We start from the raw sequence: 57,024 nt of genomic DNA, 5'->3' as shown, positions 1-57,024 counted from the left end.
GCCCGGAGTAGCGTCCCACTCCTGCACCCACTGGATCCAGGTGTCGGCCGTGACCGCCTCGGCGAGTCGCGCCTCCTGCCAGACCCCGTCGTCGATCTGCACCTCGACCTTGGCGATGCCCGTGTGCGGCGCCCATGCGACTCCGGCGATCGCGATCGTGCCGGCCTCGATCGGCTGGCCCTGCCGGGGCACGTCGATTCGGGACTCGATCTTGATGGGACCGCGCTCGGTCCAACCCCGGGTCGACCAGTAGGCGAGATCCGCTGCGAACGTGGTGACCTTCAACTCGACGACCCACTTCGTCGCCGACACGTAGCCGTAGAGGCCCGGGACGACCATCCGCACGGGGAAACCGTGCTCGACGGGGAGCGGCTCGCCGTTCATCCCGACGGCCAGGAGACTGGCGCGGTTCGTGTCTTGCAGCACATCGAGAGGAGTGGAGGCCGTGAAGCCATCGACGCTGCGGGACAGAACCATGTCGGCTCCAGCCGTCGGCCGCGCCCGCGCCAGTAGCTCGCGGAGGGGGTAGCCGAGCCATAGCGCGGTGCCGATCAGGTCGCCACCGACCTCGTTCGACACGCAGGAGAGGGTAACGAGGTGCTCCTCCAGCGGAAGGGCCAGTAGCTCGTTCCAGGTGATCTCGATCTCCTCCTCGACCATGCCGGTGATACGCAGCGACCAGTCGGCCGGCTCCACGGAGGGCACGGAGAGCGCGGTGTCGATCCGATAAAACCGCGCATTGGGGGTGACGAAGGAGCTGATGCCCTCGATGTGATCGAGCACGGCGCCGGCCGGAAGGGCGGACGCACTGCTTGCGGGCACCGGAAGTGCCACGGCCTGGCGCACGGCGGTCACTGCGGCGGAGGCAGAGGTGAGAATGCGTGCGCCGGTCCCGATGACAACGGCGGCGACTCCGGCGACACCGACAAAGCGCAGGAACGAGCGGCGACCAGTGGCGGCAACCTCGTCGTCCTGCTGCCAACCGCGGAGGCGGACGGAGGCGGAGCGCAGCACACCGGCCCCGGCGACCATGCCGACGACGCTGGGCGCTGCGTCGACCCAGGAAGCGCCCTCGCGGCTGACCGAGGCAAGCGCGCCGAGACCGGCGACGACGGCGAGCAGCACGACTCCGAAGGGCGGCCGGCGGTACTCAAGCAGCCCCGCGCCGACTGCGAGGACGGCGATCGCGACGGCGATCGAGAGGAGGAGCACGACCTTGTCGCCGGTGCCGAACAGAGCGATGACCGCATCCTTCACCCCCGGTGGCGCGATGTCGATCACGAAGCTGCCGACGGCGATCAACGGACTGCCGGCGGCGCCGGTGAAGACCGCAACGACCTCGGCGAAGGCCAGGGCGACGGCGGCGGCCACGATTCCCGACAGGATCGCGAGGAGGACGTCTCTTCTCGGGGGCATGAGCGGAACTCTAAGCCACGAGGTCGAGTCTTCCTACGGAGTGGCGCTCGCCCCCCCATGAACGCAGGTGCACGTCGCACAGGAGCGAGCCGTTCGACAACGACGCGAGCCGCTATGTCGAGAGCAGCCGGGCGCCGTGCACCGGGCCAGACACCCGGATCGCGCGGAGCCGTGCCGCACTCAGCTCGAGCTGCAGGTCGAGCGCGGCATCGGCATCCGGAGCGAGAAACGCCACGGTCGGGCCGGAGCCGGAAACGAGGCCACCCAGGGCTCCCCGCCCCTCGCCGACCTCGAGGATCCGCGCGAGCCCGGGCTGCAGGTGCAGAGCCGGCGCCTGCAGATCGTTGTACATTGCGTCGGCGAGCATCGCCGGATCGCCCGCGCGCAGTGCCTGGAGCACGTTCGGGTCAATCGTCGGCGTCGCCGCGATGGGGCGGAAGTCGTGCAGGTGCCGCTCGCGGTGCCGGTCGAGTTCGCTGTACACCTCGGGCGTCGAGAGACCCTGGTCCGAGAACACGAGGACCCACTCGAACCGACCCTTCGCCAGCGCCGGGCTCAGCTCATCGCCCCGGCCGACTCCGATCGCAGTGCCTCCGGTGAACGAAAAGGGCACGTCGGCACCGAGGCTCGCGGCGATACTGAGCAGCTGCTCCCGAGTGCAGGCCGTGCCCCAGAGGGCGTCGCACGCGAGGAGCGTCGCCGCGGCATCGGCCGATCCGCCGCCCATGCCGCCCGCAATCGGGACATTCTTCTCAATCTGGAGATGCACCCCGCCGCGGTAGCCGGTCGCTCGGGCCAGCGCGCGGGCCGCCTTGATCGCGAGGTTCGAGCCGTCCAGAGCGAGGCCGCTCGTGTCGATCGTGCCCGAGAAGGTGACGGAGAAATCGGACGCCTCGGTGGCGAAAACGTCCTCGTAGAGCGAGAGGGACTGGAAGGCCGTGGCGAGTTCGTGGTAGCCATCCTCGCGGACTGCGCCGACTTTGAGGAACACGTTGATCTTGCCGGGCGCTCGCGCGTGGACCCGAGTCGACGTCTCGGGAGGGGCCATGCATCCACGCTACAGGGTGGCGGAGGCGCCCTCGTCCGCGTCCGAGAAGGCCTCTGGGTCGCGTTCCGCACCGTCTTGGTCGGTGCCCGAGGAAGGCCCATCGGTTTCCGCCCGAGGCCCGCCGGGCCCTGCCGCAGAGTCACCAGTGTCCGACATGAACTCCTCAGACACCGTCCCAGCTCGGCCAGGTACCGCCCCGCCCCGTACGGGAACGCGCGCAGGATCGAGCGCGCGTCCGAGGCGCACAAAAGCGGCGACATCGAGTTCCTCGCCGCGGGCGGTCTGCGGGACGCCAGCCGACTCGAGCGCCGCGATTGCGGCGGCGCTATCGCCGAAGAGCGCGGCGAGAGACTGGCGGAGCATCTTCCTCCGCTGGGCGAACGCGGCGTCGACCACCGCGAAGACCGCGCGGCGCAGCGATTCATCGCCCGGCTCCTCCCCCCGCTCGAACCCGACCAGCACACTCTCGACGTTCGGAACCGGCCAAAAGATCTGCCGCGAGACCGTCCCGCCGGTGGACCAGGAGCCGAACCACGCGGCCTTTACGCTCGGCCCGCCGTAGACCTTCGAGCCCGGAGTCGCCGCGAGCCGGAGTCCCACCTCGGACTGCACCATCACCACTCCGGAGCGGATGCTCGCGAAGTGCTCGAGGAAGTGCAGCAGCACCGGCACTGAGATGTTGTACGGGAGGTTGGCGACGAGCCGCACGGGCTCGCCCGGCACCTCGAGGACCTTCATCGCGTCGGCGTGGATGACGGCGAGGTCAGAGCCGGGCGCCATCAGCTCGACAGTGCGTGGCAGCTGCTCGGCCAGGCGCCGGTCGATCTCGACGGCCACGATCTGCGCACCCGCCTCGAGCAGCCCCAGCGTGAGCGAGCCAAGCCCGGGACCGATCTCCACGACGGTCTCACCCGGCTGCACCCGCGCGAGCTTGACGATGCGACGGACGGTGTTGGCGTCGTGGACGAAGTTCTGACCAAGCTTCTTGGTCGGAGTGATGTCGAGGAGCGCGGCGAGGTCGCGAAGCTCGGCGGGGCCGAGTAAACGCGGAAGGCTTCCGACGCGAGGCTCGGCGGCGTGACGGCCGGTCATGCCAGAGGCCCGACCGGCTCCGTCAGCTCGGAGCCGACCTCGCCGCCCCACTCGCCGTAAACGGCCTCGGTGTTGGAGGCAATCGTGGCCGCGAGGTGCCCGACGTCGGTCTCCAGGGTGGCCGCCATCGACCGGAGGGTGTGCGGGATGAGATATGGCGCGTTCGGCCGGCCACGGAACGGCGTCGGTGTGAGGTAGGGCGCGTCGGTCTCGACCAGAATGAGGTGGCGCGGAGTGGCGATCAGCGCCTCTCGCAGCGGCTGCGCGTTCGTGAAGGTGACGGTTCCGGCGAAGGAGAGGTACCAGCCCTCGTCGGTACACATTCGCGCGATTTCCGCGTCGCCGGAGAAGCAGTGGAAGACGGTGCGCTCGGGGGCGCCGACGCGGCGAAGCGTATCGATGACCTCGCGGTGCGCGTCGCGGTCGTGGATCTGCAGGGCGAGGTCGTGCTCCTTGGCAATGCGGATGTGCTCTTCGAACGAGCGGAACTGGGCGGCGCGCCCGCTCTCGCCCGTGCGGAAGAAATCGAGGCCGGTCTCGCCGATCGCGCGCACGCGGGGCTGCTCGGCGAGTTCCGCAATGACCGCGAGCGCGGCGTCGAGCTCGCCGCGCTGGTCCAGCTCGGGGGCCTCGTTCGGGTGAATGGCGACGGCGGCGAGCATCCGCGGCTCGGACGCGGCCATCTCGGCCGACCAGCGGCTGGTCTCGACGTCGGTGCCGACCTGGACGACACCGCGGACGCCGACGGTGGAGGCCCGGTCGAGCTGCTCACGGTAGTCGAGGACGTCTGGGGCGCCGCCAGCCGGTTCCTCGGAGCCGCGGTGCGGATTCGGAGCAGTGCGGGCGGGGACCATCTCGAGGTGCGTGTGGTTGTCGTAGACCGGCACGACGAGCGCCTCGGGCAGCGGTGGATACGTCAGATCGCGGCCAGAGGAGGCCTCGCGGGCGCGGACGTGCTTGCTGTCAGTCATGCGCTCCAGGGTACCGGGAGGGGTGGGAGCGGGAGCGGACATCCCCCGGAGTCCGCACGCCCCGAGCGGACGTTACGACTGATGCTAAGAGCCTGCGCAGGCGCAAAGCATAGGCTCTTGAGCAATCGAACGCGGATCAATCATCCGGCCTCACATCAATTGAACCGAGTGCATTTTCGAGATGAATACCCGTATTTGTCTTCTCTATTGACGACGTACTGGTGAAGAATCGCACGAGCCAGTCCTCCTGCGCGCTCCGCTCATCCAGACACCCCATCGCTCCGGTCACCATCGTCGTAGCGTCTCCCCTCAGCGTTCCATCCGTGAATGTCACGGCCAGGTTGATCGGGTTGCACGGACTCTGAATGACGACGATGGTTCCTGAGGCGGATGTGGCGAAGGAAAGCCTGATAGGCGTAGCACTTAACCACGCCGCGTCACCCTCCGCATTCTCACCACCACTCGAAACGTAGTCGCCACACATGAACGGAAGGATCATCCCGGATTTGCATGCATTCATCGACGACGAACCCTGGGCTGCGCTCGGCGACGACGAGGCACAACTCGCAAGAAAAAACGCACCTCCCACCAGGAGTGCGATCTGGGCAGACCGGACTCTGCGACGTGCTCGACCGAACATGCGCGCCTCCCTATTCTCCAGAAAAAACACGGGAGACTATGGCAGATCAGCACCATCGCCGCCGTCAGGAGGCGGGCGCCTCGATGCGCGGGAAAAGAGGTGCGAGGGTGCCGACGGTAGTACCGACCGGGAGGACCCCCCACCGGCCCGCCTCGCGTAGCGGCTGCGCGGTGAGCGTACCCAGCGCCTCCGTGACCCCCAGCGCCTCCCAGAGTGTGGTCGTGGCCCGTGGGACGACCGGCGAGAGCAGCACAGCCAGGGCTCGCAGCCCCTCCGCCGCCGTGTACAGGACGGTACCCAGCCGCTCGCGGTCGTCGCTCTTAGCGAGAGCCCAGGGTTCCTGCTCGGTGATGTAGCCGTTCAGGTCCTCGACGATGCTCCACACGGCGGTGATCGCGTCGTGGATCGCGAGCGCCTCGATCGAGCGGTCGGCAGCGGCGGCGGCCTCGGCGACGGTGCGCTGCACCCGCTCCTCCGCCTCGGTGAGCACGCCCGGTTTGGGGACGACCCCCTCGTAGTAGCGGTGCAGCATCGCGATCACGCGGGAGGCAAGGTTGCCAAAGCCATTCGCGAGTTCGGCCTGGTAGCGGGCCGACAGGTCCTCCCACGAGAACGAGCCGTCCTGGCCGAAAGTGATCGCGCGGAGAAAGTAGTAGCGGAACGCGTCGGAACCGAATGTGTCGGTGATCTGCTCGGGCGCGATGCCGGTGAGCTTGGACTTCGACATCTTCTCGCCGCCGACGAGGAGCCAGCCGTGACCGAAGACCTGCTTGGGCACCTCGAGTCCGGCGGCCATCAGCATCGCGGGCCAGATCACCGCGTGGAAACGGAGGATGTCCTTGCCGACGATATGTGTCGCGGGCCAGCGGCGCTCGAACTCGGCCTCGTCCTGCCCGTAGCCGACGGCGGTGATGTAGTTGAGCAACGCGTCGAACCAGACATAGACGACATGGGAGTCGTCCCACGGCACCTTCACTCCCCAGTCGAAGCTGGATCGCGAGATCGAAAGGTCAGCGAGCCCCTGGCGCACGAAGCTGATGACCTCGTTACGGGCCGACTCTGGCTGGATGAAGTCGGGGCGTTCCTCGTAGAGGGCGAGTAAGCGCTCGGTGTACTCGCTCATCGAAAAGAAGTAGTTCTTCTCTTTGAGCAACTCGACCGGCTTCGAGTGGATCCGACAGACGTACTGCCCGGCGTCGTCGCCGGTGCCCTCCTCGAGGTCTGAGAGCTGCTTGTACTCCTCGCAACCCACGCAGTAATAGCCCTCGTACTCGCCGGTGTAGATCGCGCCCGCGTCGTACAGCTTCTGCAAAAACTTTTGGACGTTGACCTCGTGCCGTGCATCGGTCGTACGGATGAAGTCGTCGTTAGCGATGTCGATGGTCTCGAGCAACGGCTGCCAGGCGGTCGCGACGAGACGGTCGGCCCACTCCTTGGGCGTCGTGCCGTTGGCCGTGGCGGTGCGGAGGATCTTCTGCCCGTGCTCGTCGGTACCGGTCAGAAGCCAGGTGTCGTCGCCGGCCTGCCGGTGCCAGCGGGTGAGCACGTCGGCGGCGACCTCGGTGTAGGCGTGCCCGATATGCGGGACGTCGTTGACATAGAAGATCGGTGTCGTGAGATAGAAGGAGGCGCCGTCGGACATGGCGACCATCCTATTCATCGCGCAGGTCGTCTCCTCCCGTGTGACGACGCCTGGGGACAACGCGCACGGATCGCATCTGGGGAGGGACGGGCCTTAGCGACGCGAGGCGAGTGCGGCCTCGTAGAGCACGCGACGCGAGAGCCCGGTCACCTCAGCGACCTCGGCCGACGCCTCCTTCAGCCGCGAGCCCGCGGCGACCCGCGCGAGGACGTCCGAGAGTGCGTCTTCTATCGAGGCCTGGCGGACCGGCGCTCCCTCCACGACGAGGCATATCTCGCCGCGGAGCCCGCCGACCGCCCACTTGGCCAGCTCTGCTGCCGTGCCCCGGCGCACCTCTTCGAACATCTTGGTGAGCTCGCGGCAGACAACGACACGCCGCTCTGGCCCCATCACCTCGACCAGGTCGGCGAGTGCGTCGCCGATCCGGTGCGGCGACTCGAAGAAGACCATCGTGCGGCGCTCGTCGACGAGGGCGCGGAACGTCGAGATCCGCTCGCCGTGCTTGCGCGGCAGGAACCCCTCGAAGGTAAACCGGTCGGTCGGCAGACCTGACACGGCGAGCGCCATCAGGACCGCGGACGGCCCGGGAAGCGCGGTCACCGCCACTCCCGCTGTCACCGCCACCTCGACCAGGTGGTACCCCGGATCGGACACCGTCGGCATGCCCGCGTCGCTCAGCACGAGGAGGTCCTCGTCGCGGGCTAGCGCGACGAGCTCGGCCGCGCGCTCGCGCTCGTTGTGGTCGTGCAGGGCGTAGAGCATCGGACGGTTTTCGATGCCGAGCGCGCGCAGGAGCTGGATTGTCACGCGGGTGTCCTCGGCGGCAATGTGCCGGGCGGAAGACAGCGCCTCCACGAGCCTGCGGGAGGCGTCGCCGAGGTTTCCGATGGGCGTGCCCGCGAGGATGATCATGCAGCCAGTCTCCCAGCCGCTTTCCCGGCGATCCTGTCCGCTCTGTAGGCCTTGGCGTTCGTAACCGAGGTTGAAAGCGCACAAATGCGGCCGGGGAGGGCCCGTCGGGAGTCTCAACCTCGGTTGCGAACGTGCGGTCTCCGGCGCAGTGATGACACAAGGCGGCAGCCCGAGCGCGTGCGACCGCACGATTAGCATGGCCAGGTGACGGACCGATCGCAGCGCGACTTCGACGACCTGCTCCTCGATGCGACGGCGTCCACGAGTTCGGTCCCGGTCGAGTCGGCGGAAGCGGTGCAGCGCCGTGAGCGGACGCCCGCTCCGGACATCCCCCGCGGCTCCTGGTTCGACGATCTACATGCGCGCCTCGTCGCCTCGCCCGCCCGTCGCCGGCTGTACGAGTGGGGGTTGCCACTGCTCGTGATCGCCCTGGCCGCCGTGCTGCGGCTCTGGAACCTCGGCTCTCCGCGCTCGCTCGTGTTCGACGAAACCTTCTACGTCAAGGACGCCTGGACACTGTGGAACCTCGGCTTCGAGGGCGGCTGGCCGGAGAAGTCAGACTCGGGCTTCGCGGCGGGCGACGTGGACACCTTCACGGGGGCACCCTCGTTCGTCGTGCATCCGCCGCTTGGCAAGTGGATCATTGGGCTGGGCATGGGCGCGTTCGGCGCCGACGACAGCGTGGGCTGGCGCATCTCCACCGCACTCGTCGGGATTCTGGCGGTGGCGCTCGTGATCGTGGTCGGCAGGCTCCTCTTCCACTCGACGGCCCTCTCCTCCTTGGCGGGGCTCCTGCTCGCCCTCGACGGGCACGCGATCGTAATGTCACGGGTCTCGCTCCTCGACGGCATCCTGATGTTCGTGGCCCTCTGCGGAGTCGCGGCGATCCTCCTGGACCGGCGGTGGACCGAGCTGCGGCTTGCGCAGAAGGTCGCGGCGGGGGCACTGCCGAGCTGGGGTCCGGTGCTCTGGTGGCGGCCGTGGTTGCTGGTCGCGGGTCTGCTCTTCGGGCTGGCCGCGGGGGTGAAGTGGACCGGGATCTACTTTCTTGCCGCGTACGGCGTGTACGTGGTCGTGGTGGATGCGCTGCAACGGCGTCGAGCGGGAGTGGCGTTCTGGGCGAGCGGCGCGATCCTCAAGCAGGGTCCGGTGACGTTCCTCCTGGTCGTGCCGATCGCGCTCGCCGCCTACCTCGCGACTTGGACGGGCTGGCTCCGCACCTCCGGCGGCTGGTCGAGACAGTGGGCAACTGAGGCGCCGGGCAATGCGTGGACCGGTGCGCTTGCCTGGGTCCCCGACTGGGCACAAAGTCTCTGGCACTACCACGTGCAGATGTACGACTATTCGATCAACCTGCGCGCCTCGCACCCCTACGAGGCGAACCCGCTGACCTGGCTGCTGATGCTGCGGCCGACCAGCATGTACTTCGTCGACCGGGCCACGGGGGTCGACGGATGCACTGCGGTGCGGTGCGATGAGGCGATCACCTCGGTCGCCAATCCGCTGATCTGGTATGCCGGCGTGCTCGCGCTGGCATACCTCCTCTATCGGCTCGCCCGCTACCGGGAGTGGCGAGCGGGATTCGTGCTCATGGGGATCGTCGCGGGATACCTGCCGTGGTTGCTCTATCTCGACCGCACCGTCTTTCAGTTCTACTGCGTCGTCTTCGAGCCCTACATGATGCTGGCGCTCGCGCTGAGCGCCGGGATCGTGATCGGGCGACCGGGCGAGGAGCGGAGACGGCGCACGCGTGGGATCCTCCTCGTGCTCGTATTCACGGTGACGGCAGCGGCCCTCACCGCGTACTTCCTGCCGCTGTGGATCGGCCAGCAGACATCGTTTGCCTTCTGGCAGGCCCATATGTGGCTGCCGTCGTGGGTCTGATCCGTCAGCTGAGTCCGGGAGTCGCGGCGTGCACGCTCGCGGCGGTCGTCGCTGCGGTGGTGCACGCGGTCGTCCCCGCGGTGCCGATGCTGACGGCGGCCGTGGCGCTCGGGATTCTGGTCGCGCAGGTTCCCTCGGCCCGGCCGCTCCTCGGCGGCGAGCTGGCTCCGGGGCTCAGGTTCTCGTCGCGATCGCTGATGCGCGCGGGGATCGTGCTGCTCGGGCTCAAGCTCTCGCTGGTCGACAGTGCGGCGCTCGGCTGGGGCGCCATTCTCGTGGTGGTGGGGATTGTGCTGGCAACCTTCGCACTCACGTGGGCCCTCGGTCAGGCGCTCCGGCTGCCCGGGCGAGAACCGTTGCTGCTGGCGGCCGGGTTCGCAATCTGCGGAGCGTCCGCGATCGGCGCGATGGCTGGGGCGACACGAACGAGGGAGCAGGAGCAGGCGACGCCGGTCGCGCTGGTGACGCTCTGCGGCACGCTGGCGATCGCGGTGCTCCCGGCGCTGCAAGGACCGTTTGGACTCTCGGATGTGCAGTTCGGGCACTGGGTGGGCGCCTCGGTACACGACGTGGGCCAGGTCGTCGCTACCGCCCAGGTGGCCGGGGGCTCGGCGCTGGCTGTGGCGGTCCTGGTGAAGCTGACGCGGGTGGTGATGCTCGCGCCGATGGTCGCGGTCGCGGCGGCCGTGACACGGCGTCGCGGGGAGTCGGGCGGGTCGCGACCGGCGATCGTCCCGCTATTCGTGGTCGGGTTCCTCTCGGCGGTACTGCTGCGCACCCTCCTGCCGCTGCCCGCTGAACTGATCGCCGTCGCGGACACCGCGCAGACCTGGCTGCTCGCCGCGGCGCTCGTCGCGCTCGGCAGTGCGGTGCGGGTGCGGGCGCTGCTGACGACCGGTTGGCGGGCGCTGGTGGTCGCGCTCGTGTCGTGGGCGTCGATCGCCGCGATGGGGCTGGCGGCGGTGCAGCTTGCGCTGTGAGGGTGGCTCCTGCGGCGAGGGTCGTCTGTGACGGGATGCGTCACTCCAGCTCGGCGATGTCGGCGGTGCCCACTAGCGTCGACCACATGGCAGATCGCGAGTACGGCTTCAAGACGCGGGCAATCCACGCGGGCAACATCCCCGATGCGGTCACGGGCGCGCGGGCGCTGCCGATCTACCAGACGAGCGCGTTCGTCTTCGACGACACCTCCGATGCGGCTGCGCGGTTCTCGCTACAGAAGTACGGCAACATCTACTCGCGGCTCTCCAACCCCACCGTGGCCTCGTTCGAGGAGCGGGTGGCGAGTCTCGAGGGCGGTCTCGGCGCCGTTGCCACCGCCTCCGGTCTCTCGGCGCAGTTCATCACCTTTGCGGCCCTCGTGGGAGCGGGCGATCACGTCGTCTCCTCAGCCAACCTCTACGGCGGCTCGATCACCCAGCTCGACGTCACGCTGCGGCGGTTCGGCGTCGAGACCACGTTCGTGCGTTCCAGCGATCCCGCCGACTACGCCGCAGCGATCACCTCGGCGACCAAGGTCCTGTACGCCGAGACGATCGCGAACCCCTCCGGCGAGATCGCCGACATCGAGGGGCTTGCCGCCGTCGCTCACGCCGCCGGCATCCCGCTAATCATCGACTCGACGGTCGCCACGCCCTACCTTGTCCGCCCCATCGAGTGGGGAGCCGACATCGTCATCCATTCGGCTACCAAGTTTCTGGGCGGGCACGGGACGACCCTCGGCGGCATCGTGGTCGAGTCGGGCCGGTTCCACTACTCGCGTGAGAAGTTCCCGCTGCTACACGACCCGGTCGCCTCCTACGGCAACCTCTCGTGGGACGGCAACTTCGGCGAGTACGGCTTCCTCACCCGGCTTCGCGCCGAGCAGCTGCGCGACATCGGCCCCGTCCTGGCGCCGCACTCCGCCTTCCTGCTCGCGCAGGGCGTCGAGACACTGCCGTACCGGATCCAGGCACACGTCGACAACGCTCGCCGCGTCGCCGAATGGCTCGACGCCGACCCGCGCATCGAGGCGGTCTACTGGGCCGGGCTGCCGGCGCATCCGCACCATGCCCGCGCACGCAAGTACCTGCCCCTCGGGCCGGGGTCGGTCTTCAGCTTCGTGGTGAAGGGCGGCCGCGCGGTCGGCCAGACCTTCATCGAATCCGTCGACCTCGCTAGCCACCTCGCCAACATCGGTGACGCAAAGACGCTGGTCATCCATCCCGCCTCGACAACCCACGCACAGCTTACCGAGCAGCAATTGCTGCACGCCGGGGTCCTGCCCGGCCTCGTCCGGCTCTCCGTTGGCATCGAGGATGCGGAGGACATCATCTACGACCTCGACCAAGCACTCTCCCGTGCCGTCGAGCAGCACGGCACTCCGGATGCTCCGACCGAACTTGCGGAGGAGACGACGACAACCCTGCACACCCCGGCCGTGGAGGTCTGAGTATGAGCACGACCGGTATGAGCACGACCGACACGAGCACGACCGACACGAGCGGAGCCGAGCCGAGCGGGGGCGAAGCCGTTGTGCAGCTGTCCAACGGGCTCAGCTGCTCCGTTCCTGCACACTCTCCGCTGGCAAAGATGCTGCACTCCCAGCGCACCTGGGTCGGACCGGACGCTCGCACACGCCTCGACATCCTCCGCCGTGCGAAGACGGTTGCGATCGTCGGCGCCTCGCCGAACCCGGCTCGCTCCTCGTACTTCGTCGCGACCTACCTCCAGCAGTCGAGCGACTATGAGCTGTATTTCGTCAACCCGAACGCCACCGAGATCCTGGGGCAGCCGGTCTACCGCAGCCTCGCCGATCTGCCGGTCGTCCCCGACATTGTCGACGTGTTCCGCAGGGCGAGCGACATCCCCGCCGTGATTGATGACGTGCTCGCGATCGGCGCCCCCACGGTGTGGGTGCAGCTCGGCATCTGGAATCAGGAGGCTGCCGAGTACGGCGAGTCGAAGGGCCTCACGGTGGTGATGGACCGCTGCCTCAAGGTGGAGCACGCGCGATTCCATGGCGGACTGCACCTACTGGGCTTCGACACCGGCCAGATTTCGGCGCGCAAGACGCTGCGCTGAGGCGCGGCCCGAGTCCCGACCGCGCCTGCACCCACCGTTCGGCTTGCAGGAGCTTTCTCGGCTCGGGGGAACGAGCGGATCCCGCGAGCCGACCACGAGTGCGGGAGGAGTCGGGTCAGTCGCCCTTCACATTCACCAGCTGGCGGAGTGTGTGGCGTACCTCCACGAGATCGGCCGCGTCGGCCATCACCCGGTCGATCGGCTTGTAGGCCGCGGGAATCTCGTCGATAAAAGCGTCGGTGTCGCGATACTCGATCCCGGCCATTGCCTCCCGCAGCTGGTCACGCGTGAAGGTGCGCCGTGCAGCCGACCGAGAGTACTCGCGTCCTGCCCCGTGCGGCGAGGAATTCAGAGACAGGGCGTTCCCGCGCCCCACCACCACGTACGAAGCGGTCCCCATCGACCCGGGGATGAGTCCGGGGCGCCCAGCGTCCGCCTGGATCGCGCCCTTGCGACTGACCCAGACGTCCCGGCCCCAGTGTCGCTCCTTTTCGGTGAAGTTGTGGTGGCAGTTGATCCGCTCCGCCTCCTCGACCTCGCGGCCAAGCCACTCGGAGAGCTGCCGGACAACGCGGTCCATCATGTCCTCGCGGTTGAGCAGGGCGAAGTGCTGGGCCCAGCGCAATTCAGCGATGTAGCGGTCGAACTCGGCGGTCCCCTCGACCAGGTAGGCGAGATCAGGGTCCGGCAGGCTGATCCAGTGGCGCGCGCAGTACTCGCGGGCGACACGGATGTGCGCGCTCGCGATCTGGTTGCCGACGCCGCGTGATCCCGAGTGCAGGAACAGCCAGACTGTGCCGGTCTCGTCGACGCTCACCTCGATGAAGTGGTTGCCGCTGCCGAGAGTGCCCACCTGGAGGCGCCAGCGCCGGGCGTAGCTGTCCGGGTCGAAGCCGGCCTCGACGGCAAGAGCCTCCAGATCGGCGATGCGCGGCGCCGCGGTGGCGACGATTCTCCCGTTGGCCGCTCCCGCCGACAGCGGGACCGCCCTCTCGATCTGCTGTCGCAGCTCAGACAGGTCGTGCCCAGCGAGATCGTCGCGTGTGAAGGCGGTGCGCACGGCGATCATGCCGCAGCCGATGTCAACACCGACCGCCGCGGGGATGATGGCGCCGTCGGTCGGGATGACGGAGCCGACGGTCGCGCCGAGACCCAGATGCGCATCGGGCATCAGCGCTAGGTGGGGGAAGACGAACGGCATGCGGGAGGCGGTAAGGGCCTGCTCGCGCGCGTTGTCGTCCAGAATGCTCGCCCAGGAAACGAGACGATCGGTGATCCTCTGCATAGTTCCTCCTCTCAGGTGGTTTCGGCGGTCGCCGCGGAGGTTTCGGCGCTCGCTGTGGTGAAGGGAGACGTGTCCGCTGCGGCGCGCTGCCGCAGGTCGGGCACGCGTCACTGCCCTTTTGGACGAGTACGGGCGGGAATAGGCGGTGTCCTCCGGGAGCCCTCGGCGCAGGTCCACGGCTGCCGGACACGCGGCTGAAGCGCTGCCAGCGGACGTGTCGAGCGCTCGGGTCTTGTCAGAAGCCAGTGTGCGGAAAGGAGGATCGTCGGCAAAGCGGCGTTCACGGTCTGCTCCCTCCCGGCACCTGAGGCCCACTCCGGCGGTGCGTCCCGGCGAAAATAGCAGCCCGCGCGCGTCATGAGTGACCCGGGCGCGTCTCGACGCCGCCGAGTGTCCTCCTGCCGGTCGGCGCCAGCCTCTCTTGCGGGACCGAGACGCTTCCACATCTCGTAACCGCCATGTGGACACGACGTTGGCTCCGGCCACTATTCCGGCGCGGTCATGCGGAGCGCGTGCGATGCGCTGGGCACGATGCTCGCGCTCGGCCCCGGCGACGCGGGACACTCCGACCACGCGCACGACGAGTGGTGAGCCTCGGGGAAACGTCCTGACCACCGCCCCGGGGTGGGTGCCCGACTGGGTACCCACCGCGATATCGCTCCAACCGTCCCGTGTAGCCCGGCGTAGTCTCAGTGGATGAGCGCCTACGTCTCCGTCTTCGACCTGTTCAGCGTCGGGATTGGGCCGTCCAGTTCGCACACCGTCGGCCCGATGCGCGCCGCCCTCGCGCTCGCGGAGCGGATCCGAGACGCGGGGATCCTGCACCAGGTCAGCCGGGTGGGCTGCACTCTCTACGGCTCGCTTGGGTCGACCGGGATCGGCCACGGTACTCCCGACGCCGTCGTCGCCGGGCTCTCGGGCCTCGATCCCGAGACGTGCGATCCAGAAGAGGTTCGCGGAGCATGGCATCGTCTCGAGGATGCGGGCTCGATCATGCTGGCCGGCGAGAAGCGCCTCCCGATGACGCGCGACGATATCGCCTTCGAGCCGCGGACCCGGCTGCCCGAGCATCCGAACGCCCTGACCTTCAGCGTGTGGCTTGGCGACGCACCGCTGCCCGTGTGGGAGGAGACCTACTACTCGATCGGCGGCGGGTTCATCCGCCGGGCGGGAGAGCGCGCCGAGCTGGCGGCTCTCGCCGCGCACCCCTTCCCGTTCGACTCGGGCCTCGACCTGCTCGCGATCTGCGACCGGACGGGCACGGGAATCTCCGAGATCGCCCTCGCGAACGAGTGGGCCCTGCACCCCGGAGTCAACGTCATCGAGCGCCTGGACGCAGTCTGGGACGCGATGGCAACCTGCGTCGAGCACGGGCTGGCGACCGAAGGCATACTTCCCGGCGGGCTCGGCGTCCGCCGCCGCGCCTCCGTGCTGCGGAAGCGGCTCGAAGCCTTCGAGGAGGACCCACTTGACCGTGCCCGGGCGACCTCGGTGGAGTGGCTGCACGCGTTCGCCCTCGCGGTCAACGAGGAGAACGCCGCAGGTGGGCGCGTCGTCACCGCGCCGACGAACGGGGCGGCGGGCATCATTCCGGCGGTGGCGCACTACTACCTCCGCTTCGTCCCGGGGGCCGACCGGGCGGGCGTGAGGCGGTTCCTCCTGACAGCGGCGGCGATCGGCTCGCTCTGCAAGACGAACGCCTCGATCTCGGGAGCGGAGGCGGGATGCCAAGGCGAGGTCGGCTCTGCCTGCGCGATGGCCGCCGGGGCTCTGTGCGCAGTGCTCGGCGGAACTCCGCAGCAGGTCGAAAATGCGGCCGAGATCGCGATGGAACACCACCTTGGCCTGACCTGCGACCCGGTGGGCGGGCTCGTGCAGATCCCGTGTATCGAACGCAACGCCATCGCATCGTCGACTGCGGTGAGTGCAGCACGGCTGGCGCTGCACGGCGACGGTACCCACCGCGTCTCGCTCGACGCAGTGATCGAGACGATGCGCCAGACCGGAATCGATATGTCCTCGAAGTACAAGGAGACGAGCGAGGGCGGGCTGGCGGTCAACGTCATCGAGTGCTGAAGCCGCTCCGTACACCGAGGTGCCGACTCCGGGTAGGCCGATGACAACCTGGGGTCTCGCAGCTGCCGACACGGCAGAAACCGGCGGGGCTCGGCCCGGGACTGCTTCATTTTGAGTGCCGTGTAGCGCGAACCACGTGACGCGTCCGCTGGCGCTGCAGAAGGCCGGCCGTTCGGAGCAGGGCGATCAACGGATCGGCCGCGATCGCCTCTCGCCACTCCCAGCGGATCACACGGAGACCGAGGAGCCGCAGCGCGTTCTCGCGCCGCTTCTCGCGGAATGCGGCGCCGACGAAGCCGTCGGCCTGCTCGGCCGCTAAGACCCCGTACATCTCGCGCCCGTCGATGTCACCGACGAGGCCACACGCCGGCCAGTCGAAAACGGTCACCACTGTGGCGCCATCGGGCAGGTGCCAGACGTGCCGGAGGCGCGGCGCGGGGAAGCCCGCGACGGCGATCTCGACTCTGCTGACCGACTCAAGCGGCGAGCCCGCACGCGCATCCGCGAACGAGACGGCCTCGGCGGCCATCCGCACCCCGCGTCCGCTGCCTAATCGATCCACACGCACGCGCAGGGTTTCGCGCAGCCGCTCCGGATCGCGACCGGCGACCGCCTCGGCGTGCAGAACGTGATCGACGGCGACGACGGCTCGGCGCAGCGTCGAGTGACGGGCGAGGTCGACGACCGTATCGGCGATGGACGAGACGGGGATCCCTCCGATCTCCACCACGTCTGGCGGCACCGCGAAGCTCCGCTCCCGTATCGAGCCGCGCGTCCGGCTCCCGACACCGGCCCTCGCCAGAACGTGAACGCGAGGATCGAGCCCATCAATCAGAGGAATACCGTGCAGGAGAGCGGCGGACTCCCCGACAAGGACGCCCTCGCGGCGCAGTCCGACCGCCGCACGGACGCGGGCGTGCTGACGTGTCGCCTCATCCGCCGCCCGCCACGCAGCCGCCGGCGTGCGCACCCCGCGCCACAGCGTTTCGAGATCGCGTGCGAGAGCGGAGGGGGTGCCGCGTCGGCGCAAGTCGCGGACGAAGAAGAGGGGGAGTTGCGTCATGCGTCGATCCTGGGTGATCGGCTCGTCCTCCGGACGGGCCCGGACGGATCTGGGGAAAACCGGTCCCTGTGGAGGAGCCTCTGCTCGCGGCAAGTCGCCCGGCCCACGGCATCCGCTCGCAGACACTCCACCGTGTCCCCTTCGACGCCACGGTGAGAGCGGAACGCGCACGTCGCGGCATACGGCCGCGCAGCCGACCGCGGGCGGCCCGCATGAAGCCCCGTGACGGGTATGCGGGCGGATGTCGGCGGTGGCGCCTAGCGTGGAGCAGGTGAGCAACACTTCGACCCCTTACCTCGCCCGGCCGATCGTCTCGACGCAGTGGCTAGCCGATCACCTCGGCCGCGACAACCTCGTCGTCGTCGACGCCAGCGTTCTCCTCGTGCCCGGCCACGATGGCCTTCCCGGCTATCTCAGCGGCGACGAGCAACACCTCGTCGAAGGCCACGTGCCCGGTGCGGTCTTCGGTGATCTCCTCCAGCAGCTCTCCGACCCCGAGGCGCCGTTCCCCTTCTCCCGCCTCGACCCCGGGCGCTTCGCTGCCGCGACCGCCGCCCTCGGCATCGATGATGACTCTGTGGTCGTGGTCTACGACTCGGCGGTGGGTCAGTGGGCCTCGCGCCTGTGGTGGCTGCTGCGCTCCGCGGGGCACGACGCGGTCGCCGTGCTGGACGGCGGCCTGTCGGCGTGGCGGCGCGAGAAGCGACCGATCGAGACCGGACACGTCGAGCCCGCCCCGAGCAAGGGGATCACGGTCCGCGTGGAGCGGCCACTCTGGATCGACAAGGCCGGCGTCGAGAGCGTGCTCCGCGGCGAGGCGGCCGGCGCCCTCGTCTGCGCCGTCCCGCCAAAAGAATTCACCGGCGAGGAGGGGCGGAGGCTTCGTCGCGGGCACCTCCCCGGCTCGCGCAGCGTTCCGGCCGGCCGTTTAGTCGACCGCACAGCCAACACTCTGCTGCCGCCCGAGCGACTGCGCGCGCTGTTCGGCGCGAGCCTGGAGTCCGAGCGCATCGTCCTCTACTGCGGAGGCGGTATCGCGGCCACCGCGGACGCGCTCGCGCTCGCGGTCCTGGGCGTCGAGACGGCGGTCGTCTATGACGGCTCGCTCAATGAGTGGGCGGCCGACCCCGACGCGCCGCTCGTAGTCACGGCCGCGTGACGATCTCCTCCGGAAGCCGCGTGCTGGGCAGAGCGCAGACGAAGGACTCGCAGGAGTACGCGGTCGGCAGGGCGTCCCGCGAGACTCGTCCCTCGAAGAGTTCAAAGCCCGCCTCTGCCCACTCCCGAGCGCCCTCATCCGAAACCCCCGCCAGTACACCGAGTTCCGTCTCCTGCGCCCCACGAAGCAGATCGGCGAGCCCGGCGGCGCAAGGAGCGACGAGCACAAGCTGGCGGACCGGACGGGCGAGGCGCGACGCGAGCGCGAGCACGGCGCCGAACCCCATCGGCTGCGCGAGCGAGCCCGGTGCGACCACGGTGACGACCGCCTCCGCCGCCACGCGGTAACGCCGCTGGCCCGTTAAGAGGTACAGCTCGTGCGCCGCCTCGGCCGTCGCCGCGAGGCCGGAGGGGTACGCGCCCTCAGAAGGATCAGCTGCGAGCAGCAGGCCGCGAGCTGTCAGCGCCGGGTCGCCTCCGCCCGGGAGGGCGAACGGCAGCGGCCCGGACGCAGCATCAACGGCACCATCAAGGAGCGACCGTGCCACAACGGCGTAGCGCGGCCGGCCCTCGGCGAGCGCGAGCTGGAGGAGGCCGCCGGCGAGCATCCCGAGGTCCTCCAGCACCGGTCGCGCCGCCGACACCGCGTCGCCGAGGGAGGCGCGAACGCTCACTCGTCCATCGACGACGTGCCGCCTGAGCAGGAAGTCCGCCGCACGCCGGGCCGCCTCGATCCACTCCGCGCGCCCGAGCGCCCTGCCTGCGCGGGCAAGTGCCCGGATGGCGAGCCCGTTCCACCCCGTGACGACCTTCTCATCGAGCGATGGCGGCACAAGGCGGGAGCGGTCGGCCGCGAGGTAGTAGCCGCCCTCCGAGCGCTGCCCGTCGATGATGCTCTCCGAGTCCTGGGCGCTCGCGAAGCCACCACTCGGCCGCTGCAGTGTGGTCACGAGGAAGGAGGCGATCCCCTCCGCGATACCCGCGACTTCGTCGCTGCGAGTGCCCGCGCGACCGAGCAGCAGAGCGGCGACGTCGAGCAATTGCGCGTTGTCGTACAGCATCCGCTCGTAGTGCGGTTCGCTCCAGTCGGCCTGCGTCGCGTAGCGGAAGAAACCGCCGTCATGATCGCGCAGCGGGGACGCGGCGAGGGCAAGGAGAGTCCGCTCGGCGAGCGCGGCTCCGCTAGCCCGGGTAGCAAGGAACCCGAGCACCGGCGCGACCGGGAACTTCGGCGCGCCGCCGAACCCGCCGTACACGCGGTCCTCCTCGGCGGCCAGAGCGGCGACTGCGCTCTCGAGCGCGGCGTCGTCCGGAAGTGTCGAGGCGGCGGGCAAGGAGGCGGTCGCCTCGCGCAGCGCCGCCGCGAGGGAGCCTGCCGTTGCCTGCACCTCGTCGCGGCGTAGCCGCCACGCTTCGGAGACTGCGGTGAGCACGTCGGCGAACGCGGGCACGCCACCGACGGCGCGGGGCGGGAAGTAGGTGCCGGCAAAGAAGGTCTCGCCGGCGGGAGTGGCGAACGCGGTCAGCGGCCAGCCGAGCTGACGGGTGAAGGCGCTCGCGGCCCTCAGATAGGCGGTGTCGACATCGGGATGCTCCTCCCGGTCGACCTTCACGGCGACGAAGCCCTCGTTGAGCTGCGCCGCGAGCATCGGATCCGAGAACGATTCCCGCGCCATGACGTGGCACCAGTGGCACGTGGCGTAACCGATGGAGATCAGCAGGGGGACATCGCGGCGCTTGGCTTCGGCGAACGCCTCCTCGCCCCACGGAAACCAGTCGACCGGATTATCCGCGTGCGAGCGGAGGTAGGGGCTGACACTGGAGCGCAGTCGTTCGGCCATGCGCCCCAGGCTAGGCGCGGGCTGACTGCGCATCAGGGGGTTGCCGGACGCTCAGCGCTCGAAGAACCAGCCGCTTGGCCGCTCCGTGCCGCGAACGACGGTGCCCGCGCCGCCTCCGCGCCCTCGCCGCCCCAGTACGAGGTAGGCGATGCTGCCGAAGAACGGGGCGATCACGATGAACGCCACCCACGCCACTTTCGCGACCTTCGACAGCCGCGGATTCGCGAGCACGCCCTGAATCGCGAATAGCAGCAGCACGATGTTCAGCACGACCAGCAGGGACTGTGCATTCATCGAGGTGCTCCCACGAGATCGGGCGTCGCGGTCGACATACGGCGCCGGGGCGCCCGATCTCGTCCGGGACAGGGGATCTCGCGACATTTCGCGAGATAGGGCATTGTCGCATGCGGGCGTAGGGTGGGGGGCTGATGGTGGATGTGTTCAGGGTTCGGTATCCGGCCGAACTGCCCGTGTCGGCGCGGCGTGAAGACATTGCGGCGGCGATCCGCGACAACCAGGTGGTCATCGTCGCGGGGGCGACAGGGTCGGGGAAGACGACGCAGCTGCCAAAAATTTGCCTGGAGCTGGGGCGCGAGAGCATCGCGCACACGCAGCCCCGGCGCATCGCGGCCCGCACGATCGCCGAGCGCATCGCGGAGGAACTCGACGATGAGGTCGGCGGGATCGTCGGATACCAGGTCCGGTTCACCGATAAGGCATCCGCCTCGACGCGGATCAAGCTGATGACCGACGGCATCTTGCTCAACGAGATGAACCATGACCGGATGCTCAGCCGGTACGACACGATCATCATCGACGAGGCGCACGAGCGCAGCCTCAACATCGACTTCCTGCTCGGCTACCTGCACCGCCTCCTGCCGCAGCGTCCCGACCTCAAGGTGATCATCACGTCGGCGACGATCGATCCGCAGAGCTTCGCCGCGCACTTCTCGGACGCCTCCGGGGCCCCGGCGCCGATCATCGAAGTCTCCGGCCGCACCTACCCGGTCGAGATCCGCTATCGCCCGCTGGTCGCCGAGGAGCCGGAGGAGGACGACGACACCGACGTCCCGGATGCGACCAGCGGCAGCCGCGATCTGATGACCGGCATCATCGACGCTCTGGCCGAGCTGGCACGCGAGGATCCGGGGGACGTCCTCGTCTTCCTTTCGGGCGAGAACGAGATCCGTGATGCCGAGGACGCCATTCGCGGGCGGAACCTGCCCGGCACCGAGGTGCTCCCTCTCTACGGGCGCCTCTCCGCCGCCGACCAGCACCGCGTCTTCGAGCGCTCGCGCACTCCCGGCATCCGGCGCCGTGTCGTGCTGGCGACCAATGTCGCGGAGACGAGCCTCACCGTTCCCGGAATCCGCTATGTGATCGACGGCGGCACCGCCCGCATCTCGCGCTACAGCGCGCGCTCGAAGGTGCAGCGCCTCCCGATCGAGGCCGTTTCGCAAGCCTCGGCGCATCAGCGCTCCGGCCGCTCGGGCCGCACCAGCGCGGGCATCGCGATCCGCCTCTACTCCGAGGAGGACTACCTCCGCCGGCCTGAGTACACCGACCCCGAAATTCTCCGCACGGGCCTGGCCGCGGTCATCCTGCAGATGATCTCGCTCGGCCTCGGCGACATCGCGTCCTTCCCCTTCCTCACGCCTCCCGACTCCCGCGGCATCAAGGACGGCCTCGACCTCCTCACCGAACTCGGCGCCCTCCAGACCCCCGCCTCCCCCCTGCGAGGTGCCTCTTCGGTCCGCAACACGCCGCAGCACGCGAGCACGACTGGCATCTCGCAAAAGGAGACGGCGCCGCAGCTCACCCGGATCGGGCGGGATCTCGCGCGGCTGCCCATTGATCCGCGGTTCGGGCGGATGGTGATCGAGTCGCGTCGGCACGGGGTGAGCCGCGAGGTGATGGCGATCGTCGCGGGACTCACGATCCAGGACGTCCGCGAGCGCCCGCTCGAGCGACGCGCGCAGGCCGACCAGCAGCATGCGCGCTTCGTCGATCCGACCAGCGACTTTCTCACCCTGCTCAACCTGTGGAATTACCTGGAGGAGAAGCAGGAGGAACTCTCCTCCAGCGCGTTCCGCCGGCTCTGCAAGGGCGAGTTCCTCAACTACCTGCGCGTGCGGGAGTGGCAGGACGTCTTCGGCCAGCTCCGCCAGCTGGCCCGGCCGCTGAAGCTCGAACTCGGCGAGCCAAAGATCGACCCCGACGGCATCCACCGGAGTCTCCTGGCCGGCCTGCTCTCGCACCTCGGCATCAAAGACACCACCTCGCAGCAGGCTCAGCGCGCGGCGAAGAACCGCGAGCGCCAGAACGTGCAGTACATCGGCGCCCGCAACGCCAAATTCTCGATCTTCCCGGGCAGCGCACTCGCCAAGAAGCTGCCCGATGCGGTGATGAGTGCGGAGTTGGTCGAGACGAGCCGCCTCTTCGCCCGCTCGAACGCGGCGATCGACCCGGCCTGGGCTGAGGCGATCGCGGGCGACCTGGTCAAGCGGCAGTTCAGCGAGCCACACTGGGAAAAGTCGCAGGGCGCGGCCGTCGCCTATGAAAAGGTCACGCTCTACGGAGTTCCGATCATCGCGCGTCGCCGCGTCCAGTTCTCGCGGATCGACGCCTCCTCCGCGCGCGAGCTGTTCATCCGGCACGCGCTCGTCGAGGGCGAGTGGGAGTCGCGGCACGCGTTCGACCGCAAGAATCGCGCTCTGCGGGCCGAGCTCGAGCGGCTGGAGGAGCGGACGCGTCGCCGTGATCTGCTCGTCGACGACGAGGCGGTCTTCGACTTCTACGACCGACGCCTCCCCCGCGACATCACCTCGGTGCGCTCCTTCGACTCCTGGTGGCGCACGGCCCAGCACGACGAGCCGGACCTGCTGACGATGACGCAGGAGACGCTCCTCCCCGAAGACGCGGAGCAGATTGACGAGACCGCCTTCCCCACGCAGTGGCGCCAGGCCGACCAACGCTTGCGCCTCTCGTACCGGTTCGAGCCGGGCACGGAGGAGGACGGAGTGACGGTGCATGTGCCGCTCGCGCTGCTGCCCCGCGTCACTCCTCTCGGCTTCGACTGGCTGGTGCCGGGTCTGCGCGCCGAGCTGGTGACCGCGATGATCAAGGCGCTGCCCAAGCATCTGCGCCGGAACGTGGTGCCCGCGAATGACTGGGCACGGAAGCTCACTGCGTCCCTGCCACAGGACGTGCCGAACCCGCCGACCGAATCGTTTGCCGCGACCTTGGCCGGAGCGATCCGCCGCGAAGCGGGGGTGGTCCTGCAGCCCGAGGACTTCGACCTCGAGCGGATCCCCTCGCACTTACGCGTCACCTTCGCCGTCGCCGACGAGCGTGGGCGCACGATCGCGGCCGGCAAAGAACTCGCTCCGCTGGCCGAGAGGTTGCGAGGTCGGGTCCGCGACGAGGTCGCGCGGGTGGTCGAGGCTCGCGTTCCGGACGCGCTCGAACGCCGAGGTATGAAGACCTGGGACATGCCCGAGCTCCCCCGCGTCACCGACACGCGGCAGGGCGGTAACACGATCCGCGCCTACCCCGCGCTGATCGACGACGGCGACTCAGTGTCGATCCGTCTGCTTGCCACACCCGAAGACCAGGCCCGCGAGCACCCGCAGGGCGTGCGGCGTCTACTCCTCCTGGCAACCCCGAGCCCGGTGGCCTACGTGCAGCAGCACCTCACTTCGAACGAGAAGCTCGTGCTTGCGCAGAGCCCGTACCAGAACACGACCGCACTGTTCACGGACTGCCTGCTTGCCTGCGTCGACGCGGTGCTCTGGCGGATGAAACCCGACGGGATGCTGTTCCTCCGCGCCGAGTTCGACGCCGTGCGCGACCGCGTCTCGGCGAGCGTGATGGACACGATGTTCGAGACGGTGAAGACGGTCACGACGATCCTGACCACGGCCCGCGGAGTCGAGAAGGCGCTCAAAACCTCGACGAGCATGGCGCTGCTGCCGGCGCTGACCGACGCGCGGGAGCAACTCTCGGGCCTCCTTTACCCGGGTTTCGTCTCGGCCACGGGAGTGGAGCGGCTGCGGCACCTGCCGCGCTATCTTGCGGCAATGACGGAGCGCTTTGGCAAGATTGCCGAGAACGTGGGCCGCGACCGGGTCTGGCTGAACGAGGTGCAGGCCGCCCAGGATCTCTATCGCTCGGCCGGAGGCGAGCTGCCGCTGCCCGCGCACGCTCCGGAGCACCTGGCTCGCGCCCGCTGGATGATCGAGGAGCTGCGGGTGAGCTTCTTCGCCCAGGCCCTCGGTACCGCTGAGAGCGTTTCCCTCCCCCGCATCCGCAAGGTGCTCACGGGCTGACGCCCCCTTGGGCCGGGGACCTTCGAGGGAGCCTCCGACAGGGGGTTCCCTCGACGGTCCGAGGTTCCCCCGCTGGGCGCTAGGGTCGTCCGGTGGGCAGCTATACCGATCTGTTGAAGACCCCCGGGGTGGGGCGAATCATTGCGGCGCAGCTCACCGCGCGCTTTCCCTTTGGGATGCTCTCGCTGGCATTTCTGCTGCATGTCGAGCGGGTACACGAGTCCTACGCGGCGGCAGGCCTGGTGCTGGGCTCGATGTCGATCGGGCAGGCCATCGCCGGTCCGCTGACGAGCCGCCTGATGGGTCGGCTCGGGATGCGCCGCGTGCTCACGCTCACCCTCATCGTCTGCGCGAGCGCGATCATCGCGATGGCGCTCCTTCCGCTCGAAGTGTGGCAGTTCGTGGTGATCGGCTTCGTCGCCGGCCTCAGTATGCCTCCGGTGCAGCCTGCGGTCCGCACTATCTACCCGAAGATGGTGACCAGCTCGCAGCTGACCCCGCTCTTCTCGCTCGATGCCTCCGCCCAGGAAATCATCTGGGTGCTTGGCCCGGTGTTGACGACCTTCGTGTCGATCCAGGTGTCGACAGTCGCGGGCATCCTCACCGCCGCAGCGTTCCTGATCGGCGGCGGAGTGTGGTTCATCGCCTCGCCCGAGGTCGGCCGCGTGCGAATCCCTCGTTCGAAGCGCCGCCTCGGCGTCGTGCTGACCAAGCCGCCCGTCCTGCTGGCGACCGTGGTCGGCTTTCTCCTGGTCGGCGCGTGCTCCGCGCTGGAGGCGGGCGTCGTCGCGGTCTTCGGCGAGGGCGGGACCGAGTCGGGCATCGTGTTAGCCGTCTTAGCGGTGGGTTCGCTGGCCGGCGGCCTCACTCTTGGCCACGTCCCCATCAGCCGGTGGGCGACGGCGCGGCGGATGCTGGTGGTGACCGTGGGGATGAGCCTCGCCGTCGTCTCGACCGATTTCTGGTGGCTCTGCGTCACTCTCTTCCTGGCCGGCATCGGCATCGCTCCGGCTCTCGCCGCGCTCTTCGCGATGACGGCCTCGAGCGTGCGCTTCTCGGAGACTGCGGAGGCGTACGGCTGGGTCGGCACCGGACAGCTCATCGGCGCCGCGCTCGGCTCCGCCATCGCGGGCGCGCAAATCGACCGCGCCGGACCGACCGCCGCGATCGTCGTCGCAGCCGTCTTCGCGCTCGTCGGCTTCCTCGTTCCCGCGCTCGGCCGGAGGTACCACCCGGACCTTCGCGGCCGCGACGCGAGCCCCCTTGCGGACACGGAACCCGTCACGCTGCCCACCTGAGGCGACACCGTGTTGTCGAGCGCAACACGGCCCCCTAGGTTGGGTGCCACGAGAGGGAGAGGTCTGTGATGGGGCTGCGGGAGGATGCAGAGGCACTGGTGCACGAGCACCGGCGCATCGCTGCCCGCTCCGACATCCTCGACCCGTGGTCCGATCCCGAGACGCCGGAGTGGTGCGCCGAACTCACCGCCGCGCTCTGGCAGGGCTCGTTCCGGCCCAGCCCCGTCTACTTCCGCCGCGAGGACGCCTCCCACGCCTGGCGCGGCCCGCACTCGACCCGCCTGCACCATCTCGGCTTCGGCTGGCAACTCACTGCCCGCCGTCAACACCGGGGCGTGGTCAGCGCCGAGACGGCGGTCGTCCTCGAGACAGGCACGCTCTGGTCGGGTCTCGGCGTCGGACGTCGGCCCGCGCGTGCCTTGCGTGGCCGCTTGAGCGTCGAGGGGATGCAGGCCGGGCACGACGTTCACTTCGCTGTGCGCGCCATCGAGGATCGGAGTGACGTGGCGCGTGCCGAGCGCCGCCTCCTCTTCGGCGTGGCCGGTCTCGCGGCGCTGATCGAGGACGGAGTGCACGTCGGCCAGGAGGGCGAACTCGACTGGAACGTGTGAGCGATGGAACGTCGCAGCGCCCGTGCCAGCATGGAGACATGAGCGTCCCCCTCTTTCCCCTGAACGACGGCCGTGCGATTCCGCAGCTCGGGCTCGGCGTCTACAAGATCGGTGACGAGGAGGCGGCCCGCGCGGTCGCCGTCGCCCTTGAAGCCGGCTACCGCCACATCGACACGGCGACCCTCTATGGCAACGAGCGCGGTGTCGGCGCCGGCATCCGTGCGAGCGGTCTGCCCAGGGAGCACGTCTTCGTGACGACGAAGGTCTGGAACGAGGATCACGGCTTCGACGAGACCCTCGCCGCCTTCGACCGAAGCCTCGAACTCCTCGGCACCGACTACGTCGACCTCTACCTCGTGCACTGGCCGATTCCCTCCCGAGACCGCTACGTCGACACTTACCGCGCGCTCGAACGCGTGCAGCGGGAGGGACGGGCCCGTTCGATCGGCGTCTCCAACTTCGCTCCCGAGCACGTGCAGCGCCTGCTCGGCGAGACCGGGGTCGTGCCTGCGATCAACCAGGTCGAGCTGCACCCGCGGCTGCCCCAGGAGGAGGTGCGCGCGTTCGACGCTAAGCACGGCATCGTCACCGAGGCGTGGTCGCCACTCGCCCGCGGGCGCCTGCTAGAGGAGCCGACGTTGGCGGCCATCGCGCGAAAACACGGCGTCTCCCCCGCGCAAGTCGTGCTGCGCTGGCACGTTCAACTGGGCGTCGTCGTCATCCCCAAATCGGTGACTCCGGCGCGGATCCGCGAGAACCTCGACGTGTTCGGCTTCGCGCTCGACCCCGAGGACCTGGCCCGTATCGCCACACTCGCTACCGGCGAACGCACCGGCCGCGACCCCCGCCTGGACTAGACGGCCGCCGCCCCCTGCGCGAGGGAGGAGTCAAAGGTGGGAAAGGGCGGGTGTTTCCGGCGTGTGAAATGTCGCGGGAGGGGGATGGGAGGCACGGCTTCCTGTGAATAGCCTCTCAAGTGGCGCGGATGTCTCCCAGATTCAGGAGTGACGCGGCGAGGTCGCCGATGCGGCGGCCTGTTCTTGAGACAAGGGAGCCCCAGTGGCGCGAACCACGCACACCCCGAGCGGTCGACGACGCAGCTCACTGATCGGATCGAGCGCGATGATTGGAGCTGGTGCCCTCGTCGCCGGCTTCGCCTTCGCCCCGACGGCGAGCGCCGTAGAGCCGGTCACCTTCGCCGACAGCGTCACGGTCGATGGCATCATGACCCACCTCGAGGCGCTTCAGGCCATCGCGGACGCCAACGGCGGCACCCGCGCGATCGGCACCCCGGGTTACGAACTCAGCGGGGAGTACATCGAGTCGGTCCTCGCGGCTGCCGGCTACACCACCGAACGCCAGGACTTCACGACAGCGACCCAGGCCATCGACGCCTTCTCGCTGACAACCAGCACAGGAGCCGTCGGCACCCCGATGGAGTTCACCCCCTCGACGCCCGAGGGCGGTGTGACCGGCGAGCTGATCGCCCCCGTCGATCCGCTCGGCTGCACCACCGACGCCTGGACAGGCCTCGACGCCACCGGCAAGGTCGCGCTCGTCAGCCGCGGCACGTGCAGCTTCCTCGAGAAGTCGATCGCTGCCGGTGCCGCAGGTGCCTCGGCGATCCTCATCTACGACAACGCCCCGAGCGACGCGCTGAACGGCACGTACGGCGGTCAGGACGAGGCCGCAATTCCCGGTGTGGGGCTCACCCAGGCCGAAGGCCAGGCGCTGCTCGCCGCGCTCCCGGCCGAGGCGACTCTGGTGGTCGATCAGACGACCACCGAGGTCGAGACCTTCAACATCGTCACCGAAACCCCCGGCGGTGACCACGACAACGTGGTCATGCTCGGCGCGCACCTCGATAGCGTGCCCGCCGGTCCTGGCATCAACGACAACGGCTCCGGATCCGCGACTCTTCTCGAAACCGCCGTGCAGCTCGCCGAGGCGGGTGGGACCACTAACGCGGTGCGCTTCGCCTGGTGGGGCGCGGAGGAGGTGGGCCTTGTCGGCTCCTACACCTACGTCGATTCGCTCACGGAGGAGGACGCCGCGAAGATCTCGACCTACATGAACTTCGACATGGTCGCCTCGCCGAACTATGTGATCTCGGTCTATGACGCAAACGAGTCGACCTACGAGGCTCCCGTCGAGGTGCCCGCCGGCTCGATCGCGACCGAGCAGGCGTTCACCGATTATTTCGATTCGATCGACCAGCCCTGGATCGACACCGCCTTCGACGGCCGCAGCGACTATGACGGCTTCATCTCGGTGGGTATCCCGTCCTCGGGCGTCTTCACCGGCGCCGACGACGTCAAGACGGAGGAGGAGGCTGCGCTGTTCGGCGGCACCGCCGGCATCACTCACGACCCGAACTACCACTCCGCCGCGGACAACATCGACAACATCAATCAGGAGGCGCTGGGCATCACGTCGAAGGCCATCGCATTCGTCACGGCCTCGTTCGCCGAGGACACCTCCGCGATCGACGCCGAGAAGAACCCGAGCGTGCCGGAGCCCAGCCCGACGCCGACCGTCACTCCCACCGCCGCTCCCCCGGTGGAGCCGACCATCGCTCCGACCACGGAGCCGACGAGCACGCCGACCGCCGCGCCGACGACCGCCCCCGTGCCGAGCGGCACCCCGTCCACGGTCGCCCCGCGCCCTGGCGGGGGAACCCGCCCGCCGCTCGCCTCGACAGGCGCTGACATCGGCCTCCCGCTCGGCATCGGTGGCCTGCTGATCGCCGGTGGGCTCGGCGGGCTGCTGCTCGCGACGCTGCGCCGCCGGCGCGCCGAGCGGAGCTAGCCGCCTCCACCCGCGAGCCGTTGTCTCCCTCCTCCCGCGCGGGGGAACCCCGAACCGGGGTTTCCCCGCGGGGGTGCCAGGGCTATCGGCGGCCGGAGACACGGTGTTCACTGGGGCCATGCGAGCCATCTGGAAAGGCGCGATCACCTTCGGTCTGGTCAACGTGCCGGTCAAGATCTACAGCGCGACCGAGGACCACGACATCCCGCTGCACCAGGTGCACGATGAGGACGGCGGGCGGATCCGGTACCAACGAAAGTGCGAGATCTGCGGCGAAGTCGTCACCTTCGACCACATCGACAAGGCTTACGACGACGGCGAGCGCACGGTCGTGCTGTCGAAAGACGAGTTGAAGGCGCTGCCGGAGGAACGCGACCGCGAGATCGACGTCGTGCAGTTCGTGCCGAGCGAGCAGGTCGACCCGATCATGTTCGACCGCGCCTACATCCTCGAGCCCGACTCCTCCTCCGCCAAGGCCTACGTTCTGCTGCGGCGGACGCTGGAGCAGACCGACCGGACCGCGATCGTCGAATTCGCGCTCCGGCAAAAGACGCGGCTCGCCGCGTTACGGGTGCGCGGCAAGCTGCTCATGGTGCAAACCCTGCTCTGGGCAGACGAGGTCCGCGAGGTCGAGTTCCCCTCCCTGGAGGGCACCACCCGTCTCGCCGCGCGCGAACTCGAGATGTCAGCGCGCCTCGTCGACTCCTATTCCGAGGACTTCGACGCGGCACAGTTCCACGACGCCTACCAGGAGGAGTTGCGCACCCTCATCGACGCCAAGATCGAGCAGGGCGACGCGCTCGACACGGCCGCGACGTTCGGCGAAGCGCCAGAGGAGGCGAGCGGCGGCGAGGTTCTCGATCTGATGGAGGCCCTCAAGCGTTCGGTCGAGCGCAGCCGCGGCGCGAAGAGCGGCGCGGCGGAAAGAGCCGCGAAGAAGGCGCCGGCGACGTCCGCGGCGGCGAAGGTGGATGGGTCGGACGCAGACGGGTCGGAGGCTGCGCCGAAGGCCGGTTCTGGGGAGCCTGCGAAGAAGAGGCCCGCGAAGAAGACCACCGCCGCCGAGAAGGCCGCCTCCTGACCAGCTGGGCTCAGATGGGCTCGTCCATGTCGTCGAGATCGACCGCGATCGCGATGAGCAACGCAAGGAGCGCCTGAGCGTAAGCGTTCTCGGCGGTGCCATCCTCGTACTCCTGCGCCGTGCCGCCGAACTCACTCGTGACGATGTACCGTATCGACGGACCGGCGACCCGGCGGAGCGAGCGAAACGTCCCACGGAGGAGTTCGCGCAGCTGGTCCTCCCGCGGCAGCCAGAGTGAGTCTTCGAGAGACACGGAGTCGAGCGCCCACTCGGTCGTGCCGTTGAAGCCGAGCACGGTCCCGGTCGGGTACTCGTGCGCCTCGATGGTCATCTCACTCACGGTGAAGATGTCGCCGTCGAACCCCTCGCGCTCGATCCGGAAGCGGTCGCCTGTGACAGGGGTCCAGCGCACGCCCGCGGTGCGCAGCGCTCGGGCCAGCTCGGAGGAGATCATCCGACGAGTGTGGCGGATCGACCCGGCTGACGGCCGCAAGGAGGGCCGTGGTGCGGACGGCACTCCGATGTCGGTGGTGGAGTGGACGTTCGGGAAATGTCCGGTCCACAGGCCGGGCACCCGCCGTGCAGAGGACCGACACCCCGTGCGTAGGCTGGCCGCATGACAAACGAGTGGGGAACACCGGACCCGGCGGCCCGGCGTGATCGGTCGGCCGAGGTCGCTTCGACCGCCGGCGCTGGCGGAGTCGACCGGGACCGTGTCGAGGACGCCGAGCGGGCGCTGGCCGTCCGCGAGGTCAAGCGGCGCCGCACCTTTCTGGGGTCGGTGGGCGGCTGGGCGAGTGTCTCCGCGATCACCACCACGGTCTGGGTCGCCACCGGTGCCGACGGCTACTTCTGGCCGATCTGGCCGATCGTCGGTATCGGGATCGGCGTAGTCAGCCAGGCCGCGTCGATCTGGGGTCCGACCCGCAAGGAAATCACGGAGGCGGACATCGCCGCCGAGATGCGCCGCCGAGAGCAGCGCGGCCGCTAATCAACTCGCGCCGTCGAGCCGTCCCACCGCGGTGACGCGGACGACAGCGGCGCCCTGCTCATCCGACTCCGCCAGGTCGACAACGGCGGAGATCCCCCAGTCGTGGTCCCCCGCCGGGTCGTCGAGGATCTGCCGAACCCGCCACTGCGTCGGCTCCTCCGTGACGAGCAGCATCGCCGGGCCGCGCGCATCGGGTCCGGTGCCGATGCGGTCGTGCTCGTCGTAATAATCGTCAAGCACCGCTCCCCACGCGTCGGCGTCGAAGGCCGCATCGAGTTCGCCTAGCGCCTCGTGGTCATCACGGGCCGCGAGCGTCACCCGGCGGAACATTTCGTTGCGCACCAGCACCCGGAAGGCGCGGTGATTTGCTGTCAGGCGGCGCGGAGCCGGCGGCACGATCGACTGGTCCGCCGCGTGCAGCGCCGGGTTGACCAGCTCCTCCCACTCGTCCACCAGCGAGGAGTCGACCTGGCGCACCAGCTCGCCCAGCCACTCGATCAGGTCGTGCAGTTCCTCGTTCTTGAGTTCGTCGGGGATGGTCTGCCGGGCGGCGCGGAACGCATCGGACAGGTAGCGCAGCACCAGTCCCTCCGAACGCGAGAGTTTGTAGAAGGCGGTGTACTCGCCGAACGACATGGCCCGCTCATACATGTCGCGCACGACCGACTTGGGCGAGAGTTCGAAGTCCTTCACCCACGGCTGCGCGGCCGTGTAAGTAGCGAAGGTCGCCTCGAGCAGCTCCTCGAGCGGCTTCGGGTGCGTGACCGACTCGAGCAGCTCCATCCGTTCCTCGTACTCGATCCCCTCCGCCTTCATCGCCGCGACCGCCTCGCCGCGAGCCTGGAACTGCTGGGCGCCAAGGATCGGGCGCGGGTCATCCAACGTCGCCTCCAGCACCGAGATCACGTCGAGCGCGAAGCTCGGCGACTCGGGATCGAGCACGTCGAACACGGCGAGCGCGAACGGCGAGAGCGGCTGGTTGAGCGCGAAGTTCGGCTGCAAGTCGACGGTCAGGCGGATACGCATCACGCCGTCCGCACCGACGCTCTGCTCGATGACGCCCGCCTCCCGCAGCGTGCGGTAGATGCCCAGCGCGCGGCGGGCGAGCTGCAGCTGGCGTTTCCACGGCTCGTGGTTGTCGAAGATCAGCGCGTACACATTCGCGTAGGCGTCGCCGCCCCGCGCGATCACGTTCAGCAGCATCGCCGAGGTGATGGTCATGTGCGAGGTCAGCGTCTCGGGCTCGGCATCGACGAGCTTGCGGAAACTCGGCTCGCCCCAGCTGACGAAGCCCTGCGGCGCGCGCTTGGCGACCCACTTCCTCCGCTTCTTCGGGTCGTCGCCCATCTTGTCGAGCGCCTTCCGGTTCTCGGACTCGTGCTCGGGCGCTTGCACCACCACCGTGCCCGCTGTGTCGTAGCCCGCGCGGCCGGCGCGGCCGGCGATTTGGTGGAACTCGCGGGCGGAGAGCTGCCGCATTCGGGTGCCGTCGTACTTGGTCAGTGCGGTCAGCAGCACCGTGCGGATGGGGACGTTGATGCCGACGCCGAGCGTGTCGGTCCCGCAGATCACCCGCAGCATCCCCTGCTGGGCAAGCTGTTCGACCAGTCGGCGGTACTTGGGCAGCATGCCCGCGTGGTGCACGCCGATGCCGAGCCGGAGCAGGCGCGAGAGGGTCTTGCCGAACGCAGTGGTGAAGCGGAAGCCGCCGATCACCTCGGCGATGCGGTCGCGGTGCTCGCGGGTGGCGATGTTCGCGCTGGTCAACGCCTGCGCGCGCTCGAGGGCTGCGGCCTGCGAGAAGTGCACGACGTAGACCGGCGACTGGTTCGTCGCGAGCAGCTCCTCGATGGAGTCGTGGATCGGCGCGATCTCGTAGAAGTAGTGCAGCGGCACCGGGCGCTCGACGCCGGTGACTCGGGCGGTCTCGCGTCCGGTGCGGCGGCTGAGGTCGGCGGCGAGCGCCGTCACATCGCCCAGGGTCGCGGACATCAGCACGAACTGCACGTGCGGGAGGGTGAGCAGCGGCACCTGCCAGGCCCAGCCGCGCGCCGGATCCGCGTAGAAGTGGAACTCATCCATCACGACCTGGTCGACCGGGGTGTCCGCGCCATGCCGAAGCGCGAGGTTGGCGAGGATCTCGGCCGTGCAGCAGATGATCGGGGCGTCGGCGTTCACCGAGGAGTCGCCCGTGACCATGCCCACGTTGGCGGCGCCGAAGACCTCGACCAGCGCGAAGAACTTCTCGGAGACGAGCGCCTTGATCGGCGCGGTGTAGAAGCTACGGCGTCCGGAGGCGAGGGCCGCGGCGTGCGCGCCGATTGCGACCAGCGACTTCCCAGTGCCGGTGGGGGTCGAGAGGATCAGATTCGAGCCGGACGCGATCTCGAGCATCGACTCGTCCTGCGCCGGGTAAAGCGGCAGCCCCCGCGACACGGCCCATTCCGTGAAGGCCACGTACACCGCGTCGTCGTCGACTCGCCCGTCCGCGTCGGGCGTCGGCATCCGGTCGAGCAGCGTCGAGGTCATCCGCCTATCTTCCCAGCCCGCAACCGGGCGCACCGCGATCCGCGCCGGACGCACCCGGCGCTTCTACTACGCTCGGAGCGAGCGCATAGTCATAGCCAAGATCGCGGAAGATGGTGTCCATTGGCAGATATCCGATGATGTCCCTGTAATCGTCTTCTCCCTGAGAGATGATGATGCCGTAGAGTCTGCCGCTGACATTCGCCACAGGTCCGCCCGAGTCCCCGGGTTGGAGGGCGATTCCGTTGGTGGTGCGGGCGGCGAGTTCACCCGGAGGCAGCCCGGCGGTCGCCGTATCGGCGACTTCGAATGCGCAGTTGACGAAGCTGACGGCGCCGCTGGTGCAGAAGTGTTCGCCGACGGCGGCAATTCCGGCACCAGGGACCGGAACGGCCTGTTGGGTCGAGCCGCGGTTGAGGACGATCCTGCCGACTGCTTTCGGGGTCGTGGGCGGGATAGTGCAGTGGTGCAGCTGGGATGCTCCGCTGCAGATCGGCCGCTGCACCCTGGACGGCGGGATCATCACTATCGCGAGGTCGTAGTGCGAGGAGACCCAGGTCACCGTGCCGACGACCTCACCACCGACCTTGATGGTGTTGCCCTGATCGGCGCAGTGCTCCGGGATCGCGAGATAGCGGGTCGCGCTTCCGATGGGCGAGGCTCGCGAGAACCAATTTCTGGATCGGAGCACGGCCCCCGCGGTGCAGAGCCGACCGCCCTGCACTTCGAGGGCGGTGCCCGCCACGATGGGAATCTGGTCGCGAAGGGACTGCGCGGTCGCCGCAGGGACCGCCGGAGTGAGGGTGATGAGGGTCGCGAGTCCGCAGATGCCGAGGAGAAGAGCGATTGTGCGGCGCGCGGAGGAGGTAAGTGTCATGTGGGTTCTTTTCGTGCTCGATGTGACAGGGGATCGGCACTGTCGCTAAGCCGGTGCGAGTTCGTAGCTGTAGCCGAGGTCTTGCAGGATGGTCGGCATCGCCAGATAGCCCATGATTCCCGTGTATTCATTGATTCCCCAGAGGAGGATGATCCCGTAGAGCCTGCCGTTCAGGCCTGCCACGGGGCCTCCCGAATCTCCGGCTGTGATGTTGTTGCCGGTCACGGTGCGTGCCGCCACTTCACCCGGAGCGAACCCGGTAACGGGAACGTCGATGGATTCGAACGCGCAGTTGACGAAGGTGACAGCGCCGCTCGTGCAGAAACGTTCTCCGGCGGCCGGGATTCCTATTCCGGAGATGGGAATGGCCCCCTGCGCCGAGTCGTTCAGGATGATCCTGCCGACCGCTCGCGGCGCGGCGTCGGTGATCGTGCAGTGGTGCAGTTGGGATGCCCCGCTGCACATCGGCCTCTGCACCGTCGATGGGGGAATCTTCGCTATCGCTAGGTCGTAGTTCGGCGAGACCCAGCTCACCGTGCCAACGACGGCGCCGTCCACGGTGATCTCGTCGCCCTGGTTAGCGCAGTGCTTTGCGAGGACCACATAGCGAGTCGCTCGACCGATCGGTGTCGCTCGTGCAATCCAGCTTCTGGACTTCAGGACGGCGCCCGCGGTGCACCGGGGTGCTCCCTGCATTCCGAGAGAGGTGCCCGCCACGATGGGGATCTGATCGCGAAGCGATTGGGCAGTGGCCGCAGGAGGACCCGAACAGAGTGTTGCCAGTATCGCGAAGCCGCAGATCCCGGCGCAGAGAGAGATGGTGCGGAGCACGGAAGAGGTGACTGTCATGCGGGTCCTTCTTGTGCGTGAGAAGAGAAGCCTGGGCGTGAGAGGGAAAGGAATCCGCGCTGTCGTCACGCTGGCGCGAGGTCGTAGCTGTAGCCGAGGTCCTGAAGGATGGTCGGCATCGGCAGATAGCCCATGATGCCCGTGTATGTGCGGAGTCCCCAGCGGAGGATGATGCCGTACAGTCGGCCAGTGATACTTGCCACGGGGCCTCCCGAGTCTCCCGAGGTGATGTTGTTGCCGTTATATGTGAGGGCGGCCGCGTCACCGGGAGCGAACCCGATGGCAGGGACATTGATGGACCCGAAGGCGCAGTTGACGAAGGTCACGGATCCGCTGGTGCAAAAGCGTTCGCCGGTGGTCGGGATTCCGAAGCCACGGACAGGAACAGCCTCCTGGCTCAGTCCGTTATTGAGGATGATTCTGCCGACTGCTCTCGGAGTGGCATCGGGAACGGTGCAGTGATGCAGTTGGGATGCTCCGCTGCACACCGGTCGCTGCACGACGGACGGGGGAATCTTTACGAGCTCGAGGTCGTAATTCGGCGAGACCCAACTCACGGTGCCGACGACGGTGCCATCGACGGTGAGTTCATCGCCCAGGTTGGCGCAGTGCTTTGCGAGGACGACATAGCGAGTCGCTCGTCGGATCGGCGTGCTTCTCGAGATCCAGCTTCTGGATCGGAGCACGGGGCCCGCGGTGCACCGATGAGCACCTTGCAGCCCAAGGGCGGTACCGGCGACGACCGGGATCTGGTCGCGGAGGGACTGCGCAGTGGCCGCAGGAGGACCCGGGTAGAGTATCGCGAGAAGGGCGAAGCCGCAGATCCCGGCACAGAGAGTGACGGGACGACGGACTGTAGCGGTGATGATCGCGCACACCTTTCAGTGCTCAGTGGTGCCAGACAGGCCGACTACGCTGGGGCGAGTTCGTAGACATACCCGAGGTCTTGCATGACGACAAACATCGGCACATAGCCGATGGTGTCCCTGTAGTTGTCCCTCCCCCGCTTGGAAATAATTCCGTAAAGCCTGCCGTTGACGCCCGCCACGGGTCCTCCTGAATCTCCGGGCTGGAGGGTCACGCCGTTCATCGTGCGGGCGAAATCCTGACCCGATTGAGATTGGCCGGGCGGAGTGTCGGTGATCTCGAATACGCAGTTGATATAGCTTATGGAGCCGCTAGTGCAGAAGCGTTCGCCGACGTCAGGGACCCCGAAGCCGACGATCGGAACAGCGTTCTCAGGCGGGTTGCTGTTGAGGATGATCCTGCCGACTGCTCGCGGAGTGGCGGGCGGAATGGTGCAGTGGTGCAGTTGGGATGCTCCGCTGCACACTGGCCGCTGCGCGACGGACGGGGGTATCGTCGCTAACTCGATATCGTAAGTCGGCGACCGCCAACTCACCCGCCCGACGACCTGGCCGTCGACGGAAATGGGATCGGCGTAGTCGGCGCAGTGCTTGGCGAGGACCACATAGCGGGTCGCTCGTCCGATGGGTGTTGCGAGCGAAACCCAGCTTCTCGATCTAAGCACGACGCCCGCGGTGCACCGGTGAGAGCCGTACACCCTGAGGGCTGTGCCCGCCACGATGGGAATCTGGTCGCGAATGGATTGGGCATTCGCCGCGGGGGCCGCAGGACAGAACGACATCAGTAGTGCGGTGCCGCAGAAGCCGGCGAGGAGTGCGCGTCGCAGTGAACGGGAGATGATCATGGAGGCCTTTCTGCTCATCGCTCGTCCGTTATCAGTCCTCGCAGCTCTCGGTGACAGAAAAAGGGTGAACCCGGCAGGTCCCGCTCTTCCGCAGGGATGAGTTCGGTGTACATTACGGACGGTACACAGCGAGTATCGAACCCGTCAGTGAAGAAGATATGCCCATTGCATGAGTATTGGCACAGCGGAGAGATCGCGACGTGGTGCAGTCCGATTTCCGAACGGCCACCGAACTCTTTTGTCGGCTAAGACGACATTACGGCCGTTGAAGGTACGGGCGGCTGCTGCACCGGGACCCCCCGCCTCTACGAGGAACGTCGACAGATCCGAACGTCGACAGATCCAAAGCCGCAGTTCACTAAGCTCACCGCGCCGCTGGTGCAGAAGCGTTCACCGACGGCCGGGACTCCGGTACCGGGGATCGCGACGTCACGTTGCGTCGATCCGTCATGGAGGACGACCCTGCCGACGGCTCTCGGAGTGGCAGCCGGAATGGTGCAGTGGTGCAATTGCGACGCTCCGGAGCAGAGGGGTCGCTGCACCGTTGACGGCGGGATCGTCGCTAGTGCGAGGTCATAATTCAATGCCGCTCTGCCTCGCGTGAGCAAGGCAATGCGCATGGGGCTCTTTGTGGTCGGGAGCGACGGCGTCGCGTCGCTGGAGCAACTCGTCGTCGGGTCCGCACGATTCTCCCGCGAGAATGAGTCGCCGTAACACGGTAGCAATGAGGCCGCCTGCTGGAAGCACGAATGTCGATTCAGTGACCGGGTCGCTATTCTCGTAGCAGCGCCAGCATCTGCCATCAGCGTCGCCGCTAGGCCGGCGCGAGACCGTAGATATAGCCGAGTTCCTGAAGGATGAGCGGGAGTGGCAGATACGCCAGGGTGCCCCTGTACTCGTTGATTGCTCCCGAGATGATGATGCCGTAGAGCCTGCCACCATAGCTCACGACGGGACCGCCAGAGTCGCCGGGAACGGGCATGAGGCCATCGTAGGTGCCGGCCGCTACCGCGCCAACTGGCCACCACATCGGCGGAATGGGAACGGAGGCAAATCCGCAGAGGACAAAACTCACGGCGCCGCTGGTGCAAAAGAACTCGCCGGCGGCCGGGACGCCAAAACCGAGAACTGGAACGGCGGCCGGAAGCGGCCCGCGGTGCAGGACTATCCTGCCGACTGCGCGGGGAGTGGCGGCGGGAATGGTGCAATGGTGCAGTTGGGATGCTCCGCTACAGACCGGTCGTTGTATCTGGGACGCCGGGATCGTCGCTATCGCGAGGTCGTAGGTGGACGATGCCCAGGTCACCGAGCCGACAACCTGACCGCCGACCGTAATGGCACTTCCGATGCCCCCGCAGTGCCTGGCCAGGACGACATAGCGGGTCGCGCGTCCGACCGGAGTTGCTCTCGACATCCAGGTCCTGGCCTCGAGCACAGCTCCCGCGGTGCACCACCGAGACCCGGGCAGTTGGAGCGCGGTTCCGGCGACAATGGGAATTTGGTCGCGAAGGGATTGGGCAGTCGCCGAGGGGACAGTCGGAGACAAGGTTGCCAGTACAGCGAGGCCGCAGATACCGGCGAGAATCGTCACGATGCGGCGCCGTGACCGGATGAGTAGCATGACTGCCCTTCGACTCGTTCCCCTTAGCCGGAACGGTGCTCGATGAACCGCATTCAGACGAGAGGGAACCGACTCGGCCCGGTTCTTCGCAGGCGCTCGCCCCGGCTTCTGTCACGGAGAGTGACGAGAAAAGGTGAAGTCTGCGCTCCGAGGAAAACGTGGTCGTCGCGTGAGTATCGGCTCAGAGGGTGGCTCGCAGCTCGAGATTCACCCCGCGCGGCTCCTTGCACTGCCTCTTTCGGGGGGCGCTCCCCGCCCCGTCGTCGTCAGGCCAGCGCCCGCTCGACCGGCACCCCGTGCTCAGGCCGACTCAGCACCTCGACAGCGGCGTCGATCCGCCAGCGCTCGCCGATCACGGCACCGCTCACGTCGAGCCCCTCCATCCGCAGGTTCTCGCCGAAGCGACCGGCGGGCAGGGGGCGGCCGAGGCGCTCCTCCCACCACCGCGCATCCTGGGCGGAGTAGGCGTAGAGCGCCTTATCGAGGCCGCCGTGATGCGCGCGGTCGGCCTGCACGTCGGCGTAGAGGCCCAGGTCGCGCACGATAACCGCGCCCTCGACCGGCCGTTGACGGGGCATGCGCACATGCTGCCAGGTCGACCGGCCGGAGGGCGTGATACGGGCGCGGGACGGCACGGCGGAGCGGCGCTAGCTGCGGCTCCGGCGCTCCTTCAGCCGGGTGAGCGCGCGACGGCCCAGGAGGAACACGGCCAGCACCACCGCGGTCACGATCACGAAGCTCCACTGCACGCCCTGCCCGGAGGCGAGGCGCAGCAGCATCCCACCCACCACGGTCACCGCCCACACCACGAGGCCGGTGGGGAGGATCCGGTCCGGCGCACGCCAGGACCGCGAGACCGCCCAGCCAACCAGCAGCGCTATGAGGAAGGGCCAGAGCGTCGTGGCCAGACCCAGCAGCTCCGACCCCTCCTCGTGGCTGCGCCGCCCGATCACCACGAACACCAGCACGAGAGCGGTGTCCACGCCGAGTCCGAGCCACGCACGGCTCGTCATGCCGGCTCCGTCACGAAGTCGATCAGCTGCTCCACCCGGCCGAGCAGCGCCGGCTCCAGGTCCTGAAACGTGCGCACTTGCCCGAGGATGCGCTGCCATGCGCGAGCGATATCCGCCTGCTCCTCGTGCGGCCAGCCAAGCGCCGCGCAGATCCCGTGCTTCCACTCGATGCCGCGCGGGATCTCGGGCCAGCGCGGAAGGCCGAGCCGAGCGGGCTTCACGGCCTGCCACACGTCGATGTAGGGGTGGCCCACGATGAGGACGTGAGCGCCGTGCGGGCCGGCCGCGACCTTCTCGGCGATACGCGACTCCTTCGACCCGCGCACGAGGTGATCGACGAGCACGCCGATGCGCCGCCCCCGGTCGGGCCGGAACTCACGCACAAGCTCGTCGAGGTTGTCGACGCCCTCGATGTACTCGACGACGACCCCCTCGATCCGCAGGTCGTGACCCCAGACTTTCTCGACCAGCTCGGCGTCATGGCGGCCCTCGACGTAGATGCGGCTGGGCAGCGCGACCCGCGCCTTCGCTTCTGCGACGTGGAAGGAGCCGGAGGCGGAGCGGGCGCGGCCGAGGTTGGCATCGCGCTTGAGCCCGGGCGCCTTGAGCGACACGGGCTTCCCGTCCACAAGGAAGCCGGGGCCGAGCGGGAACACCCGGACCTTGCCGAACCGGTCCTCCAGGCGGACCATCCGCAGCTCCACGCCCAGTACGGCGCCGACGAAGCCGGACGCGACCTCCTCGACCACCAGGTCGCGCTCCGCCTCGACGACCGCCACCTCGACCCTGCCCCGCGCCCGCCAGTCCCCCGCGAGCACGTCCTGCCCGTACCTGTCCTCGTCCATCGCACCGAGGGTAGCCGGAGGCACGCCGCCCTGTGCGCGGACACGGTACATGCACCTCTGCTTACATGAGCAGATGACCGAGGACCTCGAACCCGCTGCAGAGCTCTTCAAGGTTCTGTCCTCCTCGTCCCGGCTGCGCCTGCTGCGAGCCCTCGCGGAGGAGACCTCGACCGTCGGCCGGCTGGCCGAGGTGACCGGGCTCTCACAGCCTCTGGTCTCGCAGCACCTACGGATGCTCCGCACCGCCGGGCTGGTCGCAGTGGAGCGCGTGGGACGCGAGGCGCACTACTCCGTCGCGGACACGCACGTCACGCACATCGTCAACGATGCGGTGCGGCACGCGCTGGAGGCGTGAGCATGCCTGCTCGTCGGGACCGATGATCGGCGCCGCCGGTTTACTCCGGGAGGTCGCGCGAAATAACGAGCCGCGCTACAGTCAATAACGGCTTTATTCGCGGCTAGGCTATCGAACCCCGAATGAAGCCGAACAGGAGCGGTGAGACTCGAACGTCGCAGATAGATAACTATTCAAGCGATCCAGAGAACGTTGGAGAGTTCGCCGTAGTGGGATCAGGGGCAACGACGGTTGTCATGGGCATAAATAGCCGTCACGCCTAAAACTCCTGTTCCAAATCTCCCACGTCGATTTTGAAGTGGGATCTCAGTCAAAGTACAACCGGTCGCGGCGGTTCGCGCTTCACCTATCGCACATCCCGCAACCGAAACACTACCCCTCCCACAACCACTGCCATAATGCCCCAAGCAACCGCGAGCCAAACTCCGTTCGACGGGTCAAGCCACAGGCCAGAATCTGTGTCAATCAACGCTAGCTGACATCCGAATGGCGTAACTCGGGCGAGGTCCTGGTTAATGGAGGCGATCGGAATCGCTGCGGCCAACGAGAGAGGGACAATAAAGAGTGCTGCAAAGTGATTGCCGATTGCGGCGCCGAGGCCGAAGCCCCACGCTGCCGAGACAACTCCCAACACGGCAGCAGCCCACACGAGCCCAAGGTCTACCTCCCAGCGCCGCGCTGCCAACCAGAAAGTTGCCTGACCTGCCGCGCAGCCTGCAGCCCCGATTGCGGCGCCACCGATAAGGGCGAAAGACCCTCTACAGAGGTAGAGGGTGATCCTTCGCGAGTACATCAGTTGTCGCGACACGACTCCGCTGCTGAGTTCGGATGTGAGTCGGAAGGATCCGTAGACGGCGGAAAGAAGCACTCCATTCGACACTACTGTTGTTCGGAGGCCAGCGAACAGCGCCTCCGTAACCTCTCTTGGAGCTTGAGACAGACCATCCGGAATAACAAACACGACGCTTATCCCCAGCAAGGTAGCGAAGACTACAGAGCCTCGAACTGCGCGATCGACAATGGTCCGAACAAGTTCGGTCCGCAACTGTCGCACGATCATACTTGCCTCCTCGACGCGAGGGTCAGCCCTACCGCAGTCGCACCCGCAGCCCAACTAACAGACACTGCGAGAGCCGCGAGAGCGGGTAGCACGTCAAGTCCAATCACATTGGCAACGCCCGCGGCGGCACCGGACGGAAGGAATCTTTCCACACCCGGAGCGTTAACCAGCAGGGGCAATTCTGCAGCCAGTGGAACCGCCATGACCAGTGCACATGCGACATAGTAGTTGCGGACGGCCCACCCTACGCCGTGTCCAATCACCGCGCCGATTGCGCTTACCGCAAGGGAACCAACAAATATCTTAACGACCACAAACGAGAACGTAAAAGTTAATCCCTGACTGTTCATGATCCACACAGAAACGGCTATCCATGCCGTTCCAAACACGGCAGTCAGGGCGATAGAGGTTAGCACGGACGCAATCACCTTAGCCCAAAAGAGTTTCTTAAGGGTGAGAAGCACTCTTGATCGATCGAGTGACTCATAGAAATATTCTCTGGTGATACTGTAGCTGCCGACAAACATCGACACAACGAACATCGAGGCCATAACACTGAAAACTCGCGCTGAAGCGTCGGGTGAAGGCAGCGACACAAGTAGGTTCGAGCCGACGAGGGAGTTCAGCAGTAAAGCAGGAACCATGACTGCGAAGGCGAGGACAGCGAGAAACGCGAGCCCGCTGATTGATCGCAAACATTCAGAACGAATTGCGCTTACCATCTGAATCAAGACCCCGCTATCGAAGAGTCAACAAGGTCAAAGTATCTATCCTCCAAAGACGCATCCTTTTTACCTAGAAGATTTGCGAGTGCACCGGAGTAAAGGAGACGTTTGTTCATAACGACCACCTCGTCAACGATCTGCTCAAGTTCTCTAAGTTGGTGACTCGACACGAGCACCGTCCCACCTCGCTCTGCATAACTTCGTATAAATTTGCGGAGCCAACGAATACCTTCGGGATCCAGACCGTTGGCGGGCTCATCAAGAATCAGGATCTTCGGCTCCGCGAGGAGAGCAACGGCCAGGCCGAGGCGTTGCACCATGCCCGTCGAATACTGCTTCACGCGCTTACGCGCATGTTCCCGAAGGCCTACCTCCTCGAGTACCGCACCGACCCGAGCTTTCGACACCCCCGCCGCAAGTCGACAAATCTCAAGATGCCGTCGCGCGCTGATCCCCGTCTCAAAGCCAAACCCATCCATATGCACGCCAACGACCGACGCTGGCTCGGACAGCCTTGCGAATTCTTCACCAAAAATGCGAGCGGCACCGGAAGTTGGATGAGAAAGACCGACAAGACCGCGCATAGCCGTGCTCTTTCCAGCGCCATTCGGTCCAAGAAGACCGACGACACTTCCTCGGTTGACTTGAAAGGACAAGCCATCTACGACAACAGACGAGCCGTATTGTTTCGTGTATTCATCAAACTCGATTGCAAAATCCATACGTATTTTTTCTCCTAATGCTATCCTCCGACCATAAGTCCATGGTCGTCATATTTTTAAGTTGACCGGCAAGTCAAAATAAATTCGCTATCTCCTCCACGGGGCTTCTTACATATTGATTCAATAACACTTGCATTAGAGCTTCTGATTCTCCGGACCAGATAATCGCCGTACCACTTTTCCCAGTCGAGACCGTAGAGGCATCCGATAGGACGACTCGGTAGCCGCTCGTTGTAAAGCCGTGGAGCGAAATAGGCACAAGACTCTCAACCGGGATGTCAGCCTTTTCCGGAGTTTCACCGGATACTCTCGCTGTCCCGACTTCTGACTGGGAAAAAATGCCCTGAGATATTAGCGATACCTTTTCACCTTGAGTCAACGATATCAAATCTGAATCGGACTGAGCCAGCATTGCGATTCCACGCTCGTCCGAAACCCACGCTGCGCGATGTTCGATGGGTACTTGAATCATGACGAGAGCGCTGCCTAATGCTGCGACCGCAACGAAAGTACCGCCAAACAGTCGCCAAATGCTGTATTGCTTGAATTGGACGAGTCGAATCACAACGCGCACAATTAGATACGCCAAGAAGGTCTCAACGCCCAGCAGCACAAATGCTCCCGCGGCCCCAGCTCCAGCAAGGCCCGACTGCAGGCGAGAAATCGAAACGAGTACGAGGTATACAGGGAAGGCAATCGATCCAAGACCGAACGCCGCCAGTCCCCACGCCGGCGAAGCCGTGTCGCGTTGTCTTCTTTCGGCAAAAAGCACGCGCTTAAGTTCAGCAATCGCCGCGGCGCGTAGATTCGGGTAGTCCAAAAGCGCTATCAGGATAAGATAACCATCGAAACGAACAAACGGCACGAGATTAAACGCGAAGATCCAGAAAGCAGCGAACGAAAACATGTGAAGCGCGTCGCGAGCGGCACCGCCTGGCAAGATCACGGCAATCACTGCCGCAGCGCTCGCTGCTACTAGGTGGAAGGCGGGGCCGGCGAAGGCAACTGCGGCCCTGTGCCACCGCCGCGGGAGACGCCAACCATCAGTCACATCAACGAAGAAAGCTGGAGCGAGATAGAAGAGCATGAAGCCCGCGCGACGGGGAACCCCGCCCAACTTCTGAAGTGTCAACCCATGTGCAAGTTCGTGGAAGAACGTCGCGATCGAGAGCGCTACGAGGACGGCGACCAGAGTAATTGGCTTCAATGGAACCGAGCCAATTGAGACGTAGCTGCGCCATTCAAAAATGGCGCTTCCGAAGGCTGCGACGACGATCAGGGCGACGCCGACGAGGAAAGAACGTGAGTGAAGCGCTTTCGTAACACGCGCGGCGTAAGCAAAGAAAGCTGCGGCGTTACGGGTCGCGATCTGCAACGTCATCGGCGGAATATAGGAGACGACTCGACTACGCGCAACCACTGGGTCCACACTTCCGACAATGAGGCCAGTGCGTTGCAGTTTCTCGATCAACGTCTCAATTTCGCCCAGCGTGAACGCACCTGCGTTCGATGCCGTCAGTTGCTCTAGAGTGGAACTCCCATCGAGTTGCCCGAGAATCATTGCAGTGCCACTCGATATTCGTGCTACGGGGACGTCATGCGACAGGACGAGCCACGTGCCCGGCGACGTCCTCCTCTGATCCACAATACGCACCCCGGCACGGAGCTGCGGACGCTGGAAATTGAGGTCAGAAGTGCGATGTGGGAGTGCCTCGTGCCGGGCCCTCGTGTGCATACCACGAACTCGGTCAAACAAGCGGATGCGGGACATCGAAGACCTCACCTTCGGCGAGAGGGCTTGCATAGCCGGTTCGGCGCTCAGCCGAGAGGAGACGCGATGGAAGCCAACTGAACGAGAGGGTCTCGTCAAGCCTCAGCGGCTGGAGCCCAGGGCAGAGCACTTTCACCGCGTGCCACCCGATCTCTCGTACTCGAGCCGGTAGACGCGCAGACAAATCGAGAACAATCGGCTCAAATCCGCAGCGGATCGTCGACTCAAGAGGGGTCGGGGTTGGTCGACTTGCGGGTCCACCAATCGAACTCGGATTAACAAACGACTGTGTCCATCTATCGAGAACAGCGTAAGCGTCGGTCCCGGACCAGTACCGCGCCCTATCCATTTCTGTCCTCGGCAACCCGCTGGTAGTTCGTTGACCTCCTTCAACCGCTCGCCGAATTACCCGGCCAAGATGAAGGGCTTGAAGCGATTCTTGGATTGCACCCTCCACCGCATTAGCAACTGACGTCGAAGCTTTTGAACCGACGGCGCCAAGTTGGGCCGATCGATCAAGACAGATCGCAATAATTGCCTTTACTCCATCAACATCGCAGCCGAGGTTGCCTACCACTAGCTCAAGTCCCATACGGCGCGCGAGGTCAACGAGTTTGATTGGGTTGGCTCCTCCAACGCTGCCGACAGTGTGTGCATCGATTCGTTCGATCCTGAGTTGCCTCGCCCACGCGACCATGAATGCGTCCCGTTCAAGAAGCTCAAGAACGCCTGAAACTACTGCCTGGTCGAGTGTCTCTCCCGCCGCCGCACCGGAGGGAGTGGGCTCAAAATTGCCCTGCGCGGCACGAGCCAATCCAGTGTTCGCCTGATCGTACTCCACCAGCTCGATTGGAATGGTAATTGGTTCCGATGTCGAGATGTTTTTGCCGACAAGAATCTTCCGCCCAAGGTCGTGGTTTGCCAGCCCGAACTGTGCCCATTCCACTCTACGGCCACGTTCGAAGGTCGGGCCCGACCAAGGGCTGGGACGTAGAGCCCAGCGCTCGACAGCCTCACCGGTCGCGCGGAGGATCGCGCGGCGACGGGACACATCTGTTGCACCCACCAGAGGCAGACTCTCCGAATCATCGACAGGCTCGCTTTCGCGGGTAGGAGCGAGACTGACCATCATCTGCCACAGGGGGAAATCGTCTCGCGGGGCAAGTAATGAATACCGTTCGGCGAGCCCAGCACTTGGCCCAAGCGTCGTCATCGCGGCGATCAAGAGCATTCCAAAAGGACTAGTCCGCGGCTGCCGGCGCCGTTCGCTTTCACGATCGTAGAAGAGCGAACGTCGAAACCGGCGCGCTGAAGTTCGGATGCCAGCTGTGCGCTCGAGAGCAGGTTGACGATGCTCGTGAATACCTTCGCCTGGTCAATAGAGCCACGGGTTGGCGGCACAAGAAAGTTGACAAGCCTCCGCCCAGCACTACGATCAACCTCTTGCGAGAAGTAATACGGCATGGGCACTCCCCTAGCGGTATGCAAGGTTCCTTCGAAAGCACTCGCCATCTCGGCACCTTCCGTGTCGGTGGTCGATAGCAGGAAGCGTCCGCCTGGTTCCATATGGGCGCGGACACGAGCAAACAGCTTTGCACGGTCTAATCTGTCGAGAAGAGTGACCGAAGTCGCACCGAGCACAATTACGGCGAATGAGCCGGGGAGCGTGAAGGTGGTCATGTCTTGCTTCGAGAGTATGAGCCCACGCTCGGACTGAGATCGTGCTCGGCGCCTTAAGATCTCCAGCATCTCGGGCGATGAGTCGAGGGCCGTCACTGTGCGCTGCATAGCCAGAAGCGGAAGTGTCAGACGTCCAGAGCCCGCCGCAAGGTCGAGAACGTCGCCGTGGTATCTACGAACGAACCTGATAATCTCGCGCACCTCGGACCGATCGCCACGAGTTGTCGAGTCGTAGAATCGTGATCCAGCCGGCCCGTATAGTTCTTCAACATCGGCAGCTACCGCCCACGCTGACAGTAGGTTTTCCGACGCAACAGTCAACAATTGTTTCAGCTTCCTTTTAACCGTGGTGCGTTATTTTGCCGGTGCGGACGGTCGCTGAGGCAGACCGTCCGCACCGTTGGTTAGATCGTAATCAGACGATCACGTCGCCGCGATAGCGGCGAGACCGCCCACGGCCGTGATGACATACCCGGCGGTTTGCCACCACTCAAGTGGCGCGTCCATGACCTCAAGCTCATCGAATCTAAGCATCTCGGTTTTGTTCATTGGTCTACCTCCTTACTATGGTATAGATGAGTCGATGAACTCGACTCAGGTGGCACTGAGCGCGATGAGGCCGAGGCCGACTCCGACACTAAATCCGTGGAACCAGTCGAATCCGTCGTCCGGCGCATCCATCGACTCGAGAGCCTCAAATCCAAGATTTTCCATTTGAATTGTCAAATTTCACCTCCTTTTCGATATTAGTTTTCGTGGTAGCAAAACGGCTTAGGTCGCGATAATTGCGACAGTCCCGATGACACCGATGCCTCCGAGCAAGCCCTGCCACCAACTATCGTCGGATGGAGCGTCCATCACCTCGAGCTCGACGAACGAGTCCTTCAAAATTTCCGAAGCAGTAACTGATTTCATAATTCACCTCCTTTATATCGTCTAAAGCTCAGCGCCAACGAATGTCGGCACAAATCAGAAGTATCAAACATTCTTAAGAATTTGAGACTAGAGTTTCCTCGTACAGCGCGCGAATACTTACCGCATCCCAGTCGGCAAGGGCCATATTTGAGCCGCCCCAGGCTCGGATACAGCTGTCGGCCGCCCGGCTCGCCAACTTTGCAGTAATTTTCGGCGGCACAATCGACAAGTACTGCGCGAATGCCGAAATCCACTCGCTAGCCCGGGACGACTCGAGTGGGAGCATGCGCCTCATTGTGGACCAGAAGGCGCGCAAGGCGTCCTGGTCACCAAGTCGGAGGTGGCCTTGCTCCAGCAGTCGCCAGATTGTCGGAGCCAGGGCTGAGGTCGCTTCCACCTTCGACAGGGCACCGGCGTGGGCGAGCTCGTTTGCAAAATACCAGTGGTAAATTGCGTGCGGATCGCTAGAGAATCCCGTGAAGGATGTCTTCGATTCGGCGCCTATTAGGGCAATATCGGTGCGGGCATCGGGAGCCTCCTCCTCCGCGAGTTGTATGCATGCTCGTACAATTCGCTCACCCAAATCGACGGCACGACGACGGGTCAGAGGACTCGCAGTCGTGGATATTGCAACAGCTGCTATCCGCAATAATATCTCGTAGGCGCCGTCGCGGACTTTTCGGCCTGATAACGAGTCAAAGTGGGTGGAGTCGATTACTGCGAAATCTGGGCGGAGATCGTCTCCCGAGACAAGGCGGTGTCCGTCGGCAGTCGTCACACACGCGATGGGACTCACCTCTGACGCAGTACCGACCGTCGTCGGAACGGCAACAACAATGCCTCCCGAACGGCGTAGGTCGCGCCGCGTAGCGTGCTCGCCACCGCATTGCAAGACACGTCTGAACTGGGTAAATGAGCGACCGCTAGCCGCCACGGCGAAAGCCAGCTTTGCCGAGTCCATCACGGTGCCGCCGCCGACTGCGACAATCGCTCCCGGTGACCGCATGCCTATCTCATGATATATGCGCTCGATCGAGCCGAGAGTTGGACCATCGATGACTACCATCCCGCTCTGAAGATGGGCCTGGAGCGTCGCCGTCCGAAATGCATTGAAGGCGTCCGTGACGATAAGTGTCACCCGACCTCGAACCAGCGAACTGATAACCGAGTCTGCAACTCCGTGGCCGACATACAGTCGCGTCGGCGACCAGGACATATCAACCATCGAAATCGACCCTCCGATCAATGCGCCGAAGCCCCTCACGAAGTGCTATCTCAAGTTCTTCCAGATGATTACGCTCGAGGACCAAGGGTGGGAGAAGCTGAATGCAGGATGGACCTGGCTGGACTATCACTCCGGCTTCCCGGACAGAGTCGACGATAGACGCCACCTGTGTGGGCGACAAAAGGTGACCCCTTTTCGACTTGAGGTAGATCCCTCGCATGCATCCGCGGCCGGTGACTCGGTCGACAAACGAAAATGCCGCGAGCCGTTCGACGACGCCGTTGAGCTTGATAGCAAGATGTGCTGACTTTCCGGCGATGTCGAGTCGGGACATCTCCGCGAGCGTTGCAACGATCGCGGCGCAACTCGCCGGAGAACCGGCCTGCGTTTCGCCATGAACAAACGTCGCGCCCTGCTCCCCAAATTCGGCGCTGACGGAAGGCGCAATCAATACCGCCGATGCGGCACAGGTCCCATTCGTCAGCGCCTTCGAGAGAATAAGAATGTCCGGTGATATCGCCCAATCCTGCGAGGCGAATTTCTGACCAGCCCGGTAAAAGCCTGTGGCAACTTCGTCAGCTACTAGAAGGAAACCGTAACGCTCCTTAAGCCGTAACACCTCAGATAGAAAGGCGGCCGGTAGTTCCACGGCGCCCGAGCCAAGAACCGGTTCCAGCACGATCGCGGCGACACGATGACCTTCGCGAGCCATCAACGCGGCCAGTTTCTCACCGTCGTCGTCGTAGGGTACGTGTCGGATCGAGCGGCGATCCACCCCGTACGTCGTCTGGTGCAGGTCATCGCCGCTGAGCGCATGGCTCCCGTAGGTTGTTCCGTGGTAGCTCCCCAGGAGACCGACCACGATCCGACGTTGTGCATCCGAACGGAGAACCCAGAAGTGGCGAGCCAGCTTCATCACGGCATCGTTAGCAGAGCCGCCTGAAGTTGAGAAGATGACACGATCGAATCCGTCGCCGACGAAATCCAGTAGAGCAGTAGCTGCGTCCGCGGCGTAGGAGTGCATTGACCTGAATAGCGTGAGGTAGGAGGCACGGTGAAGCGATTCCGTGATTGCGTCGGCAATGGCCGAGTTCCCATACCCAAGTGGCACGTTCCAGAGTCCACTCGTCGCGCACAGAAGCTTCCGCCCATCGGCCATTTCTACGTGGACGCCGTGTGCACCTACCGCCATCTGAGAGTCGAGCACGCTGGTCGAGCGGGACGCCGGCACTAGCGAAGTCCACGCTCCGCCCGTTCGCATGTAGGCGTGCTGCGTCATTGCGCAAGCCCAGTCGCAGAGGTGGAGACCGCCCAATGGGCCTGGAGCGAGGCTGGAGATTTGAACCCGAACCGGCTAGCAACCTCGTCGAGTATTGACCACGCGCGATCTTTTTCGATGGCGAGGCATTCGGCGAGGCGCTCCGCCGAGCGTGTCGGCTTGGACGAAGTCATGAGGGCTTCAATCGCAGCCGCAGTTCGGACCGGGACTTTGAACCGCCGTCCTGTCGCAAGATCTTCTAGAACGAGGTCTTCTCCGATAAACGATAGGTACGGTGCATGATAGGAAGGGGTTGCGGCGTCATTTCCGTCGTCGAGAATTGAGTGACCGAAGCCAACGATTCGGGCATCCGTGTCGCGATGGGTTCGCTTCAAAAGATCGAATATACGAAGATACCGGCCAAGCCACGGCCTTGTGCTACAATCGTTGATGAGGTTCGGACGCGGTATGGATCCCTCGAACTCAGCCACCGGTCCAGACAGATTATTTCGGTGAGCTTGTAAGGCGACAGCGTCCAAACTTTCGCCCTGAGGCCCTCCAAATATTGTCCCATCCGCCGAAAAGTACGGCCGGAATGCTTGACTGTTGCTTGATTCCGCAAAGAAAGCGAACGACCCGGCGAGGAGGAGTCCATCTTCTAAGAATTGACGAGGGAACGGTCCGCCTGAATATGCTTCGTCAGCATCCGCGAGGAATGCGTCCCACTCGCGAAGGTCCTGAATCCGTGCGCACGTCGGTCCAATAATATCTATGAAACCAGAAGCCAGGTAGTCCTGAAGCTCAACCGTATGACCGCAGACTGTTAGTTCGTCACCAGCCGCACCGAACCTACCGTCGTACTCAATAGTCGCTCCGGCAAAGTCAGCAACATTAACACCTGTTGGCACAAACAAAACGTCGTCTTCCACGAGGGTCTCGACTGCCATTGCGGCGCTATCCTGATCCTCTGCGAAGCCGATCGCTTGTCCGGGCACAAGCACACGTCCCGTGATCCACGCCTCAACGTATCTCCCGACAACTGCTTCATCGTCGATGCGCAGACTTGAGCCAAGTTCCGAAGCCATTCCTAAATTCCTTTGAGTAAGCGGAGGGCATGATGAAGCACACGCGATAGAAGTGGGCGTGTTTGAAGGTAGTAAAGACGAAATTCGTTACGCTTAATATATAGCCATGTAAGAATCGTCCACAACTGAGCTAAGCAGATTTAGTGATTAGACCCCGATTTTCGGCCTTCGATGAAAGAAGCGGGCCTCGTACTCACTATCTCGAACGTTGTCGCATACGGAGCGCGCGGACACCCGTAATGAGCAAGACAAGCGCTAAGATTCCGAGGATGATTGTGGTGCAATAATCGAACCAGGTCTCGGCCGTCCCTCCGCGCACTACTGCGAGGCCAACTGCTGAAACCGCCAGGGCGACCAGCGTGATGCCGCGCCCTTTGCGAGAGCGATCGACGTCCGAACCGCTACTCGCATCCTTGTATGCCTCGGTATCGCCGTGCGGAATCTTTTCGTTCATGTGCCCTCCCCGGTACTCCGGCGCGCGTCCCCGTGAAACAGAGGACATCTCATCGCGCAGTCAGATGCTCTCATCTCGATCTGTGCTGTGCAACTCAGGCGCAAAACGTCGTACTCGAAGTGCGATACGAACGCATAGATCTCTCTGCGTGCGGCACGATCTGGAGTCGGAAGGTCCGTCTCCGAAACGTCCTAGCCTCGATAGTTCGTGGGGGGTCTCGGGCGCGACGGTGTGCTTGTTTGGGTCTGATTCTGTCCGCTGGGTACGACAGTTGGGTCGCGTGTCGGTGCGTTAGTGGATTTCCAGGCCGTGGTCTTGCGGGTGGCGCGCGGGGATGAGGGTTCTTGGCGCGAATTGGTGCTCTCGCGTGAGCGCGGAACCGACCGATCGCTGCGAGGGCTGCGGCCCAGGCGGCCTTGTTGGAGAGGCGCAGGATCATGCGGCGTCCGATGCATCATGCCGATCAACCCGGCGACATCCACGGCCGCGCGGACGTCGCCGTGGGCGGTGGGCGTCCACATGGTCTCAGGGATCATCCGATACAACTCCGGAGTGTCGAACGGCAGCCGGAACCGGCCGACTAGACAGTCGCCGGCCCGTAAGCCAAGAGGAACTCGCGGGTGCCGCGGCCAACCGCGGAGATCAGGTGAGGTGCCCCATTCTTTCTGGACCACCGCGGAATTGGTGGAATTACTGCGTTGACCGAAAGGATTATCGGGATGTCCAGCTCCCGTGGGAAGTATTCTCTGGAGTTCCGCGTGGAAGCCGTGCGTGAAGTGATTGATAACTCGCGAACCGTCGCGGACGTTGCCCGTGAACGCGGACTCGTTCCACAAACGCTCACGCATTGGGTCGCGGCGTTCCGCCACCATCACATTCAACTACACCGGCGATCACGATGAGCCGCCGAAGCCGACCGCTCGCCGGGAGTATGACGTCCGGAGCCGTACTCCCCCTCAACAGGTGGGTAGGCTGACTCAAAAGCACGTGCTCCGGGGTCGGTGAGAATTCCGAACCGGCGGTGACAGTCCGCGAGCCGCGACCCCCACACGGGGCTGCGGTTGACCTGGTGGAACTCCAGGACCGACGGTGAAAGTCCGGAGGAGAGGCAGCACGAGCGTCGCGCAAGCTAGCGCGGTGCTGAGCGACGGTGCCCGCGCACCGCCGATCGAGACCCCGGAGTTCGGCGACGAACGGAAGACCGGGAATGACGATCGACTACGAGCACGCGATGCGCCGGGCGCTGGCACTCGCCCAGCGTGGGCCCGCGCGCGGCCCCAACCCGCGGGTGGGCTGCGTGATCCTGGCGCCCGACGGAACGCTGCTGAGCGAGGGGTGGCACCATGGCGCCGGCACCGCCCACGCCGAGGTCGACGCGCTGACCCATGTCACGCCGGGCGCCGCCTCCGGAGCCACGGCCGTCGTCTCCCTCGAGCCCTGCGACCACACCGGGCGGACCGGCCCGTGCAGCCGCGCCCTGATCGACGCGGGAATCGCGCGCGTCGTCTACGCCGTCGCCGATCCCGGCGAGCACTCGAGAGGAGGCGGGCGCACCCTGCGCGCGGCCGGAGTCGAGGTCATTGAGGGAGTCCTTGCGGACGAGGCCGAAGAGTTCCTGCGCGCCTGGCTCACGGCCAACCGCCGTCGACGCCCCTTCGTCACGCTCAAATGGGCGTCCACCCTCGACGGCCGCACCGCCGCCGCTGACGGGAGCAGTCGCTGGATCACGGGCGGCGCCGCGCGTCAGCGGGTGCATGAGCAGCGCGCCGCGCACGACGCGATCCTGGTCGGCACCGGCACGGTGCTGGCCGACGACCCCGCCCTGACCGCTCGGGGCGACGGAGGCGAGCTGCTCGCCCACCAACCGGTGCCCGTCGTCGTCGGCTCCCGACCCATTCCGCCCGGCGCCCGTCTCCACGCGCATCCGCGCGCTGCGATGCTCGAGCGCTCCCACGACTTAGCCGCCGTCCTCCGCCGCCTCTACTCCGCCGAGATCCGCAGCGTCTACGTCGAGGGCGGGCAGACTCTCGCCTCCGCCCTGGTCGCCGCCGGACTGGTCGATGACTACCTCGTCTTCCTCGCCCCCGCCCTGCTCGGCGGCCCCCGCCTTGCGCTTGGCGATCTGGGCGTCGCGAGTATCGGCGACGCCCGGCGCCTGACCCTCCGTTCCGTCGAGCTCCTCGGCGACGACATCCTCGTGACCGCGCGCCCCGGCGCCACGGGCGGCGCCGAGATTCCGGCCCGCCTCCCCCAAGCCCTGCACATGGAGACCCACTGATGTTCACCGGAATCATCGAAGAGATCGGCGTCGTCACGGCGGTCGAATCGGGCACCGACGCAATCCGGCTCGAGATCCGCGGCCCGCTGGCCGTCGAGGGAGTGCGCCACGGCGACTCGATCGCGGTCTCGGGCGTCTGCCTCACCGTTGTCGAGCACACGAACGAGGGCTTCACCGCCGACGTCATGGCGCAGACCCTGCGCATGTCGACCCTGGATGGCGTCGCGGTCGGCGACTGCGTGAACCTCGAGCGCGCGGCGCTGGTCGGCGACCGGCTCGGCGGGCACATCGTGCAGGGCCACATCGACGGCACGGCGAGCCTGCTCGCACTCACCCCGGGCGAGGCGTGGCGCGTGCTGCGCTTCTCGCTGCCGGCCGCGGCCGCTGCACTGGTCGTGGACAAGGGCTCGATCGCCGTCGATGGCGTCTCGCTGACAGTCTCGGCGATCAGCCCCGCTATGGAACGGGAGCCGTGGTTCGAGGTCTCGCTCATCCCTGAGACGCTCGCCGCGACGACACTCGGTCACCGCGCGATCGGCGAGCAGGTCAACATCGAGACCGACATTCTGGCCCGTCACGTCGAGCGGATGCTCGCGCTGCGCGGGGTCGCCGAGGCCCGCTCGTGAGCCTCGCGACGATCCCGGAGGCGATTGCCGCCCTGCGTGCCGGCCGGCCGATCATCGTCGCCGACGACGAGGGCCGCGAGAACGAGGGCGACGTCATCGTCTCGGCCCAGCTCGCCAGCCAGGAGACGATCGCGTGGATGGTCCGCCACTCCTCCGGTTTTATCTGCGCCCCAATGACGAACGAGATCGCCGACCGCCTCGCCCTCCCGCTGATGGTCATTGAGAACGAGGACCCGCGCGGCACCGCCTACACGCTCTCGGTCGACGCGGCCGACCGCCTCTCCACCGGCATCAGCGCCTCCGACCGCGCGCACACCCTCCGAGTGCTCGCCAATCCGGAGTCGACACCCGCGCGCCTGCACCGCCCCGGCCACATCCTTCCCCTGCGCGCCGTCGATGGTGGCGTGCGCGAGCGCGACGGACACACCGAGGCGGCGGTCGACCTGATGAAGCTCGCCGGTCTGTTCCCGGTCGGCGCCATCTCGGAGATCGTGGCGGAGGACGGCGAGATGATGCGCCTCCCCGGTCTGATCGCGCTCGGCGAGCGCGAGGACGTGCCCGTGACCACGGTCGCGGCGCTCATCGCCTACCTACAGGATGTGCACGGCGACACCGAGGTGCCCGTCGCCGTCGCCGTGCCCGAGAGCCCCCGGGTCAGCTTCGAGGTCGAGACAACCGTCCCGACCACACACGGGCCATTCCGGATCCGCGCCTATCGCGACCGCCAGACGGGAGCCGACCACGTCGCGATCCTCGCAGGAGACGTTGCGAGCGGCCGTCCCGCGCTCGTGCGGGTGCACTCCGAGTGCCTGACCGGCGAAGCATTCGGCTCGCTCAAGTGCGAGTGCGGGCCGCAGCTCGACGCTGCCCTCGACACGATCCAGCGTGACGGCGGAGTCGTCGTCTATCTTCGCGGGCACGAGGGTCGGGGCATCGGCCTGATCAATAAACTGCGCGCCTACCGACTCCAGGAGGACGGGCTCGACACCCTCGAAGCCAATCTCGCGCTCGGGCTCCCGGCCGATGCCCGCGACTACGGCGCGGCCGTCGGCATCCTGGAGGACCTCGGCCTCACCGAAGTGCGCCTGCTCACCAACAACCCCGAGAAGGTCCGCCAGCTCGCCACCCGCGGGATCGTCGTCTCCGAGCGCGTCCCGCTCGTCGTCGGCATCGGCGCCTTCAATGAGGGCTACCTCGAGACCAAACGCGACCGCATGGGGCACACCCTCGGCAGCGTGCTCGAGCACCTCGACGCCGGAATCGCCGGCGCCACGACAAAGGAGTAACAATGGCCGGTAGCGGCGCCCCCACCACCTCTCCCCTCGATGGCTCCGGACTGACGGTCGTCGTCATCGCCGGCACCTGGCACGAGCAGATCACCGACGGCCTGATCGCGGGTGCGAGCCGCGCGCTCGACGAGACCGGCGCCTCCTGGTCACTGGTGCGCGTGCCCGGGTCGTTCGAGCTGCCCGTCGCGGCGAAGGTGGCCCTGGAGGCGGGGACCGACGCGGTCGTCGCGCTCGGCGTGATTGTCCGCGGCGGCACTCCGCACTTCGAGTACGTCTCGGACGCCGCCACGACAGGTCTCACGACCGTGTCGATTCAGACCGGAAAGCCGGTCGGCTTCGGTGTGCTCACCCTCGACACTGAGCAGCAGGGCCTCGACCGTGCCGGACTCCCCGGCTCGAAGGAAGACAAGGGGCGCGAAGCAGCGGAGGCGGCAGTCGCGACCGCGCTTCTGCTGCGTTCGCTGCGCGGCTGAGCGCGCACCACCCCGGTCGGGATGGCACGCGAAGCTGGGAGAACACAGGGTAAAGTGAGCGGGTCGTCACAAGCGACCCTCTTCTCCTCCCCCTCGCCCCAGCGGCCCGCGACGCCTGATCGACGCCCGCCCCGCCAGCGCCGGGGAGCCGTTGTCGACACGGAGCCCCTCCCTCATGTCTTCCTCCCCCTCCGTCTCCGCCGCGCCCGCTGCTGCCCCGCAGAATTCGCGCGGCCGGGTCATCTTCGCGAGCCTCATCGGCACGTCGATCGAGTTCTACGACTTCTATGCTTATGCGACCGCGGCCGTCCTGGTCTTCCCGGCGCTCTTCTTCGCGAACGAGGACCAGAGCATCGCGCAACTGGCCTCCTTCGCCGTTTTCGGAGTGGCCTTTATCGCCCGCCCCATCGGCTCGATCATCTTCGGCCACTTCGGCGATCGCGTCGGCCGCAAAGGCA

General features: G+C 66.3%; 52 protein-coding genes, 1 pseudogene and 1 riboswitch (2 of these 54 only partly in view). Of the genes and pseudogenes, 20 read left to right on the top strand and 33 right to left on the bottom strand.

The features are described from left to right. From B0H03_RS02425 to rsmI, 7 genes and pseudogenes are all read right to left on the bottom strand, one after another. Positions 1-1,416 carry the 5' portion of a molybdopterin-dependent oxidoreductase gene (locus tag B0H03_RS02425; protein ID WP_104263710.1) on the bottom strand. The gene continues 138 nt to the left of window position 1, outside the view, so 1,416 of the gene's 1,554 nt are visible here — the first part of the coding sequence; the start codon lies at positions 1,414-1,416; its stop codon lies off the left edge, out of view. Between the two features lie 112 nt (positions 1,417-1,528). Continuing rightward, positions 1,529-2,464, bottom strand: coding sequence for a 4-(cytidine 5'-diphospho)-2-C-methyl-D-erythritol kinase (locus tag B0H03_RS02420; RefSeq protein WP_104263709.1), 936 nt, complete (start codon positions 2,462-2,464; stop codon positions 1,529-1,531). 228 nt (positions 2,465-2,692) lie between these two features. Then, positions 2,693-3,556, bottom strand: a pseudogene (rsmA, locus tag B0H03_RS02415) (16S rRNA (adenine(1518)-N(6)/adenine(1519)-N(6))-dimethyltransferase RsmA); the annotation flags it as partial. Continuing rightward, positions 3,553-4,527 (bottom strand): TatD family hydrolase, encoded by a 975-nt coding sequence (locus B0H03_RS02410; protein ID WP_104263707.1) that lies wholly within the window; start codon positions 4,525-4,527, stop codon positions 3,553-3,555. The pseudogene rsmA and the gene B0H03_RS02410, both read right to left, overlap by 4 nt. A 136-nt stretch (positions 4,528-4,663) precedes the next feature. Then, positions 4,664-5,026 carry an META domain-containing protein gene (locus tag B0H03_RS02405; RefSeq protein ID WP_104263706.1) on the bottom strand — a complete coding sequence of 121 codons (363 nt, stop codon included), beginning with the start codon at positions 5,024-5,026 and terminating at the stop codon, positions 4,664-4,666. A gap of 205 nt (positions 5,027-5,231) precedes the next feature. After that, a complete protein-coding gene (gene metG / locus B0H03_RS02400; RefSeq protein ID WP_104263724.1) occupies positions 5,232-6,809 on the bottom strand; it encodes a methionine--tRNA ligase in 1,578 nt (525 codons plus the stop codon). Positions 6,810-6,902: 93 nt separating this feature from the next. Beyond that, on the bottom strand, positions 6,903-7,721 hold the full coding sequence (rsmI, locus tag B0H03_RS02395; protein ID WP_104263705.1) for a 16S rRNA (cytidine(1402)-2'-O)-methyltransferase: 819 nt from the start codon (positions 7,719-7,721) through the stop codon (positions 6,903-6,905). A 204-nt stretch (positions 7,722-7,925) separates the two neighbouring features. Here rsmI and B0H03_RS02390 point away from each other — a divergent pair, with 204 nt between their 5' ends. From B0H03_RS02390 to B0H03_RS02375, 4 genes are all read left to right on the top strand, one after another. Beyond that, positions 7,926-9,605 (top strand): dolichyl-phosphate-mannose--protein mannosyltransferase, encoded by a 1,680-nt coding sequence (locus B0H03_RS02390; protein WP_104263704.1) that lies wholly within the window; start codon positions 7,926-7,928, stop codon positions 9,603-9,605. Beyond that, positions 9,584-10,585: a YeiH family protein gene (locus tag B0H03_RS02385; RefSeq protein ID WP_104263703.1), complete on the top strand. Its 1,002-nt coding sequence runs from the start codon at positions 9,584-9,586 to the stop codon at positions 10,583-10,585. Before B0H03_RS02390 ends, B0H03_RS02385 begins: the two co-directional genes overlap by 22 nt. An 86-nt stretch (positions 10,586-10,671) precedes the next feature. Next, positions 10,672-12,036, top strand: coding sequence for an O-acetylhomoserine aminocarboxypropyltransferase/cysteine synthase family protein (locus tag B0H03_RS02380; protein ID WP_104263723.1), 1,365 nt, complete (start codon positions 10,672-10,674; stop codon positions 12,034-12,036). A gap of 2 nt (positions 12,037-12,038) precedes the next feature. Then, entirely contained in the window at positions 12,039-12,668 is a 630-nt protein-coding gene (locus B0H03_RS02375; protein WP_419956884.1) for a CoA-binding protein, read from the top strand. A gap of 115 nt (positions 12,669-12,783) precedes the next feature. On the opposite strand, the gene B0H03_RS02370 is transcribed toward B0H03_RS02375, so the two are convergent. Continuing rightward, positions 12,784-13,953 (bottom strand): RtcB family protein, encoded by a 1,170-nt coding sequence (locus tag B0H03_RS02370; RefSeq protein ID WP_104263702.1) that lies wholly within the window; start codon positions 13,951-13,953, stop codon positions 12,784-12,786. A 696-nt stretch (positions 13,954-14,649) separates the two neighbouring features. On the opposite strand from B0H03_RS02370, the gene B0H03_RS02365 reads away from it, so the two are divergent. Then, positions 14,650-16,029 (top strand): L-serine ammonia-lyase, encoded by a 1,380-nt coding sequence (locus B0H03_RS02365; protein ID WP_104263701.1) that lies wholly within the window; start codon positions 14,650-14,652, stop codon positions 16,027-16,029. 106 nt (positions 16,030-16,135) lie between these two features. Here the strand turns inward: B0H03_RS02365 and B0H03_RS02360 are convergent, their stop codons facing one another. Continuing rightward, the gene (locus tag B0H03_RS02360; RefSeq protein WP_104263700.1) at positions 16,136-17,092 is read right to left on the bottom strand and encodes a hypothetical protein; all 957 of its coding nucleotides are present in this window, start codon (positions 17,090-17,092) and stop codon (positions 16,136-16,138) included. 271 nt (positions 17,093-17,363) lie between these two features. On the opposite strand from B0H03_RS02360, the gene B0H03_RS02355 reads away from it, so the two are divergent. Further along, positions 17,364-18,251, top strand: coding sequence for a sulfurtransferase (locus B0H03_RS02355; protein ID WP_160487218.1), 888 nt, complete (start codon positions 17,364-17,366; stop codon positions 18,249-18,251). Here the strand turns inward: B0H03_RS02355 and B0H03_RS02350 are convergent. Together B0H03_RS02350 and B0H03_RS02345 are read right to left on the bottom strand one after the other, a co-directional pair. Continuing rightward, a complete protein-coding gene (locus B0H03_RS02350; protein WP_104263698.1) occupies positions 18,238-20,091 on the bottom strand; it encodes a thioredoxin domain-containing protein in 1,854 nt (617 codons plus the stop codon). The two genes, B0H03_RS02355 and B0H03_RS02350, sit on opposite strands and share 14 nt — an antisense overlap. Positions 20,092-20,142: 51 nt before the next feature. Further along, complete coding sequence (locus tag B0H03_RS02345; RefSeq protein WP_160487217.1) at positions 20,143-20,385, bottom strand: PLDc N-terminal domain-containing protein; 243 nt, start codon at positions 20,383-20,385, stop codon at positions 20,143-20,145. Positions 20,386-20,519: 134 nt separating this feature from the next. Between B0H03_RS02345 and hrpA the strand changes: the two genes are divergently transcribed. From hrpA to ku, 6 genes are all read left to right on the top strand, one after another. Then, positions 20,520-24,419, top strand: a complete 3,900-nt coding sequence (hrpA, locus tag B0H03_RS02340) for an ATP-dependent RNA helicase HrpA (RefSeq protein ID WP_104263696.1) — start codon at positions 20,520-20,522, stop codon at positions 24,417-24,419. Positions 24,420-24,511: 92 nt separating this feature from the next. Then, entirely contained in the window at positions 24,512-25,717 is a 1,206-nt protein-coding gene (locus tag B0H03_RS02335) for an MFS transporter (protein WP_104263695.1), read from the top strand. Between the two features lie 68 nt (positions 25,718-25,785). After that, on the top strand, positions 25,786-26,328 hold the full coding sequence (locus tag B0H03_RS02330) for a hypothetical protein (protein ID WP_104263694.1): 543 nt from the start codon (positions 25,786-25,788) through the stop codon (positions 26,326-26,328). A 38-nt stretch (positions 26,329-26,366) separates the two neighbouring features. After that, the gene (locus tag B0H03_RS02325; RefSeq protein ID WP_104263693.1) at positions 26,367-27,185 is read left to right on the top strand and encodes an aldo/keto reductase; all 819 of its coding nucleotides are present in this window, start codon (positions 26,367-26,369) and stop codon (positions 27,183-27,185) included. Positions 27,186-27,387: 202 nt separating this feature from the next. Further along, a complete protein-coding gene (locus B0H03_RS02320) occupies positions 27,388-29,136 on the top strand; it encodes a M28 family peptidase (RefSeq protein WP_127843841.1) in 1,749 nt (582 codons plus the stop codon). 118 nt (positions 29,137-29,254) lie between these two features. Beyond that, on the top strand, positions 29,255-30,217 hold the full coding sequence (ku, locus tag B0H03_RS02315) for a non-homologous end joining protein Ku (protein ID WP_104263691.1): 963 nt from the start codon (positions 29,255-29,257) through the stop codon (positions 30,215-30,217). Between the two features lie 10 nt (positions 30,218-30,227). Here the strand turns inward: ku and B0H03_RS02310 are convergent, their stop codons facing one another. Next, positions 30,228-30,671 (bottom strand): pilus assembly protein CpaE, encoded by a 444-nt coding sequence (locus B0H03_RS02310; RefSeq protein WP_104263690.1) that lies wholly within the window; start codon positions 30,669-30,671, stop codon positions 30,228-30,230. A 162-nt stretch (positions 30,672-30,833) separates the two neighbouring features. On the opposite strand from B0H03_RS02310, the gene B0H03_RS02305 reads away from it, so the two are divergent. Beyond that, positions 30,834-31,208 carry a 2TM domain-containing protein gene (locus tag B0H03_RS02305; protein ID WP_104263689.1) on the top strand — a complete coding sequence of 125 codons (375 nt, stop codon included), beginning with the start codon at positions 30,834-30,836 and terminating at the stop codon, positions 31,206-31,208. Here B0H03_RS02305 and B0H03_RS02300 read toward each other — a convergent pair whose 3' ends face one another. The 9 genes from B0H03_RS02300 to B0H03_RS02265 all read right to left on the bottom strand — a co-directional run bounded on the left by B0H03_RS02300 (position 31,209) and on the right by B0H03_RS02265 (position 40,701). Then, on the bottom strand, positions 31,209-33,737 hold the full coding sequence (locus tag B0H03_RS02300) for a DEAD/DEAH box helicase (protein ID WP_104263688.1): 2,529 nt from the start codon (positions 33,735-33,737) through the stop codon (positions 31,209-31,211). A gap of 4 nt (positions 33,738-33,741) precedes the next feature. After that, the gene (locus B0H03_RS02295; protein ID WP_104354065.1) at positions 33,742-34,611 is read right to left on the bottom strand and encodes a chymotrypsin family serine protease; all 870 of its coding nucleotides are present in this window, start codon (positions 34,609-34,611) and stop codon (positions 33,742-33,744) included. A gap of 45 nt (positions 34,612-34,656) precedes the next feature. Next, positions 34,657-35,460, bottom strand: a complete 804-nt coding sequence (locus B0H03_RS02290; protein WP_104263686.1) for a trypsin-like serine protease — start codon at positions 35,458-35,460, stop codon at positions 34,657-34,659. 65 nt (positions 35,461-35,525) lie between these two features. Next, positions 35,526-36,146: a chymotrypsin family serine protease gene (locus B0H03_RS02285; protein WP_133248932.1), complete on the bottom strand. Its 621-nt coding sequence runs from the start codon at positions 36,144-36,146 to the stop codon at positions 35,526-35,528. A 224-nt stretch (positions 36,147-36,370) separates the two neighbouring features. Then, the gene (locus B0H03_RS02280; protein WP_127843840.1) at positions 36,371-37,171 is read right to left on the bottom strand and encodes a chymotrypsin family serine protease; all 801 of its coding nucleotides are present in this window, start codon (positions 37,169-37,171) and stop codon (positions 36,371-36,373) included. 814 nt (positions 37,172-37,985) lie between these two features. Beyond that, on the bottom strand, positions 37,986-38,585 hold the full coding sequence (locus B0H03_RS16100; protein WP_127843839.1) for a chymotrypsin family serine protease: 600 nt from the start codon (positions 38,583-38,585) through the stop codon (positions 37,986-37,988). A 473-nt stretch (positions 38,586-39,058) separates the two neighbouring features. Further along, a complete protein-coding gene (locus B0H03_RS02275; protein ID WP_104263721.1) occupies positions 39,059-39,370 on the bottom strand; it encodes an MOSC domain-containing protein in 312 nt (103 codons plus the stop codon). Positions 39,371-39,439: 69 nt separating this feature from the next. Next, the gene (locus B0H03_RS02270) at positions 39,440-39,805 is read right to left on the bottom strand and encodes a DUF3054 domain-containing protein (protein ID WP_104263683.1); all 366 of its coding nucleotides are present in this window, start codon (positions 39,803-39,805) and stop codon (positions 39,440-39,442) included. Continuing rightward, on the bottom strand, positions 39,802-40,701 hold the full coding sequence (locus B0H03_RS02265; protein ID WP_419956883.1) for a DUF3097 domain-containing protein: 900 nt from the start codon (positions 40,699-40,701) through the stop codon (positions 39,802-39,804). The genes B0H03_RS02270 and B0H03_RS02265 overlap by 4 nt, the downstream gene beginning before the upstream one ends. Before the next feature lie 22 nt (positions 40,702-40,723). On the opposite strand from B0H03_RS02265, the gene B0H03_RS02260 reads away from it, so the two are divergent. After that, positions 40,724-41,005 carry an ArsR/SmtB family transcription factor gene (locus tag B0H03_RS02260; RefSeq protein ID WP_104263682.1) on the top strand — a complete coding sequence of 94 codons (282 nt, stop codon included), beginning with the start codon at positions 40,724-40,726 and terminating at the stop codon, positions 41,003-41,005. A gap of 1,056 nt (positions 41,006-42,061) precedes the next feature. Here the strand turns inward: B0H03_RS02260 and B0H03_RS16095 are convergent. The 12 genes from B0H03_RS16095 to B0H03_RS02225 all read right to left on the bottom strand — a co-directional run bounded on the left by B0H03_RS16095 (position 42,062) and on the right by B0H03_RS02225 (position 51,900). After that, positions 42,062-42,616 carry a hypothetical protein gene (locus B0H03_RS16095; RefSeq protein WP_127843838.1) on the bottom strand — a complete coding sequence of 185 codons (555 nt, stop codon included), beginning with the start codon at positions 42,614-42,616 and terminating at the stop codon, positions 42,062-42,064. A gap of 176 nt (positions 42,617-42,792) precedes the next feature. Further along, positions 42,793-43,512, bottom strand: a complete 720-nt coding sequence (locus B0H03_RS02255) for an ABC transporter ATP-binding protein (RefSeq protein WP_104263681.1) — start codon at positions 43,510-43,512, stop codon at positions 42,793-42,795. 73 nt (positions 43,513-43,585) lie between these two features. Then, positions 43,586-45,247, bottom strand: coding sequence for a daptide biosynthesis intramembrane metalloprotease (mpaP, locus tag B0H03_RS02250; protein WP_337189954.1), 1,662 nt, complete (start codon positions 45,245-45,247; stop codon positions 43,586-43,588). Positions 45,248-45,260: 13 nt separating this feature from the next. Then, on the bottom strand, positions 45,261-46,412 hold the full coding sequence (locus B0H03_RS02245; RefSeq protein ID WP_237399313.1) for a YcaO-like family protein: 1,152 nt from the start codon (positions 46,410-46,412) through the stop codon (positions 45,261-45,263). Between the two features lie 92 nt (positions 46,413-46,504). Next, on the bottom strand, positions 46,505-47,284 hold the full coding sequence (mpaM, locus tag B0H03_RS02240) for a daptide-type RiPP biosynthesis methyltransferase (RefSeq protein ID WP_237399312.1): 780 nt from the start codon (positions 47,282-47,284) through the stop codon (positions 46,505-46,507). A 102-nt stretch (positions 47,285-47,386) separates the two neighbouring features. Next, entirely contained in the window at positions 47,387-47,512 is a 126-nt protein-coding gene (mpaA3, locus tag B0H03_RS17225; protein ID WP_258061849.1) for an MpaA3 family daptide-type RiPP, read from the bottom strand. A gap of 45 nt (positions 47,513-47,557) precedes the next feature. Further along, entirely contained in the window at positions 47,558-47,677 is a 120-nt protein-coding gene (gene mpaA2 / locus B0H03_RS17320) for an MpaA2 family daptide-type RiPP (RefSeq protein ID WP_337189952.1), read from the bottom strand. 57 nt (positions 47,678-47,734) lie between these two features. Further along, positions 47,735-47,878, bottom strand: a complete 144-nt coding sequence (locus tag B0H03_RS16455; RefSeq protein WP_160487215.1) for a daptide-type RiPP — start codon at positions 47,876-47,878, stop codon at positions 47,735-47,737. Between the two features lie 73 nt (positions 47,879-47,951). Next, positions 47,952-49,103 carry an iron-containing alcohol dehydrogenase gene (locus B0H03_RS02235; RefSeq protein WP_104263677.1) on the bottom strand — a complete coding sequence of 384 codons (1,152 nt, stop codon included), beginning with the start codon at positions 49,101-49,103 and terminating at the stop codon, positions 47,952-47,954. After that, complete coding sequence (gene mpaD, locus B0H03_RS02230) at positions 49,096-50,364, bottom strand: daptide-type RiPP biosynthesis aminotransferase (protein WP_104263719.1); 1,269 nt, start codon at positions 50,362-50,364, stop codon at positions 49,096-49,098. Before mpaD ends, B0H03_RS02235 begins: the two co-directional genes overlap by 8 nt. Positions 50,365-50,378: 14 nt before the next feature. Beyond that, positions 50,379-51,446: a daptide biosynthesis RiPP recognition protein gene (gene mpaB, locus B0H03_RS16090; RefSeq protein ID WP_127843837.1), complete on the bottom strand. Its 1,068-nt coding sequence runs from the start codon at positions 51,444-51,446 to the stop codon at positions 50,379-50,381. A gap of 196 nt (positions 51,447-51,642) precedes the next feature. Then, on the bottom strand, positions 51,643-51,900 hold the full coding sequence (locus tag B0H03_RS02225) for a hypothetical protein (RefSeq protein ID WP_104263676.1): 258 nt from the start codon (positions 51,898-51,900) through the stop codon (positions 51,643-51,645). 719 nt (positions 51,901-52,619) lie between these two features. Between B0H03_RS02225 and B0H03_RS17395 the strand changes: the two genes are divergently transcribed. The 6 genes from B0H03_RS17395 to B0H03_RS02195 form a co-directional block, all read left to right on the top strand. Next, positions 52,620-52,802: a transposase gene (locus B0H03_RS17395; RefSeq protein ID WP_104263675.1), complete on the top strand. Its 183-nt coding sequence runs from the start codon at positions 52,620-52,622 to the stop codon at positions 52,800-52,802. 82 nt (positions 52,803-52,884) lie between these two features. After that, positions 52,885-53,018: riboswitch (FMN riboswitch) on the top strand. A gap of 89 nt (positions 53,019-53,107) precedes the next feature. Next, positions 53,108-54,178, top strand: coding sequence for a bifunctional diaminohydroxyphosphoribosylaminopyrimidine deaminase/5-amino-6-(5-phosphoribosylamino)uracil reductase RibD (gene ribD, locus B0H03_RS02215; RefSeq protein ID WP_237399270.1), 1,071 nt, complete (start codon positions 53,108-53,110; stop codon positions 54,176-54,178). Continuing rightward, positions 54,178-54,804: a riboflavin synthase gene (locus B0H03_RS02210; RefSeq protein WP_104263674.1), complete on the top strand. Its 627-nt coding sequence runs from the start codon at positions 54,178-54,180 to the stop codon at positions 54,802-54,804. Before ribD ends, B0H03_RS02210 begins: the two co-directional genes overlap by 1 nt. Continuing rightward, on the top strand, positions 54,801-56,090 hold the full coding sequence (ribA, locus tag B0H03_RS02205) for a GTP cyclohydrolase II (RefSeq protein WP_104263673.1): 1,290 nt from the start codon (positions 54,801-54,803) through the stop codon (positions 56,088-56,090). The genes B0H03_RS02210 and ribA overlap by 4 nt, the downstream gene beginning before the upstream one ends. A 2-nt stretch (positions 56,091-56,092) precedes the next feature. Then, positions 56,093-56,566: a 6,7-dimethyl-8-ribityllumazine synthase gene (gene ribH, locus B0H03_RS02200; protein ID WP_104263672.1), complete on the top strand. Its 474-nt coding sequence runs from the start codon at positions 56,093-56,095 to the stop codon at positions 56,564-56,566. Between the two features lie 175 nt (positions 56,567-56,741). Continuing rightward, positions 56,742-57,024, top strand: the start of a protein-coding gene (locus B0H03_RS02195; RefSeq protein ID WP_104263671.1) for an MFS transporter. The gene runs 1,067 nt beyond the window's last position; the window shows 283 of its 1,350 coding nt (coding positions 1-283); the start codon lies at positions 56,742-56,744; its stop codon lies off the right edge, out of view.

It is taken from the genome of Rathayibacter iranicus NCPPB 2253 = VKM Ac-1602 (assembly GCF_003149025.1).
In the GTDB taxonomy this organism is placed as follows: Bacteria; Actinomycetota; Actinomycetes; order Actinomycetales; family Microbacteriaceae; genus Rathayibacter; species Rathayibacter iranicus.
The sequence above is the reverse complement of the archived record's forward strand: the minus strand, read 5'-3'. Positions and strand labels throughout refer to the sequence as shown.

Excerpts from the sequence above, each read along its gene's own strand:
- B0H03_RS02420 (WP_104263709.1), bottom strand. The coding sequence starts at position 2,464 with ATGGCCCCTCCCGAGACGTCGACTCGGGTCCACGCGCGAGCGCCCGGC.
- B0H03_RS02410 (WP_104263707.1), bottom strand. The coding sequence starts at position 4,527 with ATGACTGACAGCAAGCACGTCCGCGCCCGCGAGGCCTCCTCTGGCCGC.
- B0H03_RS02405 (WP_104263706.1), bottom strand. The coding sequence starts at position 5,026 with ATGATCCTTCCGTTCATGTGTGGCGACTACGTTTCGAGTGGTGGTGAG.
- metG (WP_104263724.1), bottom strand. The coding sequence starts at position 6,809 with ATGTCCGACGGCGCCTCCTTCTATCTCACGACACCGATCTTCTATGTC.
- rsmI (WP_104263705.1), bottom strand. The coding sequence starts at position 7,721 with ATGATCATCCTCGCGGGCACGCCCATCGGAAACCTCGGCGACGCCTCC.
- B0H03_RS02380 (WP_104263723.1), top strand. The coding sequence starts at position 10,672 with ATGGCAGATCGCGAGTACGGCTTCAAGACGCGGGCAATCCACGCGGGC.
- B0H03_RS02375 (WP_419956884.1), top strand. The coding sequence starts at position 12,039 with ATGAGCACGACCGGTATGAGCACGACCGACACGAGCACGACCGACACG.
- B0H03_RS02370 (WP_104263702.1), bottom strand. The coding sequence starts at position 13,953 with ATGCAGAGGATCACCGATCGTCTCGTTTCCTGGGCGAGCATTCTGGAC.
- B0H03_RS02365 (WP_104263701.1), top strand. The coding sequence starts at position 14,650 with ATGAGCGCCTACGTCTCCGTCTTCGACCTGTTCAGCGTCGGGATTGGG.
- B0H03_RS02360 (WP_104263700.1), bottom strand. The coding sequence starts at position 17,092 with ATGACGCAACTCCCCCTCTTCTTCGTCCGCGACTTGCGCCGACGCGGC.
- B0H03_RS02350 (WP_104263698.1), bottom strand. The coding sequence starts at position 20,091 with ATGGCCGAACGACTGCGCTCCAGTGTCAGCCCCTACCTCCGCTCGCAC.
- B0H03_RS02345 (WP_160487217.1), bottom strand. The coding sequence starts at position 20,385 with ATGAATGCACAGTCCCTGCTGGTCGTGCTGAACATCGTGCTGCTGCTA.
- hrpA (WP_104263696.1), top strand. The coding sequence starts at position 20,520 with ATGGTGGATGTGTTCAGGGTTCGGTATCCGGCCGAACTGCCCGTGTCG.
- B0H03_RS02330 (WP_104263694.1), top strand. The coding sequence starts at position 25,786 with ATGGGGCTGCGGGAGGATGCAGAGGCACTGGTGCACGAGCACCGGCGC.
- B0H03_RS02325 (WP_104263693.1), top strand. The coding sequence starts at position 26,367 with ATGAGCGTCCCCCTCTTTCCCCTGAACGACGGCCGTGCGATTCCGCAG.
- ku (WP_104263691.1), top strand. The coding sequence starts at position 29,255 with ATGCGAGCCATCTGGAAAGGCGCGATCACCTTCGGTCTGGTCAACGTG.
- B0H03_RS02310 (WP_104263690.1), bottom strand. The coding sequence starts at position 30,671 with ATGATCTCCTCCGAGCTGGCCCGAGCGCTGCGCACCGCGGGCGTGCGC.
- B0H03_RS02305 (WP_104263689.1), top strand. The coding sequence starts at position 30,834 with ATGACAAACGAGTGGGGAACACCGGACCCGGCGGCCCGGCGTGATCGG.
- B0H03_RS02300 (WP_104263688.1), bottom strand. The coding sequence starts at position 33,737 with ATGACCTCGACGCTGCTCGACCGGATGCCGACGCCCGACGCGGACGGG.
- B0H03_RS02295 (WP_104354065.1), bottom strand. The coding sequence starts at position 34,611 with ATGACACTTACCTCCTCCGCGCGCCGCACAATCGCTCTTCTCCTCGGC.
- B0H03_RS02290 (WP_104263686.1), bottom strand. The coding sequence starts at position 35,460 with ATGACAGTCACCTCTTCCGTGCTCCGCACCATCTCTCTCTGCGCCGGG.
- B0H03_RS02280 (WP_127843840.1), bottom strand. The coding sequence starts at position 37,171 with ATGATCATCTCCCGTTCACTGCGACGCGCACTCCTCGCCGGCTTCTGC.
- B0H03_RS16100 (WP_127843839.1), bottom strand. The coding sequence starts at position 38,585 with ATGTCGAGAGCAACTCCGGTCGGACGCGCGACCCGCTATGTCGTCCTG.
- B0H03_RS02275 (WP_104263721.1), bottom strand. The coding sequence starts at position 39,370 with ATGCCCCGTCAACGGCCGGTCGAGGGCGCGGTTATCGTGCGCGACCTG.
- B0H03_RS02270 (WP_104263683.1), bottom strand. The coding sequence starts at position 39,805 with ATGACGAGCCGTGCGTGGCTCGGACTCGGCGTGGACACCGCTCTCGTG.
- B0H03_RS02265 (WP_419956883.1), bottom strand. The coding sequence starts at position 40,701 with ATGTACCGTGTCCGCGCACAGGGCGGCGTGCCTCCGGCTACCCTCGGT.
- B0H03_RS02260 (WP_104263682.1), top strand. The coding sequence starts at position 40,724 with ATGACCGAGGACCTCGAACCCGCTGCAGAGCTCTTCAAGGTTCTGTCC.
- B0H03_RS16095 (WP_127843838.1), bottom strand. The coding sequence starts at position 42,616 with ATGGCCTCGATGTTCGTTGTGTCGATGTTTGTCGGCAGCTACAGTATC.
- B0H03_RS02255 (WP_104263681.1), bottom strand. The coding sequence starts at position 43,512 with ATGGATTTTGCAATCGAGTTTGATGAATACACGAAACAATACGGCTCG.
- mpaP (WP_337189954.1), bottom strand. The coding sequence starts at position 45,247 with ATGCACACGAGGGCCCGGCACGAGGCACTCCCACATCGCACTTCTGAC.
- B0H03_RS02245 (WP_237399313.1), bottom strand. The coding sequence starts at position 46,412 with ATGGTCAGTCTCGCTCCTACCCGCGAAAGCGAGCCTGTCGATGATTCG.
- mpaA3 (WP_258061849.1), bottom strand. The coding sequence starts at position 47,512 with ATGAACAAAACCGAGATGCTTAGATTCGATGAGCTTGAGGTCATGGAC.
- mpaA2 (WP_337189952.1), bottom strand. The coding sequence starts at position 47,677 with ATGGAAAATCTTGGATTTGAGGCTCTCGAGTCGATGGATGCGCCGGAC.
- B0H03_RS16455 (WP_160487215.1), bottom strand. The coding sequence starts at position 47,878 with ATGAAATCAGTTACTGCTTCGGAAATTTTGAAGGACTCGTTCGTCGAG.
- B0H03_RS02235 (WP_104263677.1), bottom strand. The coding sequence starts at position 49,103 with ATGGTTGATATGTCCTGGTCGCCGACGCGACTGTATGTCGGCCACGGA.
- mpaD (WP_104263719.1), bottom strand. The coding sequence starts at position 50,364 with ATGCGAACGGGCGGAGCGTGGACTTCGCTAGTGCCGGCGTCCCGCTCG.
- mpaB (WP_127843837.1), bottom strand. The coding sequence starts at position 51,446 with ATGGCTTCGGAACTTGGCTCAAGTCTGCGCATCGACGATGAAGCAGTT.
- B0H03_RS02225 (WP_104263676.1), bottom strand. The coding sequence starts at position 51,900 with ATGAACGAAAAGATTCCGCACGGCGATACCGAGGCATACAAGGATGCG.
- B0H03_RS17395 (WP_104263675.1), top strand. The coding sequence starts at position 52,620 with ATGTCCAGCTCCCGTGGGAAGTATTCTCTGGAGTTCCGCGTGGAAGCC.
- ribD (WP_237399270.1), top strand. The coding sequence starts at position 53,108 with ATGACGATCGACTACGAGCACGCGATGCGCCGGGCGCTGGCACTCGCC.
- B0H03_RS02210 (WP_104263674.1), top strand. The coding sequence starts at position 54,178 with ATGTTCACCGGAATCATCGAAGAGATCGGCGTCGTCACGGCGGTCGAA.
- ribH (WP_104263672.1), top strand. The coding sequence starts at position 56,093 with ATGGCCGGTAGCGGCGCCCCCACCACCTCTCCCCTCGATGGCTCCGGA.